Source organism: Phyllobacterium sp. GQ127 (genome assembly GCF_059758635.1).
In genome coordinates this window covers 450,970-507,606 of the sequence record NZ_JCAXDZ010000003.1, presented here as the reverse complement: position 1 = coordinate 507,606, position 56,637 = coordinate 450,970, and the positions used below count along the sequence as shown (strand labels likewise).

Sequence of the window (56,637 nt, the reverse complement as noted above, 5' to 3'; positions counted from 1 at the left end):
CGCCGCATGGTTTGGCTACGACGCACAAGGACAAGCTGAACGCGGATCTTCTGGCTTTTGCCAAGTCCTGATTACAACCGCTTAAAGCCCACGCTTTTCGATCATCGCATCGGGCGTGGGCATCTTGCCCCGGAAAGCCTTGTAAAGCTCTTCGGGATCTTTGCTGCCACCAGCTGAATAGATGTATTTTTTCAGCTTCGCGGCGAGGGCACCGTTGAATGTATCGCCGGTTTCCTCAAAAGCCTTGAATGCATCGGCATCCAATACTTCTGACCACAAATATGAGTAATATCCTGCGGAATACCCATCGCCGGAGAACACGTGCTTAAAATGCGGTGTCCGGTGGCGCATGATAATCGCCTCTGGCATGTCCAACTGCCGAAGCGTTGCCGCTTCAAACTGTATGGGGTCCTCCGGAGGGGTGCCATCGGCATGGAATGCCATATCAATCAAGGCAGACGACGTGAATTCGACCGTTTTGAAACCAGCATTAAAAGTATCCGCGGCCAATACCTTGTCGAGCAGAGCTTTCGGCATAGGCTCGCCAGTACGGTAATGGATTGCGTATTTTTCAAGGATTGCTGGCACAGTCAGCCAGTGCTCATAAAGCTGGGAGGGTAGCTCCACAAAGTCCCGTGACACTGATGTGCCTGAAACTACAGGCCAGGTAACGTCTGACAGCAACCCGTGCAAAGCATGGCCAAATTCGTGGAATAGGGTACGTGCGCCATCAAGCGAAAGCAGGGCCGGCTCCCCTTTTGGCGGCTTGGCGAAGTTCATCACATTATAGATGATCGGCTTTTGCACGCTGCCAAGTTTGTGTTGTGACTGCAATGCACTCATCCATGCGCCGGAATGCTTTGACTGGCGGTTGAAGTAATCGCCAAGAAATACCCCGCATTCTGTTCCATCCGGATTGAAGACTTCCCAGACCCGCACATCCGGATGCCAGGCAGCTATGCCGGTTTTTTCCTTGAACGTAATACCGAACAGACGCGTTGCCACGTCGAAACAGGCTTCAATAATTTTCTCGAGCTGCAAATATGGCTTCAACTCGGCTTCATCGAACGCAAAGCGTTCGCTGCGCAGCTTTTCCGTGTAAAACCGCCAGTCCCAGGGCGCTACCTTGTGGTTAAGGCCCTCATTGGAGATCAATTGTTGTAGATCACTTTCTTCTTCGCTGGCACGTATCTTTGCCTTTTGCCAAACGGGCTCCAGCAGATCCATAACTGCCTTTGGCGTTTTTGCCATGGTGTTGTCGAGCTTGTACGCGGCAAAGCTTTTATACCCGAGTAGCTTTGCCTTTTCAGATCTGAGAGCTACCGTCTGGGCAACGATGGCAACATTGTCCGTATCGCCGCCATTTTCGCCCCGTGCCGCCCAAGCCTGGAAGGCTTTTTCCCGCAAATCCCGGTTCTCGGCAAATGAGAGAAAGGGTTCGATGATTTCACGCGACAATGTAACGGCCCAGGTGCCTGTGCGATTACGCTCCTCGGCAGCTCCTTGCATCGCATCGCGCACAAAATTCGGCAATCCTGCAAGATCTGCCTCGTCTGTGATGAACAAAGCCCAGTCCGACTCATCCTTGAGAACATTTTGATCAAACTGCGCACCGAGACTGGCGAGCGTCTCATTGATATCTGCAAGACGTGCCTTGCCCTTTTCATCCAGTCGCGCGCCGCTGCGCACAAAGCTTTTCCAGATCTTTTCCAGAACGCGGTCTGTTTCGGCATCAAGGCCGAGAAGATCACGCTGTTCGTAAAGTGAGTCTATGCGGGCAAACAGGTGGGGATTCATCATGATGGACGATGAATGGCGCGACAGTTTTGGCGCAATGGACCGTTCTAATGCCTGTATCGCGTCGTTGGTATTTGCCCCGGCCAGCGTCCAGAAAATGGAAGACACCCGATCCAGCGACTCGCCGGAAAGCTGCAGCGCTTTGAGGGTATTTTCGATGGTGGGCGCTTCAGGATGGCCGATAATCGCATCAATGTCGGCAAGATCATCCGCCAGGGCCATATCAAATGCCGCGGGAAAATCCTGATCACTAAAAGCCGTAAAGTCCGGCAGACCAAGAGGCCCTGTCCAGTTCGTCAATGCAGTGTTGATGGCCGGTTTGGCAGACGACATGGGAACTCCATCGTATGAATTGGGTCGTTAATATCTAAGATACCGATGCAAGGGTCACAAGCGGCGAAAATGAAAACGGCGGGACCAGCCCACCGTTTATTGTCTTTAGCTGTTCCGTTTGCGGGCAGCCAAGGTGCGTAACCGCAAGGCATTCAGGCGGATAAAGCCTGCCGCATCCTTCTGATCATATGCGCCACGATCATCTTCAAATGTTACGAGTGCGTCGGAATAAAGCGATTTTTTCGACTTACGGCCTGAAACCATGACATTGCCCTTATAGAGTTTCAGGCGAACAGTGCCTTCCACGTCCTCCTGGCTCTTGTCGATCATGGCCTGCAGCATTTCACGCTCTGGCGAATACCAGAAGCCATTGTAGATCAGTTCGGCATAGCGCGGCATGAACTCATCCTTGAGGTGAGCTGCGCCGCGATCAAGTGTGATCGATTCCATGGCCCGGTGTGCTGCAAGCAGAATTGTGCCACCCGGAGTTTCGTAAACGCCGCGCGATTTCATACCAACGAAACGGTTCTCAACCAGATCAAGGCGTCCGATGCCATTGTCTCGGCCAAGATCATTGAGCGTCTTCAGCAGTGTCGCGGGTGAAAGCGGCTTGCCATCAATAGCGATTGCATCGCCCTTCTCGAAAGCGATCTCGATTTCTGTGACCTTATCGGGCGCATCCATCGGAGAGATCGTGCGCTGGTGCACATATTCGGGTGCTTCCTGCCAAGGATCTTCCAACACTTTGCCTTCCGAGGAGGAGTGAAGGAGATTGGCATCGACGGAGAAAGGTGCTTCGCCAAGTTTGTCTTTGGCGATTGGGATCTGGTGTTCGCGTGCAAATTCCAAAAGATCTGTGCGGGATTTAAAGGTCCAATCGCGCCAAGGCGCAATGACCTTGATGTCAGGATTGAGTGCGTAGGCGGAAAGCTCGAAACGAACCTGGTCGTTACCTTTGCCCGTTGCACCATGCGCAATTGCGTCAGCGCCGGTACGGGCAGCGATTTCGACGAGGTGCTTGGAAATGAGCGGGCGGGCTATCGATGTGCCGAGCAGGTAAACGCCTTCATAGACCGCATTGGCGCGGAACATCGGGAAGACAAAGTCGCGAACGAATTCTTCGCGGACATCTTCAATGTAGATTTCCTTGATGCCGAGCATTTCGGCCTTCTTGCGTGCGGGCTCGAGTTCCTCGCCTTGTCCAAGATCGGCAGTGAACGTGACGACTTCAGCGCCAAGTTCTGTCTGCAGCCATTTCAGGATGATCGATGTATCCAACCCGCCCGAATAGGCCAGCACGACTTTCTTGACGTCTTTCCATTTATTCATTGCATATGTCCTGTCTGTCGATCGCCGTCGCGATCCTGAAATTTCAGTTGGGGTCTTGTAGCATTTGCGCCGCTATTGGCAAGCACAGCAAAAACGAGATCAGGCGCAAATACGTATGGCGTGAAGCTGTTTTTCGCGTTAGCTTCCGGCAGTTTTTTCCGGAGCCCTGTGATGACCTTCATTCCTGATTGGCCAATTATACTGCAATTCATCGTTGCCACTTTTGTCCTCTCGATTACCCCGGGGCCGGATATGACATTGTTTGTCGGACGCGCATTGTCCGAGGGCAAGGCTGCAGGTTTTGCCTGTCTGGCGGGTGCCTGCACCGGGATCGTCATACACACGACCATGGTGGCAATTGGCCTCTCGGCACTAATCGTTGCTTCGCCGTCCGCGTTTCTTGCGCTCAAGGTTGTGGGGGCCGGCTATCTGATGTGGCTTGCCTATCAGGCAATCCGCTATGGTTCGGCGTTCTCGCCGGAAAAAAAGACCGGCCAAGCCCATACATTGTTTCAGAACTGGCTGACGGGCCTGGGTATCAATCTTCTCAACCCAAAGATCATTCTGTTTTTCATGACATTCCTGCCGCAGTTCGTTTCTGCGGGCGATCCGCACGCTCCGGGTAAATTGTTTTTCCTTGGCGTACTTTTCATACCCCTGTCATTGCCAGTGGTCGCGCCAATGATCCTTGCTGCCGATAGATTTTCGATGCTGCTGAGGAAAAATCCGACAGTGACACGCATTACGGACTGGTTGTTTGCCGGGGTGTTCTCGGCATTTGCTGCCAAGATTTTGTTGGCGCAAGCGAAGTGATTCAGATCTGATTATTGGGGCTCGGCGGGATGATGCCGGCGCTGCGTCCGGAAATCATCCAGTAGACAAAGCCGCCCACAACGCCCGTGGCGAGGATTGCAGCGAAGGTGCTGATATCCTCGGTTTGCGGGCGCCACTTCCAGACAATGATGACAACTGCTGTGGCAGCGCCGCCGAGCGCATAGAAAAGCCAGTCACGCCATGCGGTCAGTTCAGCGTAGATGATAATCAGCGCCGCCGGAACGAGCACGCTATGGCCTATCGCGGAAGCGAAGACAGGTATGGTCAAATACAAAAACGGACCTTCGCCTCCCAGCCATTCCGTGCTGCCGATAAGAAGCATGTTCAGAAACAGCGATGCCGCGAAGGTGGCGCAGACAAACCCGATAGTGATCAGCGCAAAGCGTATGAGATACAACACGTCGGTTCAGTCTTCGCCGTGACCGGCAATCATTGCCGCTTCAAATGCCAGACGCTCTGTTTTCTTCATGCGTTCCGACTCCGATTTTAGCTGTCCGCATGCGGCGAGAATATCGCGGCCGCGCGGTGTGCGGATAGGCGATGCATAGCCAGCGGCGTTTACATAGTCAGCAAATTTCTCGATCTGCTCCCAATCAGAACACTGATAGTTGACACCTGGCCACGGGTTGAACGGGATCAGATTGATCTTTGCCGGAATGCCCTTGAGCATTCTTACCAGTTCCTTGGCATCAGCAAGCGAGTCATTGACGCCCTTGAGCATGACATATTCAAATGTAATGCGTTTCGAATTGGACAGGCTTGGATAGGCGCGGCACGCGGCAAGCAATTCCTTGAGAGGATATTTCTTGTTGATTGGCACCAGCATGTCACGCAGATCATCAGTCACCGCATGCAGGGAAATTGCCAGCATCACGCCGATTTCTTCGCCAGCGCGATAAATTTCCGGTACCACACCCGAGGTTGAAAGGGTGATGCGGCGGCGTGAAAGTGAAAGACCGGCATCGTCCGCTGCAATCAGCAGGGCCTTTTTGACGTTCTCGAAATTATAGAGCGGTTCACCCATGCCCATCATGACGATGTTGGACACTTTGCGGCCCTCTGCCGGAACCATGGTGCCATCCGGCGTGTTGCGATCGGGAAAGTCACCAAGGCGATCGCGTGCAACCAGCAATTGGGACAGGATTTCTTCGGCGGTCAGATTGCGCACAAGCTTCTGCGTGCCTGTGTGGCAGAAGGAGCAGGTCAGCGTGCAGCCGACCTGGCTGGAGATACAAAGAGTACCTCGCCCTTCTTCGGGAATATAGACTGTCTCGATTTCTACAGGACGGCCGGCACCACGCGGTGGAAACCGGAACAGCCATTTGCGCGTGCCATCATTGGAAATCTGCTCTTCTACAATTTCAGGCCGGGCAATATCGAAGTTCTTATCCAGCAATTCGCGCATATCACGCGAAATGTTCTGCATATCGTCAAAGTTAGAAACGCCGCGCACATATAGCCAATGCCAAACTTGGGCTACGCGCATTTTAACTTGCCGTTCGGGCACGCCGACGGCCATCAGTGCCTCCGCAATTTCCGGGCGTGTCAGGCCGATCAGCGAGGGCTTTTCAGCCGCTGGGGCGCGAACGGCATCACGGGATTTATCCCGGGCAACAGGATGTGTCAGGTCAAGCGATACGGACATGGGTTTTTCTAACGTTCTTAACGGAAGCGCGGCTCATACCACGTTCCGGCGGCCACGTCACCTCCACAAGCAAAAAGGCCCGGCAATTCGAGCCGGGCCATTGCGGGAGATTGGTATTTCGTTGATTATTTACAAGTGGAGATCGCTTTAAGAGCAGCTGAAACGCCCTTCAGCGAATAGGCGTAGCTGGTCTTTGTTCCACGTTTGGAAACAGCATTAATGGTCATGTTCTTACCGCCCCGGAGAGCGGCAACAAGCTGCGGCTCTTCCGCGGCATTTTCCATCCAGCCATGGCTGCCGCTGGTGAACATGGAGAAGGTACGCTCATCAATCTTGACCAGGACCTTTGAATTCTCCTGCAAATCATATCCGGCCTTGAACTGTGGCTCAAAGCTGACATTCTGGCCGGGCTTCTGGCTTACCATGAAGAAATTGTCACCATGATCGATTTTCGCAGGCTGTTTGTCGACTGGAACCGACAGAACGTAACAGACCTTGCCCTTGCCCTGCTGATAGCTATAGGCACCCCACGCGTTAAACTGGCTGATCTGACTCGGGGTCTGGGCAAAAGCTGTCCCCACCAGCCCAAGCATGAGCACAGAGGTTGCTACGATCGATTTTCCAAACATTTTACCTACCAGTTTTATTTGTTCACTTCATAACTCATGAACCGGCAATGGTCCGGAAGATAATCCGGGTGCCGCATTGTCCAGTTCGCTTGTCTTAATTTGGCTTAATCTGGGTTACCAAACGGTGAAGACAGGTCAAAAAAGCAATTTTTAGAGCTAGAAAGGTCACAGCCTCGTTCAAGTCCAATGCCGTAACACCAGCCAAATAAAAGCGGCGAGACTTTGGCAATTGGGCACTTCACACTCTTGTGATGCCGGTCAATCTTTCTCGTCCGTGTCCAGATCGGCGATCGCCTGTCGCGCGGCAGCCCTGTGTGCAGGGGTGATATTGTTTCGGATAGCGCTCAGCGCCGCCATCATCACAGCCACGTCGTCAGTAAAACCGAGACCAAGGAGGAAGTCTGGAATGATATCCAGCGGCAGGACAAAATAAGCCAGCGACGCCAGTAATATACCGCGCACCTTGGTCGGCGTGGCAGGATCGAGCGCGCAAAAGTAGCCCGCAACCACTTCATCAAGAAACGGAATATTCTTTGCCGCCTTACGCACGGTTTTCCAGAAAGAAGCGCGAACACGTTCCTCGCGCGAGCGCTGCTTATGCGCGCTGCCCGGCTCCAGAATTTCGCCGATCTTGATCTCGTCCATTCCTTTTCCTTCGATTTGTTCGTTAAGAACATGGGAAGGAGTAGGGGGCGGTGCAAGAGTTTTGCTCACAATGATGTGAATTCTTTGGTAAGTGGGATCGTCAACGCTATCTTGCCTATTATGGTGCCGAAATGAAAACTTTGCCGCTTCGTTCCGTTCTTTTTGTTTGCCTTGGCAATATTTGCCGGTCGCCCTTGGCAGAAGGCGTATTCCGAGCCGTGTTGGAAGCAGAAGGCAAAGCCGGAGGAGCGTTGATCGATTCTGCCGGAACCAATGGCTATCACACCGGCGAAGCGCCGGATGCGAGATCGATCAAAATAGCGCGTCGTTATGGTATCGATATTTCCAACCAACAATGCAGGCAGCTGGTGGCCGATGATTTTCATCGCTTTGACCTGATTGTCGGCATGGACAGAATGAACATGGCTGCCATTGAAAAGCGCCGTCCTGCCGGTGCATCCGCGCAAACAGGACTATTTTATGGGGTTGCCCTCGGCGATGCCAAGCAAATTCCCGACCCTTATTACGGCACAGATTCTGATTTCGAAGCGATTTACCGGATGATCCTTGCGGCCTCAAAAGGCCTTTCCGCAAGGTTCTGATAGGACGACCGGCGCGACTCCAGAGGCCAGGCCTCCTCGACGATATAAGGCCCGCCACCGACTGAATCGCGTGATGACATCAGCACAAAACGCCCGACAGGAAAGGGTGCCGTGGAGAAATTGCCCCGCGAAGAGAGATAATGGGCTATTTCCTCGTTGCGGACATTGCGTAGCCGGGCCAGCGAAACATGTGGCGTAAACTTCCGAGGATCGGGAGCAAGCATAAGTCTTTGGCAGATACGCTCTATCTCAGCTTGCAGTGCCTGAATATCGGGCGAGGGCGCTACAGAAGCAACCACGCTGTGCGGCTTCTTGGAACCAAAGGCGTTAACGCCCGAAAGACGGAGAGTAAATTCAGGACGTCGAATGCGATCAAGAGCGTTTGCCACTTCGTCGGCAACGTGACCTTCGACATCCCCGATGAAACGCAATGTGATGTGATAGTTTTCGACATCGATCCATCGGGCTCCCGGAAGCCCGCCGCGCAACAACGACAGCGAGAGTGCGGCGTCGCGCGGAATTTCGAGGGCAGTAAAGAGACGCGGCATAAGGCATCCTCCCCGAATCGAGTTGTGCACCTAGAGAATCATTGAACCCGTCCGGGGGCAAGCCATAAGTTCATATTCTTGCCCTGCGCGACAAATTGGTCACGGTATGTGTTCTACTGCGATATGTTGGAATTTGTGGCTTTGTTAGACGACGATGTATCGTCGGCGATGGTTTTTTCGATGACCGGCAAAAACCCTTCCACCATCTTAGCGACGCCTTGCGTATTTGGATGCATACCGTCTTCAAGTTGCAATGATTTCTGCGCGGCCACGCCTTCCATGAAGAAGGGATAGAGCGGGACGTCGTATTTCCGCGCCAATCTGGGGAAGATTGCGTTGAATTTGTCCTCGTAATCACCGCCCATATTCGGTGGCGCAAGCATTCCGGCCAAAATGACCTGAACTTTGCGCTGTTGCAGCTTTTCGATGATTTCCGCGAGGTTTTTTTCACTTATCTCCGGTGAAATGCCACGCAGTGCGTCATTGGCGCCAAATTCAAGAATAACCAGGCCCGTGCCTTCCGGTACAGACCAGTCCAACCTGCTCACCGCGTCAGTTGTTGTCTCACCCGCCACGCCTGCATTTGCGACTGTGACGTTTATCCCCTTGTCCTTCAACGCCTTTTCCAGCTGGGCTGGAAACGAGTCCTGAACGGGTAATTCAAATCCCGACATCAGGCTGTCACCGAAGCCCACAACCGACAGCGGTTGTCCGGACACGGTATTTTGATTGGCCAAAGCCGAAACAGGCAAGGCAACAAGACTTAGAAAAACAACAATTCTTATCAACGGTTTGAATATCATTTCAGGACACCCATATCAGATCAGCTGCGTTGCATGTTGTGTGGACCATATCGCAAAGGAAGTCTTTTCGTGACGAAATCCGTTATCAAGCTCGATCACATTGAGTTGACACTTGGCACAGGCGCTTCGGCCGTGCATGTCCTCAAGGGTATTTCCCTCGATATTGATACGGGTCAATCCGTTGGGATTGTCGGTCCCTCAGGTTCCGGAAAATCCACGCTTTTGATGGTTTTGGCAGGACTTGAACATGTGGATTCCGGCTCGGTTCAAATATCAGGCACGAGGCTTGAAACGTTAAGCGAGGATGCCACGGCAGCTTTTCGCGGCCAGAATATCGGCATTGTGTTTCAGTCATTTCATCTCATTCCGAACATGACAGCATTGGAAAATGTGGCCGTTCCCTTGGAGTTGGCCGGAAATTCCGATGCTTTTGCCATTGCAGAACGCATGCTTGCGGCCGTGGGTCTGGCAGATCGCGTCACCCATTACCCGGGCGAACTTTCAGGCGGTGAACAACAGCGCGTGGCTATTGCCAGAGCCCTTGCACCGTCGCCCAAGATACTGATTGCCGATGAGCCAACCGGAAACCTTGATACGGCGACAGGGCGACAAATCGCCGATCTCCTTTTTGAAAAACAGCGCGAACTGGGAATCACCTTGGTCCTTGTCACACATGACACCAGCTTGGCCGGTCGCTGCGACCGGGAAATTCGTGTGCGCTCGGGCCTGATCGAGTTGGATGAAGGCGCGCCGGCCTTGGCAAAAACCGCATGAGCAATTTGTCGTTTGGTTCGGGTCCAACATTGAAACTGGCTCTGCGATTTGCGCTGCGTGAAATGCGCGGCGGTCTTTCGGGATTCTATATATTTCTCGCCTGCATTGCGCTCGGTGTCGCCGCGATCGGCGGCGTCAACTCGGTGGCCAATTCGGTAACTTCGGGAATTTCCACCCAGGGGCAAAGCATTCTTGGCGGCGATATCCGCTTCCAGCTTAACCAGCGCGAAGTCACGGCAGAAGAGCGCGCCTTCCTTGAAAGCAAGGGCAAGTTGGCCGTGAGTGCCAATATGCGCTCCATGGCACGGCTTCCCGATGGCAGCGATCAATCATTGGTGGAGGTCAAGGCTGTCGATGGTTCTTATCCTTTGAATGGAAAACTCGAAACAACGCCAAAGCTTGATCACGGGGCGCTCTTTGATGAAAAAGAAGGCGCCTATGGTGCCGCGGTAGCTGAGATATTTCTGGAGCGTCTGCACTTGAAGCTTGGCGACCGCATTCTCCTCGGCTCGGCAAGTTTTGAGGTTCGCTCGGTTATTGTGAATGAGCCGGATGCACTTTCGGACGGCTTTGGTTTTGCACCACGCTTCATGGTGTCGCTTGAAGGACTCGGTGCCGCCGGACTTGTTCAGCCCGGCAGTCTCGTCGATCACAATTATAAAATTTCTCTTCCGGCAGCCTCCAGCGAGGAGACCATCACACGCATACGCGACGAAGCGCAGGAAAAGTTTCCGCAAGCTGGTTGGACAATTCGCAGCCGCACCAATGCTGCGCCATCACTTAGCGCCAATATTGAACGCTTCTCACAGTTCCTGACGTTGGTCGGATTGACGGCGCTTGTCGTTGGCGGCGTTGGTGTCGCCAATGCCGTCCGTTCCTATCTTGACGGCAAGCGCGGCGTTATCGCTACCTTCAAATCACTCGGCGCGCCGGGTTGGTTTGTTATTGCGGTCTATCTCTTCCAAATCGTCATTCTGGCCATTGTCGGCATTCTTGTAGGTTTGATTGCAGCTGCGGCAGTTCCCTATCTTGCAGCCTACGCACTTCAAAACGTCCTCCCCATTGCGGGGGCAGGCGGTTTTTATCCCGGTGCATTGCTCTGGGCTGCCCTGTTCGGTCTTTTAACGACGCTAGCCTTTGCAATCCTGCCTTTAGGGCGGGCGCGCGACGTTCCGGCGACTGCCTTATTCCGCGAGCAGGGTTTTGATCAGCGCGGCTGGCCAAAACCCACTTACATCGGCATTGCCGTCGCGCTGATGGGAGCGCTTTGCCTCCTGGCGATCTATTTCGCTTATGACCGGCGCATTGCTATTGTATTCGTGGGCGCCGTTGCCGTTTCATTCATTATCCTGCGTGCCGTTTCCAGCCTGGTTCAATGGCTTGCGCGTCGTGCGCCCCGTGTCTCCTCGACAGCACTCCGTCTTGCTATCGGCAATATTCATCGGCCTGGCGCCTTGACACCCTCCGTGGTTTTGTCGCTCGGCCTCGGTCTGACCCTGCTTGTTTCCCTAGCCTTGATTGATGGTAGCCTCAGGCAGCAATTGGCGGGCAATCTGCCGGAAAAGGCTCCGAATTTCTTCTTCGTGGATATTCAAAGCAGGGAAATAGATCAGTTCAAGGATCTGCTGCAAAAATCAGCGCCCAATGGAAAGATTGTAAGCGCGCCTATGCTGCGCGGCCGTATCGTTGCTTTCAACAGCACGGACATTACCAAGATGACTATTTCACCAGAGGGTGCATGGGTGCTGCGTGGTGACAGAGGCATTACTTACGCGAAGAACGTGCCGGAAAATTCAACCTTGACTGAAGGCAGCTGGTGGCCAGCCGACTATACGGGCGAACCATTGGTGTCCTTTTCAGCAGAAGAGGGCCGCAATCTCGGCCTAAAGCTTGGTGATACAGTCACCGTTAACGTGCTCGGCCGCAACATGACGGCGCGAATTGCCAACTTCCGCGAAGTGCAATGGGAATCACTTGCAATCAACTTCGTCATGGTTTTCTCGCCTAACACCTTTGTAGGCGCCCCACATGCATGGCTGGCAACGCTGTCAGATCCCGCCGCGACCACGGCACAGGAAGCCAATGTGATGCGGGAGGTAACCAGCGTTTATCCTGCCGTCACGTCAGTTCGCGTCAAGGATGCCATCACCATTGCCAATGAACTGGTGGGGCAATTGGCAGTGGCCATTCGAGCCGCCGCGTCCGTTGCCTTGATCGCGTCGATACTGGTCTTGGGCGGCGCATTGGCGGCAGGGAACCGGGCACGTATTCACGATGCTGTGGTGCTGAAAACACTTGGGGCAACGCGGCGTACGCTCATCAAGGCCTTTACGCTGGAATATGTGCTGCTTGGGCTGTCGACGGCGGTGTTCGCCCTGCTGGCCGGAGGTTTGGCAGCTTGGTACGTGATCGTCAGGGTCATGTCCCTGCCAGCTTCATTCCAGCCGGAAGTTGCGGTCATGACTGTTGCAGTAGCCCTGATTCTAACAGTGGGATTCGGCCTCGCAGGAACATGGCGCATATTGGGACAAAAGGCTGCGCCGGTGCTCAGAAACCTCTGAAATGATTAAAATCATGTAATATTTGACTATTTGAGCCCTATTTTGCGATTGCGCACGCAATCTTGAGTAAAACAGGACTTGTTATGGGGCGGGTTAATCACCATAATTCTTGTCAAGGCATGCTGGGGTCCCGCCAGCGGAGCCTGGGGATAGTCCCCGACACAAGGGCGGGACGAAGCAATGAGGAAAACCATGGCTGACTATCGCAACATCCAGGCCCAGAATACGGCCGGAGTGCGTGTGGACGCGGGGATCGATCAAGGTCTGCGCAGCTACATGCTGAAGGTCTATAATCTTATGGCGATCGGTCTCGCAGTGACCGGTCTTGCCGCCCTCGCAATCGTTTATATGACGACGACAAATGATCCGTCGCTTGCGGCTGCTACTTTGCCAAATGGCAAGATGCTGACCAGCTTCGGTGTTACGTTCTACGTATCGCCGCTGAAGTGGGTCGTCATGCTCGCGCCGCTGGCTGCAGTGTTCTTCCTGAGCTTCCGCATTAACTCGATGAGCGTTGCCGCAGCCCAGACGACCTTCTGGGTCTATGCCGCGCTCGTTGGCGCGTCGCTCTCGTCAATCTTCCTGGTCTATACTTCGGGAAGCATTGTGCAGACGTTCTTTATCACAGCGGCGTCGTTTGGCGCGCTTTCGCTCTATGGCTACACAACCAAGCGTGATCTTTCCGGTTTCGGCTCGTTCCTGTTCATGGGCGTAATCGGCATCCTGCTCGCTTCGGTGGTCAATATCTTCCTTCAGTCAAGCGCATTGCAGTTCGCTATTTCAGCGATTGGCGTGCTAGTGTTTGCAGGTCTTACCGCCTACGACACACAGCAGATCAAGGAAATGTACTATGAAGGCGACGATTCGGACTCCTATGGCCGCAAGGCAATCATGGGTGCACTTCGTCTCTATCTCGACTTCGTCAATATGTTCATGTTCCTGCTGCAGTTCCTAGGCAACCGCGAATAGTTTTGCGCAGGCAGTGATACTGAAAAGGGCAGCCGCAAGCTGCCCTTTTTTATGCCTTGAATATAGGTTTTTGATCCCGTTTGCGGTGTCAGCACCTTTAAGTTTGCACCAAATAGGTGCATGAAAGCTGTCAGTAATTATTCATCAAGCGAAGCCATGTCTGACATTCATATCCGCCCCGCGCAGCCTGCCGATCTCGAAACCATCACTGAAATCTACCGCGATGCCGTCCTTCACGGCACGGCTACTTACGAGATCGACGCGCCCGATCTTCAGGAAATGACGAAAAGGTTTCATTCGCTTGTTTCAGATGGCTTTCCCTATGTGGTGGCCGAGCAGGGCGGTAAGGTTATTGGTTATGCCTATGCCAGCTATTTCAGGTCACGCCCTGCCTATTGGTGGACAGTAGAAGACTCGATCTACATCGCGCCGGAAGCCAAAGGAAAGGGCTTGGGGAAAATCCTCATCCAGAGACTGATTGATGACTGCACTGCCTTGGGGTTCCGTCAGTTTATCGCGGTTATCGGCGACGGTCACGAAGGCTCTGCATCCGTAAAGCTTCATACCAAGGCAGGCTTCCGGCATTGCGGCAAGATAGAAGCCTCTGGCTTCAAGCATGGTCGCTGGCTGGATACGGTTTTGATGCAGCTTGATATGAATGGCGGGGCAGCAACGCTTCCAGATCAGCCACCGCTAAAGGCTTAAGGTTCTGCTTGGATAGAATCGTTCTGCTCGCTACAGAAGAGCTCTAAATCTTGGCGCCTGGCATTCGGGCAAGCTCAATATCAAAGTGCGGACGGCTCTCCGGCGTGATGCGGACAAAGTTGCCTTTAACCCGGAATACTTTTTCGATCAGGCCACTTTCGGCAAGGGCATTGGGCTCGCCATCGAACAGCAACTGACCTTTTTCCAGCAGCGAAATTCGGTCGCTGACGGAGATGGCCTGATTGATGTCATGAATGGCCATGATAATTGTCACGCCCCTTTCGCGGCTAAGACGATGAACCAGATTGAGGACTTCCACCTGAAAACCGATATCGAGAAACGATGTCGGTTCATCCAGCAGCAGGATCTGGGCCTCTTGTGCCAGAGCCGCTGATATCCAGGCGCGCTGCCGCTCGCCTCCCGAAAGCTCGAGCAGGCTTCGGTCAGCAAGAGCGGTCAGCCCTGTGCTTTCCAACGCCCATTCGATGGCCAGTTCATCATGGCTGTTGTAGCTGCGAAACAAGCCTACATGCGGATAGCGGCCCTGCCTGACGAGCTGTTCAACAGTCATCTCGTCGGGAGCCGAAGGTTGTTGCGGCAGGAAAGCCATCTGCTTGGCAATGGTTCGTCGCGACATTAGTTTGGCGGGTTTGCCGTTGATTTCAACGCGACCTTCCCGCGGCACGATCAAACCTGAGAGTGCCTGCAATGCAGTGCTCTTACCCGAGCCGTTGGGCCCGATGAGCGCCCGAACCTCTCCGGCCTTCAGGTCAATGTTGAAGCTGTTCAACGCTTTGCGCGATCCATAGAAAACCGACAATTGCGAGCAGGAGAGGGGCATTATGATCCTCAAGGTATCTTGCGAAGCAGGGCGATCAATACCGGCACCCCAAAGACCGCCGTGACCACCCCGATGGGGATTTCTTCGGCCTGTCCGAGGAGACGGCCAAGAAGATCGCCCAAGGTAACAATGAATGCGCCGAGAGCAACGGTAAAAGGCAGTACAAGCGCGAAACGTTTTCCTGCCAAAAAACGGGCAAGATGCGGAACGACAAGTCCCACAAAAATGATGGGGCCAACAGCACCGACGGCACTTGCCGCAAGCGCGCAAGACAATAGCAGAACAACCGACAATTGTTTGCGATAGGAGAGACCGAAGGATCGTGCAACCGGGGGATCGAACCGCAAAAGGTCTATGGAGCGCCGCAGGATCGGCAACATAGCGAGCCCTGAAACTGTAAAGGGCAAGAGGAAAAGCACATGATTCCAGCTGCGTGCGTAAAGACTGCCGGATAACCATTCCAGGAGGATTTCAATGCGCGCTGAACCCCATCCGGCAATCAATCCGATAGCGGCGGCGTGCAGGACGGCGCCGATTGCGATGCCGCACAAGGTAATCCTGAGTGGTCCCAGATCGAGTCTGAAGGCGAGGAGATAAATGATGCCACCCGCCATGATGCCGCCGACAGTGCCAATAGCTGGTAGCCATGCGACCGGCAGTACCGCGAGCGTATTGGAGCCGGGATCGTAAATATAGACGGCAAACAAAAGGAAAATTGTGACGGCCAGCGTTGCACCCTGCGAAATTCCCATGATCGAGGGATCGGCGAGTGGATTTCGGGTGATGGTTTGCAACAAGAGTCCAGCGACGGCGAAATGAATACCTGCAAGTATTCCAGTAACAATACGCGGTAGCCGGATATCGAGAATGATTGATTTGGCTTGGTCAGAACCATGGCCCGCCATGACCGCTGCTACATCGGTCGCCGGAAGATCCGCAACGCCCAAGAACACCGCGGCCAAAAATACCAGCACCATTAATGCGAGCAAAGCGAATAATGGTGCAATGAGAGATGGGCGTTGGACCGGGGCGGACATTGTCATGTCAATGACCGCCTTTCAGCGAAAAACTTTGCGTTTGGACGAGATAGACAAAGAATGGGCCACCCAGCAATGCGGTGATAATTCCCACCGGAAGTTCGCGCGGCAGGGCAATGCTGCGGGCAATCACATCGGCAGTTACAACCATCAAAGCACCAATGGCGGTTGTCAAGGCAATTGACCATAGGGTGCTCTGCGGCTTGAGCAGTCGAGCAATATGGGGCGAGACAAGACCAACGAAAGCAACTGGCCCCGCGACCGGCGCGACACCGGCTACGGGCATAACAGCAAGCACAAGGAGTATCGGTTTCCACAAATTCATATTCAAGCCCATGCCGATGGATGCATGCTCGCTGAGTGCCAGCATGCCGATGACACGCTGGCAGGCAAAAGCGCCGACCACGGCAACAGCAACCCAAGGTGTCATGTACAGAAGCTGCGGCCATGATCTTCCCTGAAAACCGCCGGATAACCAGAAAAGGAGGGAAGGTGTTTGCGGTCCGCTGAGCAGCAGAACATAGGTGGTTATTGCTCCCAGAAAAAGTGAAACGCTGATGCCGCCAAGAGCAAGATGCAGCGGACGGCCCCTTCCGCCACGCGATATCCAAAGTGTCACCGAGGCAGCAGTCAGACCGCCAGCCAACCCGACAAATGGATGATAGACCGACGAAATCCACGGTAGAAATACAAAGCAGAATACGATGGGTGCTACGGCGCCCGATGCGACGCCGGTAATATCCGGACCAGCCAGAGGGTTGCGCGTTAGCGCCTGCAACAGATAGCCCGACACCGCCAACCCCGCGCCTGCCACAAGGGCCGAAAGGCTCCGGGGCAAGCGCAGTGTCCAAACAAGGATTGATTCAATCTTGCCATCGGGCGATACGAGAACCGATAGAACCTTGGACAATCCTAGCGGTTTGGAGCCGACGAGCAGGCCGGCAACCACAACCAGCAGGGCTGTTGCCACAATAAGGGCGGTCATAGTTGCTGATCGCCCCATCCCCGTTTTTTGCTGCTGCGCCAAGAAGTATAACTACTGAATGTCTGAAGGTATCAGCTTAGCGGCTTCCGCTCTGACATCGACCTTCGGGAAGGTGTCCGGATAAAGATAGTGCGCTGCTTCACGCAAAACGATTTCGCGGGCGATTGGACCGTTGGTTTCTACCCAATGATCGGCCACATAAAAAACGCGGCCATTCTTGACTGCAGAAAGCTGCTGCCAGATCGGGTTATTCTCGTGGGGGCGGTCGGGGCCGGAATCGTAGACAAAAATGACCTCGGGGTCTTTTTCCAGCATAGCCTCAAGACTGAGTTCTACTCCGAACGGTCCGCCGGGACGCATTGAACCTGCGATATTGTCACCGCCAAGAGCCGCCACAATCGAGGCCGTCGTATTCTCGGTATGGAAAGACCACGGGGTATCTCCAGCCCACATGATCTGAAAACGCGGATGCACATTTTTCGGCGCTTTGGCACTGTATTCGGCAAGGTGCTGGGAGAATGCTGCATTCAGTTCATCGCCACGCTCAGGCTTGCCGAGTATCTTTGCAAGTTGGGAGATCTCGCGATCGCTTTCGCTCAAAAGCTCCATATTGTACGCCACATAAGGCGCGATCTTCTGCAACTGTTCGGCATTGCCGATAGTGTAGCGGCGCATGGCAACGATAATGTCGGGTTTGGCTTCCGACAGCAATTCCAGATTTGGTTTGGCCCGCTGGCCGATTTGTTTGATCTGCTTTGTCATGCCCAGAAGAAAATCGGGGTCGCGACCGGCCGCCATGTAGGTGGTGGCCACTGGTTTGATGCCAAGCGCGAACGCAACATCCGTAGCGAAATAAGAAATGGCGGCTATGCGTTTGGGTTCAACCGGCACTTGGACCGTCGTTCCCCGCTCATCAACGATGGATTGCGTCTTTGTGCTGTCAGCCGTAGCGGACCCCACTGTCAAAATACCAATCAAACCAATTGTACAAAGTGACTTAAGCCCATTGCCAAGCATAATAAGACCTTCTTGATTATGTGTAATAATATATCATCTAACATATAAATTGACTAAAACAATCATATTATCATACGGCTATCATCCGTATGCGGTGCTGTCAATAACAGCGCGCCGATCGCATCTACCGAGGCCTAAAAACCGGAAAATTTCACGCCATAAAAAAACAGCTTGTGAGAAGATACGTTATGTTATTAAGTATCGATTTGCGTGAACTGAGTTTGGAAATTTTTCTCCACGCCGCGCCGATTAATTTTGCAGTTTGTATTAAAAGGATTGATTTTTTAATGACCTCTTTAATGAACGTCAGGTGCTTGCTCGCTACTGCAATTACAAGCATCTTTTTGGTTATTCCGCCTGCCTTGGCGGAAACATCGTCCCCTTCGGTCAACACCGTTATCATCATCGATGGAGATATGCTGGGCCGGTACAATCCAATCACTGGTCACGGCCGCAACGGCGACTCGCATATCTATCAAGGTCTTTATCGGATTGAGACAGGCGTTTTCAACAAGCAACCTGCCCTTACGCCAATCCTTGCTTCCGGTCCCAGTGTCGCAAGCGACAATAATCGCGTCTGGACGGTACCACTTCGCTCCGGTGTGCGTTTTTCCGACGGCACGACGTTTGGTCCCGAGGATGTCGTGGCCACCTTCAAGGCCCTGCTTGATCCTCGTTCCGCATCGTCGGAAATCTCTGCGTGGGACGAAGTGGAAAAGGTCGAGGCGGAGGGTAGCGCAGTTAAGTTTACGCTCAAGGAACCCTTGGCGGAGTTTGGTCGCCGCTTGCTCAATTCAATCGCCCCTTCCGAAGCGTTCGATTTCGCCAATCTTGGTAAAGCGGAAAACTCTTCGCTTAATGACGAGCCTATTGGCACGGGTCCATATGTGCTGACCGAACTTCGGCCTGACCAGGCTATCATGAGTGCGCGTGCCGATTATTGGGACAGCAAGCCACAGGTCGACAAGATCATCATCCGCCACACGGCTGATGAAAATGCCCGCGCTCAGCAACTGCGCGCCGGTGAGGGCGATGGCAGTATGCTGGCTGCCGAGCTGGCGCAAACATTTCAGGCTCCTGAGTTTGAAGTAATTTCCGTTCCTACTGCTGATTGGCGAGGCCTTACGCTCCCGGCTGGCGATCCGGTTGCCGGTGACGATGCGGTGCGCCTTGCTGTTAATCTCGCAGTGGATCGTGAGAGCATGGTCAAGCATGTGCTGAAAGGGCATGGCGTTGCGAATTCCACCTTTTTGGCTTCGTTTTATGGTGACAGCTATGACCCGGCCCAAGAGTTTCCATATGATCCCGAGCAGGCAAAGAAAATTCTCGACAATGCGGGGTGGGTCGTGGGGCCGGATGGCGTGCGCGCTCGGAACGGTCTGCGTGCAGCCTTCGACGTTATCTATTTCCCCAATCGTGATCGTGCGCGCAAGGATCTAAGTCTTGCTGCCGCCAGTGATCTTAAGAAAATTGGCATTGAGCTCAATCTGGTAGCGCAGGACTCCAAGTCAGTAACTGCGGAAGTCTACGCCCGCACGCCAGTCATGCTGGGCGGCGGCGGCATACCTTACTCGATTGATGGCCAGATTTATCATATTCTGCACTCAAAATATGCCAAGTCCGGAGTGGGAGCGAAATGGGATAATGGTTCTGATTACATCAATCCGACTGTCGATCGCTTGCTGGATGAAGCGCGCGTTCAACAGGATTCCGGTAAGCGGGTCGATCTATACCGGCAGATACAGCAGCAATATCGATTGAAGCCTGCCATGCTGCAACTGGCCTATCTCAATCATGTTTATGTGAAGCGGCAGCAAGGTTTCACAAGGGATGCTGCGATTCTGGAGCCTCATACGCATGGAGTGGGGTTTGGCCCATGGTATGCGATCGAAAATTGGCAGAGGCAATAGTGTGGGTATGTTGCATGAAAGGTGGCGCCGTCGGCGCCACGATATTCTTGTCATGGTTGCCAGACGCTTCGGATTTTTGATCCCACTTCTCGTCCTCGTCACCATTGGTGTCTTTGCGCTTGCGGCGGTGAGTCCTTATGATCCTCTTGATGCCTATATGGGCGGTCGTGCCGGAGAGCTCAGCATTGCGCAACAGGCAAAACTCGTCACAGAATTGCGTCTGGATACTCCCTGGTATCTGACATGGTGGGAGTGGATAAGCAGCCTGTGTCGCGGAGAACTCGGCATATCCCGATCGTACTATCAGCCGGTTGCGCAGGTTCTTCGGGACCGATTGCCATGGACCCTTCTATTGGGCGTAACAGGATTGATGATCAGTGTGGTTGTATCGCTCCTGTTGGGCGCCATTGCCGGCTTTCGACCGCAAAGCCTGATCAGTCGCTCGATCGGTGCTCTGACGATCATATTGCAGGCAACCCCTCCATTTGTCCTTGCGCTTTCCGCACTTGGTCTTTTTGCTTTGTCACTGCATTGGGCGCCGACTGGAGGGCTGACATATCCGGGGCAGCCAATAGGCTTTGCATCGACAGTGAGCCACCTTCTGCTTCCAGGCCTGGTTTTGGGCGTAACTCAGATACCATGGCTGGTTTTAAGCCTGAAGGATTCTATTGCCGAAGTGTTGACCTCTGATGCGGTGCGGGGCGCGCGTGTTCGCGGCATCCCGTACCCGATGATTTTGCGCCGACACGTCCTGCCAACTGCATTGCCACCTTTCATAGCGCTGGTGGGCGCGCGGTTACCGGAGCTTGTTGTCGGTTCTGTTCTCGTTGAAACAATTTTCGCCTGGCCGGGCTTGGGAAGCGCGCTCGTCAGAAGCGCGCAATCTCTGGACTTTCCTCTGCTGACCTTTCTCACGCTTGCTATAACAATGCTGGTGCTGATCGGAAATCTTCTGGCGGATGTGATCTATGTCGTTCTCGATCCGCGCGTGGACGCCGATGCTTGAGGTCTCCTGGAATCGGCGATTTTTGCCCTCTCCAGCCGTATCAATAGCCTGGGCTGTACTTATGTTGATCGGCGGCTATGCGTTTATTGTGCCTTGGGTAACCAATGTTGATCCCCTATCGGCTGACTTTGCGCGCAGCGGGCTTGCGCCTGGTGCAGGTGGTCTTTTCGGCACAGACTCTGCTGGCCATGATCTATTTATCAGAGTGGCGGCCGGGCTGCGAATATCGTTGACGATAGCGCTGACGACGGCCGTCGGATCAAGCCTGTTTGGCATGCTGCTTGGAATTCTTGCGGGTATGACGGGCGGCTGGGTCGACCGAACCATTACGCGCCTTATGGATGGAATGAACGCGTTGCCACATGTTTTGCTCGGGGTGATCATCGTGTCCCTATTCCGAGGCTCACTGCTGGCAATTGTTGCCTCTCTTGTTCTAACGCATTGGATTCAGATTGCGCGCATCGTGAGAGCGCAGATATTGGGGCTTCGACATGCCGAATATGTCGAGGCGGCATGGCTTTCAGGGATGAGTCGCTGGCAGATCATTTGGTACCATCTTGTGCCTGCATCACTTGGTCAAAGCATGATCGGACTCGTACTCCTCATACCGCATGCAATCTGGCATGAATCGACCTTGTCGTTCCTTGGGATTGGACTCCCCGTGCACAAAGCATCGCTCGGCACGCTCCTTGCTGATGCGCAAGGGGCTTTGCTGCTTGGGCAATGGTGGCTGCTTGTATTTCCAAGCCTGTTTTTAATCGCGGTTACCTTGTCTATCGGGATTGTGGGTACGAACCTCACGGGCCGCATGAATGGCGTGCGGGGTTCTATTTGATGACTATAATTATAGACGATCTCACCATCCGGCTGCCACTTTTGAACGGCGGTGTCGTACATGCGGTTACACGGGTCAGTCTTACGCTGGAGCGGGGCCGCATTCATGCGGTGGTGGGCGAATCCGGTTGCGGAAAATCAATGATTGCGCAAGCTCTTACAGGGATGCTGCCACGCTCGGCCAAGGTCACAGGCAATATTACTTATGATGGGCAGAGCATTTTTGGGCGGGAACGTGAACTGGCGGGCCGCAATATTGCGCTTATACCACAATCGGCAGCCACCTTCCTGACGCCGGTGCGCACCGTGGGATCGCAGCTCACTGAGACTGTCACTGTCCTTGGCGGCCCGCTTACGCCTAGCGAGCTGATGAGCCATGTTGATCTCAGCCCCACCGCGCTCAGCCTCTATCCGCATGAACTGTCCGGCGGAATGGCCCAGCGCGCCGCGGTTGCCTTCGCGTTGGCGGGAAATCCGCAAGTAATCATTGCTGACGAGCCGACGGCTTCTCTGGATCCCGATCTTACGGTGGGCCTCTTGCGCCTTTTACGCGGGACAGCAGATGCGGGCGCTGCCGTGATCCTCATCACGCATGATATAGCGGAGCTCATCGATAGCGGTGCTGCTGATACTGTCAGCGTCATGTATGCTTCCCGAATGGTAGAGAGCGGGCAGGCACGCGATATATTGGCTGGCGGAGCAAAGGAGCGTTACACCCGCGACCTGCTTGCCGCATTACCCCGCAATGGATTGCACATGATGCCGGGCGTGCCACCCGTGCTTACTGATTTGCCCGAAACCTATAATTACGCGGCACGGCTTTCAGCCGCCGGAGCGCTGTGATGGCTTGCTTGAAAGCAGAGAATGTAATTGTTGAATTCGGGCGTTCCCAGTCTGGTCCCGTCCGGATTCTCGACAAGGTTTGCCTCACTGTTCATGCCGGGTCGATATTGGGTTTGACCGGGCCATCCGGGACAGGAAAAACAACCCTCGGGCGGGTGATGGCGGGCCTTATCCAACCATCATACGGACTGGTCACTTGTGATGGTTTTAGCGTCGGAAATGTCCGTGGCCGCTCCGGCCGAACGGTGCAGGGCAGAATAGGCATGATGTTCCAGTCTCCCCGCCGTTCATGCAATCCAAAACTGACCTTGGGGAAAACCATCCGGCAGGTCGCCAAACCGGATGTTGATGTTGACGAACTCATTGCTTCTGTCGGATTGACACGCGACCTCTTAGAGCGATACCCCGCGCAGGTTTCCGACGGCCAGCTTCAACGCGCTGCCATGGCCAGAACCGTCGCGGCAAAGCCGAACTACATTATTCTCGACGAGATGAGTGCGATGCTTGATCCCGCCACGACCGCTACGGTTGTCAATGCGGTCCGCAGGTTTGTTGCAAATGGGGGCGGTGCTTTGCTGATCAGCCATGACCACGAGTTGGTTGGTGCGGTGGCAGATGAAGTGCGCAACCTCTAAGAGGAAGTCCCGAAAATACCGCCAGTCACCAAAATGTATTCGATACGTAATAGGGATGTAATAATGTTGCGAATAATGATCGTTGTATTTGAAATGCTCGTCCGATTTACAGTTCAATGAATTCCATATTGCAAAGCGAGTAACCAGACGTTCCGTTCATATTGATCCCGTTTTCAGATCAACCTTCATGGAGGTACTTGGGAGTCCGGCCTCCCTCAATTTTGTTGGCACCACCCTTTTAAGCAACGTCTTCACCTGACCTGATTATTTTACATCGGCACAATCAATGCGCCGACTATGGATTACACAAGAAATTATTGCTGTTCATCGCGACAAGATCATTTGGAAAGAGATTAATTTTGACCAAATCCTATATGCACACACCTGCAATTCACATCCTTACCCGTTCCGATCTTGCCGACATTGAGCTGCCGCCAGCTGATATTATCCGGCTCGTGGAAGATGCTTACGCATTCTATGCAAATGGACAATCCCGTTGTCCGACAAAGCTTATGATGCCGCTACCACTCGAGCAGCGCGATGCCGTTGCCTATTCAATGCTTGGTTATGATGGCGCACTCCAACAGGCCGGGTTCAAAACCTCGTACCGTCAAGGCGCCGAGAGCGCGGAAAAATATTACACCACTATCAGCCTTTACGATGACACAACCGGTTTGCCATTTGCGTTGATGGACTGCCATCGCGTAGGCGGCCTGCGCACGCCTGCAACAACGGCACTTATTGCCAGGAGTTGCGCAAAAGAGAATGCCAATTCTGCATTGATGATTGGAACCGGAGCACAGGGCATAAATACGCTTCCTTTTCTTTTGACCGCTCTTCCAGATATCGAAACGCTGCGGCTTTTCGGGACGCACCCGGACGGCATAGCTGCCAGCTTGGAAATGTTTGCACGCTATTTTCCGGGTCGTAGCATCGAGCTGGTAACGGATGTTCCCGCAGCAGTTGCCGAATCTGACATTGTGATCGCCGCCTCGGGTCGTGCCGCCCATCCCAAAGTTGAGACCAAATGGCTGAAACAGGGTGGATTGCTAATTTCGGTCGCAAGCAAGGGCGTCGCAGGCGGAGCGCTGGGTGATGCCGACTATGCCATTGCGACAAATGAAGGTCAGCTGGGCGTCACGGGAAAACGTCTTGCCGGACCCGATGGCATTGCCAGAATTGATGCAGAACTGCCTGATATCATTGTCGGCCGCAAAAGCGGACGCCGTTCACAGCAGGACCGCGTATTTGCTTTCAGCAGCGGCATGATCATCACAGACATTCCTGTTGCCCATGCACTTGCAACAAGAGCCATCGCCGCCGGACGCGGAAACAGGATTGAGCTATGGAAATAGGCCTCAACTCCGTACGCGCCTTGGAGCGCCCCTGGGCGCAGGCTGTAAGGCAGGATTCCACCCTTCTGCGCCAGATCAGCAATGCAATCGAGGGCCCGTTTCATCTCATCCACCCGGATAGTTTTGCCGCCAATCTCGAGTCATTCCAGACTATTCTCAAACAGCGCAATGTGAGCGGGCATGTCTATTTCGGCAAGAAGGCCAATAAAGCGGGAGCGTGGTTGCGCGAAGTGGCAAAACTGGGCGGCTCAGTTGATGTTGCCAGTGTCCCGGAATTTGTTCACGCTCTGGCAAACGGTATTTGCGGCAGTAATATCGGTGTTACGGGAGCAGCAAAGAGTGATGATCTTCTCTGGCTGTCTTGCCGCCATAAAGCAACTGTCGCTATTGACGCCTTGGACGAACTGGAACGGGCAATCAGCATTGCCAAGTATTCTGTTCCATTGCAGATTTTGCTGCGGGTGCTGCCTCCCCGTGCGCCCAATAGTCGTTTTGGGCTGAACCAGGCAGACCTGGATACTGCGCTGAAGCGTTGCGCCGAATCCCGTGAATACGTCATCATGAATGGCTATTCTTTCCACCTTGATGGCTATGCGGTCGCTCCGCGTGCTGAATTGGCATTGGCGCTCATTGATCGCTGCCTTGAAGCGCGCAAGCAAGGGTTTCCCAGTGCCGCTATCTCAATTGGCGGCGGCTTTGCCTGTCATTATATCGATGAGCAGGACTGGCATTCCTTTCTTGAAGCAATGGACCCGTCACAGTTTCACGCCGGGAAGACCTTTAACCACTTTTATCCATACTACCAGTCGCCAACCGGCGCCGCGATGCTGGATGCCGTACTCCAATCACCCGCCACGACTGGCACTTTGGCTTCGCGCCTCACTGATGCGCAAATTCAGCTCTATCTGGAACCTGGAAGAGCTCTGCTGGATGGGGCGGGGATGACCGTCTTTCCTGTGCAGGGATATAAACAGAACGACAAACACGGGATCGTTACGGTTGCAGGGATCAGCATGAGCTTGTCCGAGCAATGGAAGAACAGTGAGTTTCTGCCTGCACCATTTCTTGTTCAACACGGAGAGGCTCGGCCACAGAACCCCGTCAGCGCGGCGATCGGTGGATCGAGCTGTATGGAATATGACGTCCTGACGTGGCGGAAAATCAATTTCCCTGCGCCACCTCGTTATGGCGACCACATCATCTACCCCAATACTGCCGGCTATCAGATGGATAAAAATGAAAGCGAGTTTCACCAGCTTGCCTTGCCCCCCAAGATCGTCGTGACCGAGGACAATGAGCGTTTTACGTGGAGGATTGACCGATGAATGTGTATAGCAATCCTTCCTTTGAACGTATTAAAACCAAATCTTCCGAGCTGATTGGCGACACACCATTATTGGAGCTGTCGCGCACCGGTTCGGGCAGCCGGCTGCTGCTGAAATTGGAACAGTTTAATCCAACCGGCTCATGTAAAGTGCGGATGGCCCGGGAGATGATTCTTGCGGCCGAGCGCGATGGCAAGCTCAAACCAGGAGGACATATTGTTGAACCAACCTCGGGCAATACAGGAACCGGGCTTGCATTGATCGCTCTTGAGCGTGGTTATAAATTTACGGCCGTTGTGGATAATCATGCCTCGCGCGACAAACTGCGGGTCATGCAAGCGATGGGCGCCGAGCTTGTATTCGTGGAAAGCAATACCGAGGGTCCGAGCACGGTTGCCAGACGCCGTGTAGCTGGCGAGATTGTAAAGGCTACCGGCGCTTTCTGGCCGGATCAGCACTACAATCCGAGCAATAATGAGGGCTATACCGGGCTAGCCATGGAACTGCTTCGGGATGTTGGAACAGATATCGACTATCTGGTTGGCGCGGTGGGAACAGGGGGAACACTGTGTGGAACGGTCAAAGAACTGCATCGTCTCGGTTCTCATGTGACAAGCATTGGCGTGGAGCCTGCCGGATCGATTATTTTCGGCGGAGCCCCGGGCAAATACTGGCAGACCGGGGCCGGAGCGCCGGCCGGTTTTACGGTTGGACCCAATGTCGAGCACGAACTGATCGATGAGGGCCTTACAGTAAACGATATTGATGCGTTCACGGCGGCACGTGTGGTGGCGCGCAGAACCGGCCTTCTCGTTGGCGGCACTGCAGGCGCTGCCATCCACGTTGCTCTCAAACGTTTGGCGCTCGTGGAGCCAAAGAGCATTATGGTCGTCCTGGTTTGTGATGCCGGAGAAAAATATCTCGACAGCGTTTTCAATGATGATTGGCTTAACGAGCGGCAGCTTCTGGACAAACCGGCGCATCGTCGCCTTGACCAGCTTTTTGACGCCTATATTGAATCGATAAGGTTGGCATCAGTGCCTCCGACGACGTTGTGGGCCTAAAGCGATGCCGATAAATTTCAGACAGTATAAAGAAATTCTGGATTTGGCTGCGCCCATTGCAGGTATCCAGTTTGCCCAGGTTGCCCTGACAAGCACCGATCTGCTGATGATGGGTTTCATCAGTGTTCAGGCCGTTGCAGCCGGGGGCCTTTCGCTGCTGCTTTATAACCAGTTGCGTACCATGTGCGTTGGTATGGTGACGGGGGTTGGCAATCTCATTGCTGCTTCGGTCGGACGCAGCGAGAAACGTACCGGAACATCTGCAATTGACGACGTCGCGACTGACGAAATACGCGACCTGCTGTGTGCCTCAATGTTGATTGCAACAATTGCGGCGACGATTGCCGGCGTCATATTGGTGATTTTCAGCCAAATCCTGACTTTCCTTGGCCAAGCGACTGCGGTGGCAACTTTGGCCAAGCCGATCATGCTGACCTTGGCCCCGGGCTTGCTGCCAATGCTGTGGCTAAACGTGTTGCGGCAGTTCGCGGTCGGCATGCGCCGCGCCGGTTCCTTATTGACCGTTACGATAATATCCATAGCCGTCAATGCTGGCCTGAACCTGATCTTCATCTATGGTTGGCTCGGGATACCTCCGCTTGGATTGGCTGGAATTGGCCTTGCCACCACCCTGGTTCAGGCATGGACATTTCTGGTCTATCTGAGAACCGTCCGGCGTGATGATGCGCTCAGGCCTCTGCTTGCGCTCGATGGATGGCGGGCACGCCCGGCAACATTGGCGATGATTACCCGGATGGGCCTGCCGATCACGCTGACATATGGTTCGGAAGCAGCCATCACTTCGATAGCAACGGTTTTCATGGGAACCTTCGGGCCATTAGCATTGGCGGCTTCCAATATCGTCAATCAACTTGCCTATATTGTTTACCAGCTCAATATTGGCCTTTCGCAAGGTTCATCAATTCTTGTGAGCAGGACGGTCAGCAAGGGGCAGGCAGATCAGGTCAGCGCTATTGCACGACGAACATTCGCGATCAGCTTCAGTGCAATGGCAATTATCGGCCTCGTCTACGTGTTCCTGCCTGAAATAGTTTTGCTTCCATTTCTCGGTGGCCGGGCCGATCCATCCCTGTTCGGGGCGGCAGCCACATTATTATGGTTCGCCATTGCGCACCAATTCTTCAAAGGCTCACAGAATATCTGTGTCGGCTTGCTACGTGGGCTTGGAAAAACGAAAGTGGCCCTGTTCAATACACTTGTGGGCTACTGGCTTATCGGCATTCCCGCGATGGTGTTGTGCGCATACGGGTTCGGATGGGGCAGCTATGGCATCTGGTTCGGGTTGTGCCTTGGCTTTGGCAGTACAAGCATTCTGTTATGGTGGCGCTTTATTGCGGAGCTTAACACCGCCCGGCTGGCCATTTCTAAAAATCAGCAAGCTTTCCAGATAATATCGGGCTGATGCGCTTCAGAAAGATAAAGCCATGCGTGAGCAATGTTTCAAAGATCGCGCTTGGCAGATTTGGCATGCACTATCGAGCGGGCCTGCTCTAGCTGCGTACGATGCTCAGCGTCTTGTCAAAAATGCGCAAGACCCTGTCGAGTTCGTGCCCGCGTTTAAGAATAAGGCCGCCTGCGGCGATAACGCTATAGGCACCCTGTTTGCGTGACAGTTTCGGGTTCTTTTCAATGCGGAACATCGGGACTTCGCTGGTGCGCCGGAAAACCGAAAAGATTGCCCTGTCGGAAAGATGGTCAATGGCATAATCCCGCCATTCGCCAGCGGACACCATAAACCCATAAACACGCAAAATTTGATTGAGTTCGCGCCGGTCGAAGGTAATCGGCAAATCATTGTTTCGAACGAGGGGGATGAGTTTCGCCTGGCGCTGCGAATCGTCGCCACCTGCATTGCTTTCCATCAATCAACCGCCTTTGAATTTGTCGTGTGACACCTGGATGACAATAAGGTGACCCCATCTGGACAATTTTACAAGCTTGCAATTTTCTTACTGCGCAAATTTTGTGAAAACAGTGCCTTCGTTTCCGCACCTCACGAACCAATACGGGGTGAAGCCAATGGTGATGATGCGACACATTCTCGCCATCTTCCTTACGCATTGCCGCCGAAATTCAAACCGAACATCCAGCTGTGTTGCCAGAGATGGTTTGATCAGGGCAGTTCGATTACCCAAGCCCCCCGCCCAAGCGGATTGTTCAGATCAGATCAATAATCTCAGTATATTTGGCAACATGCCCCAATAGCTCAGGCCGGATTTATCCGGCCTGTTTTTCTTTCAGCTATTTGGACGCCATGATTGACGCACCGATGATTGGCCCGGGCTTGCCGTCGCCAAGCATCTCTTGCAACAGCACCGCGCAACCTGAGGCCTTCTTGCTGGCAAGCTCACTCATTGGGATCTCGATCTTTTGAGCATTGCCATCCCACATGCCCACGGTTTCCATGGCACGAACGCTATTGGCATAACTCACCATACGTCCGGTATTTTCGCCGCCGGGGATAGAGACGATGCTCTCGCGATTGAAATATGCAAGGACGACACGGACAGGATTAGCCGTAACCGATCCTGAGCCTATATCAATAAGAAGCCGGTTTTTTGCAGCTTTCTCAATGGAAACGGACACTGTCAGCCCCATGGGTGTATTGCGCATATCGGCAATGCGGCGGCGAATCTTCGTTTCGTCCTGCCCATTCATATGCTCGCGTCCATTGACGATGACCTGCGGCGTATAAACGCCATTGAGACTCAAGGCTTTGCGATATTCGTTCTGGCGTTCGGTGTTTTCGGGCAAAGCAAGATTGTCGGTCCAGCCCCGATAGTCCCAGTAGTCGACATGGAAAGCCAGCGCCACAACCTTTCCTTCCCCCGCCAGTTCTTTGAGAATAGCATCGGCAGGGGGACATGAACCGCAACCTTGCGACGTATAAAGCTCGACGACGCCTTCCGGCTTGGTTCCCGCATCTTCTGCGCAGACCGGAACCACATAAGCAATCGCTGCCAAAACGGGCAGGCCGATCGCCAAGAGTTTTGAAGTGGTGCGCGTAAGCAAGATTGCGGGGCTTTCTTCGTGAAATTTATAAATCTTATCTGTCAGATTGGTTGCCAGAAGATTGATAGGAGTCCGTTCATTCAAGGGGAAGTCACTTTGAGGTGAATTCGATCACGAATGCTGTACCATTCAACGATGAAGGGCCGCCGATCGCCCGGCGGCCCTTCAAAATCAATTATATGATGTCGAATCAGGCAGCCAGATCGCGCAGAACATATTGCAGGATGCCGCCATTCTTCAGATACTCCAGTTCATCGATAGTATCGATGCGGCAGATCAGAGGAACCTGCTTCACTTGACCATCAGCGAATGTCACTGTCGCAAATGTTTTCTGGCGGGGCTGGATCGTGGCAAGCCCCTCGATGGAGACAATTTCATCACCCTTCAGACCCAGTGACTGCCAGCTTGTACCTTCTTCAAGAACGAATGGGACAATGCCCATGCCGACAAGGTTCGAACGGTGGATACGCTCGAAAGACTGAGAAATAACCGCGCGAACACCGAGCAGATTTGTTCCCTTTGCCGCCCAGTCACGTGATGAGCCATTGCCATACTCCACGCCAGCGAAAATCACCAGCGGCACATTCTCGCGGCGATATTCCATTGCCGCATCATAGATCGGCATTTCTTCCTTGGTTGGATAATGGATGGTGTAACCACCTTCGCGGCCATTCTCACCCAGCATGTGATTGCGGATGCGGATATTGGCAAAAGTACCGCGCATCATCACTTCATGGTTGCCACGACGCGTGCCGTACTGGTTGAAGTCCAGCGGAGCCACGCCATGATCGGTCAGATACTGCCCGGCAGGTGAGGCGGCCTTGATGGAACCGGCCGGAGAAATATGATCGGTCGTGATCTTGTCGCCGAACAGGCCAAGAATGCGCGCACCCTTGATGTCGTTGACAATGCCCGGGGTTTTACCCATGCCGACAAAGTAAGGCGGGTTCTGCACATAGGTGGAATTGTCATCCCATGCATAGGTCTGACCGGCTGGCACTTTAACGTTCTGCCAATTTTCATCGCCCTTAAACACATCCGCATATTTTGCCGAAAAGAGCTTGCGGGTAACGTTCTTGGTGATGAATTCCTGGATTTCATGGCTGGAAGGCCAGATATCCTTGAGGAAGACAGGATTGCCATTCTGATCTTCGCCGAGCGGCTCGGTTGTCAGATCCTTGGTAACCGTTCCGGCCAAAGCGTAAGCGACAACCAGCGGCGGCGATGCAAGATAGTTAGCCTGCACGTCCGGCGATACGCGGCCTTCGAAGTTGCGGTTGCCGGAAAGAACAGCAGCAGCAATCAGACCCTTATCATTGATGGTCTTGGAGATCGGCGCAGGCAATGGACCGGAGTTGCCGATGCATGTGGTGCAACCGAAGCCGACAAGATTGAAGCCAAGCTTGTCGAGTTCAACCTGCAGACCTGCGCTTTCCAGATAGGCGGCAACGACCTGCGAGCCGGGGGCGAGCGAAGTCTTGACCCAAGGCTTGGATTTCAAACCCTTGGCAACTGCGTTGCGGGCGAGGAGGCCAGCGGCAATCAGAACACTTGGATTTGACGTATTGGTGCAGGACGTGATGGCGGCAATGGCAACGTCGCCATGGCCCAGATCATAATTCTCGCCCTCGACCTGATAACGCGCATCGAGTTGTTCAGTCTTCTTGTATTCCTTCTGCAATGATTCGCGGAAGCCGGAAGCAATTCCTTCCAGCGCGATACGGCCTTCAGGACGCTTGGGGCCAGCCATGGAAGGCACAACCGTGCCGAGATCCAGTTCCAGCGTATCGGTGAAGACCGGATCAGCAGAGCCCGCTTCACGCCACATGCCCTGAGCCTTTGAATAGGCTTCAACCAACGCCAGACGATCTTCGTCACGGCCAGACATATGCATATAGTTGATGGTTTCATTGTCGATCGGGAAGAAGCCGCATGTTGCGCCATATTCCGGACCCATATTGCCGATGGTGGCGCGGTCAGCCAATGTCATCGAATCAAGACCGGGGCCGAAGAACTCGACGAACTTGCCGACAACACCCTTCTTGCGCAGCATCTGAACAACGGTAAGAACCAGATCGGTTGCCGTAACGCCTTCCTTGACCTTGCCGGTCAGGCGGAAGCCGATGACTTCCGGAAGAAGCATGGAAACTGGCTGACCGAGCATGGAAGCCTCGGCTTCGATGCCGCCAACGCCCCAGCCAAGAACGCCAAGACCATTGACCATGGTGGTGTGCGAGTCCGTACCAACGCAGGTATCAGGATAAGCGACAGTCACGCCGTCTTCTTCCTTGGTCCAGACGCCTTGTGCCAGATATTCGAGGTTGACCTGATGGCAAATGCCCGTGCCGGGCGGAACAACGCGGAAGTTCTTGAATGCCTGTTGGCCCCATTTCAGGAAGCGGTAACGCTCGCCATTGCGCTCATATTCCAGATCCACATTGCGCTTGAAGGCTTGTGGATTGCCGAATTCATCGACGATGACGGAATGGTCGATAACAAGATCGACCGGGACGAGCGGATTGATCTTTTCAGGGTCACCACCAAGATTGACCATTGCATCACGCATGGCGGCAAGATCGACGACTGCTGGAACGCCGGTGAAATCCTGCATGAGAACGCGGGCAGGGCGGTAAGCAATTTCTGCCCCGGCAGAACCGCGATCAACAAGCCACTTGGCGACATTCTCAATATCTTTCTTGAAAACCGAGCGGTTGTCTTCAAAGCGAAGCAGGTTTTCAAGCAGGACTTTCATGGAGAATGGGAGGGCGGAAATGCCTTCCAAGCCGTTCTTTTCGGCTTCGGTCAAACTGAAATAAACATATTCCTTATCCCCTACGGTGAGGGTTTTACGGCATTTAAAACTATCGATCTGAGACATTTTGCGTTCGTCCTTATGCTGCGGCCTAACCCGGGACGAACGCCTTTGCCGCGTTTCAAGGACGCGCTAAGGTGCGGGTGCAGTCATTTCCGCTGTCCGTCCCAGCAAATACCGGGAAGTATTCGCTTGAGATCGGCCAAAATTGTTTCCATGCCGACCGCTGGCATGGTTGACTGGTATATAGAGTTTTTCCGCGATTTGTGCCAGACCGTAAGGCGCAAAAATACGGGCTGCGGCGAAATGGTCATTTGGTTGCGCTCAAAACAGAAAAAGCGGGTTTTTCATGCAGTTAGTGGCCAAACGGTTGGGCGGAGAGCGGGGCGGGGAAATCTTGTTTTCTGACCTCAACTTTACCATTCAGGCTGGCGAAGCCCTACTCATCACCGGGCCAAATGGCGTCGGCAAATCGACCTTGTTGCGAATCGCGGCAGGATTGTTGCGGCCAGCCGAGGGAGAAATAGTGCTGCAGGATAATCGCGAGCAATTCGAAACGCTGGGCGCGGCATGTCATTTTCTCGGGCATATGAATGCGATGAAACCCGCGCTGACGCTGGACGAAAATTTGCGGTTTTGGCAATCCTTTTATGGCGGCGGAGCGCGGCATGTGTCCGAAGCGCTTGAAATGGTGGGACTGGCCGATATCGGCCATTTGCCCTTTGGCTATCTTTCCACCGGCCAAAAACGCCGCGCCAGCATAGCGCGGCTTCTTTCCAGTGACAGGCCCGTATGGCTTTTGGATGAGCCGACCGCTGGACTGGATAAGTCATCCGAAACACAGTTTTCGGCGTTGATGCAGGCTCATCTTGGCAATGGCGGTATCATCGTGGCGGCCACGCATCTGCCTCTCGGATTGCCGCATTCGCAAGAACTGACACTCGAGGCTGTTCACTGATGGGCGCTTTGTTCGTGCGAGATGCCCGTCTCGGTTTACGGGCGGGCGGCGGCGCACTGGTCGGGATATTGTTTTTTCTGGCTGTGATTGCTGTCGTGCCTTTCGGCGTCGGGCCCGATCTCAAGCTCCTCGCACGCATTGGCGCGGCCATGCTGTGGATCGGCGCGCTGCTTGCAACGCTCCTTGGCCTCGACCGGCTGTTTCAGGCAGATCGTGATGATGGCTCGCTTGATCTTCTCATCATGAACTCCGAACGCCGCATGCTGGCGATCACGGTGCTGGTGAAATGCCTCGCCCATTGGACAGTGAGCGTTTTGCCGTTGGTTATTGCCGCGCCCTTGCTGGGCCTGTTCATGAACATGGAGCCGCTGGCAATTGGTGCAGTCACATTGACCCTTCTGATAGGAACGCCGGCCATCACGCTTATAGGGGCTGTCGGTGCGGCTGTTGCAGTCTCGCTGCCGCGTGGTGGACTGCTTGTTTCGGTGATTGTTCTGCCTCTTACCATTCCGGTGCTCATCTTCGGTGTATCTGCGTCCTATGGCGCAATTGAAGATCCGGCCCCATTTCTGGCACCTTTGCTTATTCTAGGTGCGATTACATTGTTCTTTGCGGTTATCGGTCCGTGGGCGGCGGCAGCTGCACTTAAATCATCCGCCGACTGACAGACTGGCGAATTGCGCAACGAAATATGAAAAGCTAAGAGATATTTATGAGCAATGTGGCATCCAAATCTGGGCGGTGGACCGATCTGGCGAACCCGACAAGGTTTTTGAACCTTGCGAGTAGCGTCTTGCCTTGGCTTGCCGGGGCAACGCTGATCACGCTTGCGATCGGTTTCTGGATGTCGATGATGGCGCCGGATGATTATCAGCAGGGCATAACCGTCAAGATCATGTTCATCCATGTGCCTTTCGCCTGGCTTTCCATGATGTGCTACACGATCATGTCGATTGCAGCGCTTGGCACGCTTGTCTGGCGTCATCCTCTGGCCGATGTTGCGGCAAAGGCAGCGGCCCCCATCGGCGCTGTTTTTACAGCTCTCGCCCTCATGACAGGTTCGCTCTGGGGCAAGCCCATGTGGGGAACATGGTGGGTTTGGGATGCGCGCCTGACTTCGGTGTTTGTGTTGTTTCTCATGTATCTTGGTGTGATTGCGCTGACGCGCGCCATGGATGATCCGGCGAGATCCGCAAGGGTCACTGCCATCCTCACGCTTGTGGGCTTTGTCAATATCCCGATCATCAAGTTTTCCGTCGATTGGTGGAATACACTTCATCAGCCAGCGTCGGTTATTCGCATGGGCGGCTCGACAATAGACCCTTCCTTGCTCTGGCCATTATTGGTTATGGCAATCGGTTTTACGCTACTGTTCTTCACATTGCACATCATGGTCATGCGCAATGAGATATGGCGTCGCCGGGTCACTGCCATGCGGCGTATCGCGGCGCGCAGCGCAGAACGAAAGGCCACATAATGAGCAATCATATGGCTTTCGTACTCGCTTCCTATCTTTCCGCAGGCATAGCCCTGTCAGGTTTGATCGCTTGGATTCTCCTCGACCAGCGCAACCAACTCAAAGCCCTGCGCGACCTCGAAGCGCGTGGTGTCCGCCGCCGTTCAGGTTTCGGCAAAGATGGTGCATCATGAGCGAGGACGTTCAAAGGCAATCGATGCCTCGCAAGCGCAACCCAATCTTCGTTTTTCTGCCCTTGATCCTGTTTATCATTCTTGCGGCTATCTTTGCTTTGCAGCTTGCTTCGGGCCGCGATGAATCTGTCATCCCTTCCGCATTGTTAGGCAAGCCAGCACCGAATGTTTCGCTGCCAGCGGTTGCGGGACTCATGAAGGATGGCCAAGCTGTTCCAGGCCTTGATCCGTCCAAGTTCAAAGGTCAGGTCACGCTGGTCAATATATTCGGCTCGTGGTGTCTGCCCTGCCGTCAGGAGCACCCGCTGTTGATGAAGCTGGCACAGGACAAGCGGATTGTGCTGACTGGCCTCAATTATAAAGACAAGCCGGAAAACGCAGTCGGATTTCTTGAGGATCTCGGTAATCCCTATGGGGCAATTGGTGCCGATCTCAATGGCCGCGCGGCAATTGAGTGGGGCGTGTACGGTGTGCCGGAGACATTCCTGATCGGACGCGACGGGATCATTGCCTACAAGCATGTCGGACCATTTTCTGAAGAGACGATCCGTACAGATTTGATGCCTGCTATAGAGGCCGCGCTAAAGTCGAATTAAAGCGAGGCGTAGTGCCTTGCCCAATCCACCGCACGCCCTGCCGCCGTAGCAGTGCCTTCGACCGCCTCAATCAAAGGTACTCTGATCAGTCGGTAGCTTAAAGAGCGCTTTTCAATAAGGACGGGCTCTTCGACTGATGTTCCCATGGCAATGATTTCAACAGGGCGGTCAAGGATCGGCGCTGGCACTTTGAACGAATGGCCCGCGATCATCGGGCTTTGCTGCGCTGAAGCAGCACAGGTCGCCGTAATCAACGGGTAATCAACCTTGCCCGCCTTTCGGATCTGTGCCTCCAGATCAGCGCGGCAAGTCTCCATGTTGCTCCAGCCCGTATCTGCGGTCTTGATATATTCGCAGACCTTGGCATCGCAGTCGCAACCCATCAGAGTCATGACGATGAGGGCGGTTTTCATGGAGGTTGTCTTTCTCAAGAATCATTGATGATTGGTGATTCTTGAGCTTTGATAGCGGCGGGATTTCGTCGCGATCAGGCGGAAATTGTGACCGTTTGTGGCGTCATGTTTTCTTGTTGGCCGCCTTTTCATTGGTTAGCGATTCGGTCGAATATTTCATGATCAGCGGCATTTGCGCGAATGTGAAAAGCAGGGTGATCGGCATTGTGCCCCATACCTTGAACGCCACCCAGAAATCTGTCGAAAAGCTGCGCCAAACCACTTCGTTCAGCACTGCAAGAAAGAGAAAGAAGATACCCCAGCGTAGAGTCAGTTTACGCCAGCCTTCAGCATTGAGTTTGAAGGCACTGTCAAAAACATAGCCCAAAAGCGCTTTACCAAAATATAATCCGCCAAGCAGAATGATGCCAAACAGAGCATTGACGATTGTCGGCTTCATTTTGATGAAAGTCTCATTGTGCAACCAGAGCGTCAGCGCGCCAAATATCAATACGACGATGCCGGAAATGAGTGGCATGATCGGCAGGCTTCGGGTCAGGACCCAGGATACTCCGAGGGCAATAAAGGTTGCCGCCATGAATAGGGCAGTGGCGACGAAGATCGGTTCGCCAATATTTGACAATACCGGAAACCGCTCCAACAGCCATTCACCCTTTGCATTGGCAAAGAAGAAGATCATCAACGGACCCATTTCCAGCGCCAATTTCAGCAATGGATTGACCTGTTTATGTGCGGGATCGGATGGATCGCGCTCGAAAATCGGTTCGTTCATCATGCAACTCCAGCAATGGCTTTGGCAAAATCGCTTGCCGCAAATGGCTCAAGGTCATCGACCTGCTCGCCTACGCCAATAAAATAAACCGGCAATTTATGCTTTGCCGAGATGGCGACAAGAATGCCGCCGCGCGCCGTGCCATCGAGCTTGGTCATCACCAAACCATTGACACCCGCGATGTTACGGAAAATTTCAACCTGGTTAAGCGCATTCTGGCCCGTCGTCGCGTCCAGCGTCTGTAGGACAGTATGTGGCGCTTCGGGATCATGCTTACCGAGAACACGTACAATCTTGGCCAGTTCTTCCATCAGTTCTACGCGGTTTTGCAAACGACCGGCGGTGTCGATGATCAGAACATCACTTCCCGCTTCCTTGGCCTGCTTCCACGCGTCAAAGGCAAGTCCGGCAGCGTCGGCACCAAGCTTGCTGGAGACGACCGGCGCGCCAGTGCGCTTGCCCCAAATATGCAATTGTTCGATTGCTGCCGCTCGGAACGTGTCGCCTGCAGCCAGCATGACAGTCAGACCACCGGCTGTCAGCTTTGCAGCAAGTTTGCCGATTGTCGTGGTCTTGCCGGTGCCATTAACCCCCACAACGAGAATGACATGCGGCTTATGGGAAAGGTCCAGTTCCAGCGGCTTTGCCACCGGTCCAAGCACCCTCTCGATTTCCGTTGCCATGATACTACGCACTTCATCAGTGCTGATATCCTTGCCGTAGCGTGTGGCGCTCAAAGCACCTGTAATCCTGATCGCCGTTTCCATCCCGAGATCGGCCTGGATCAGGACGTCTTCAAGGTCTTGCAACGTATCTTCATCGAGCTTGCGCCTTGTGAAGATACCACCGATAGAATCGCCAAGTTGTTGCGAGGAACGCGATAGCCCTTTGCGAAGGCGTTCAAACCAGCTGATGCGTTTTTCCGGTTCTACCGGTTGTGGTTCTTCGTCCTGCTTTTCCTGAACAGTCTTTGACACCGTAACTTTCTTGACCAGCGGCTTGGGTGTCGCGGGCATGTCTTCGGGTGCCACGACAACGGGCGTTTCAATTACCGGTTCCGGCTCAGAAATAATCTCCGGCGCTGTTTCGGGAGCAAACTCGGGTTCAGGCTGAAGCTCCGGTTCTGGTTCAATAACCGGTTTAATCTGCTCTTCCTGCAGTACTTTGATCTCAACCGGAGCAACGGTTTCGATGATCGCCTGTTCGAGAGGTTCCGTTGACTCGATATCTGCTTGCGGGATGATCTCCGGCTCAGGTTCCGACAGAATTTCAGGTTCGGGCAGGGATTCTTCAACGTGCGCCGCAGACTTTACGGGCGCATCAGACTCTTCGACCTCGATGACAGAAGTCTCTTCTCCAACAGGCAGTGTTTCCTGCGCAGCAGTATCTTCATAGATCTGCTCAACCGTTTCGATCTTGTCCGACTCGATAAGAGGTACATCGGCAGGGGTTTCCTCAACCTCCTTCTTGCCGAACGAAAATATTTTCTTGATAAAACCCAGAGCCATGAATGCTGCTTTACTTTTTATGCCGCGTGGCGATTGCTGCCATTGTCACTGGCGTTGGCCAACAGTTTGTCACCATCATGCCCTGTTATAGTCCGCTCGATGATGGTTCCTGCCGCATCGGCATCAACACCGACAAGTGTAAAGCCTTCCGTGCGGCCAATGCCTTCGCGTTCAACGAGAATTTTCTGACGCGTTCCAACAAGGCTGCCCAGATGCTTATTATAGGCCGCATCACCTGCAGCCCTCAGCCGCGCGGCACGATCCTTGATTATCTTGCGATTCATTTGTGGCATGCGCGCGGCAGGTGTGCCTTCGCGTGGGCTGAACGGAAAAACGTGAAGATTTGTCAGCCCGCATTCCTCGACAATGCGGATCGAATTTTCAAACATTTCTTCTGTTTCCGTCGGGAAACCTGCGATGATATCGGCGCCAAACACGATATCCGGCCTGATACTGCGCACAGTTTCGCAGAACGTGATGGAATTTTCGCGCGAATGCCGACGCTTCATCCGCTTCAGGATCATATTATCACCGGATTGAAGCGAGAGATGCAGATGCGGCATCAGACGGCTTTCTGTGGCCAATGCTTCCATCAAATCCTCATCGGCCTCGATGGAATCAATGGAAGAAAGGCGCAGGCGCTGCAAATCCGGCACTTCTTTCAGGACGGTCTTTACCAGCTTGCCAAGGCGCAGATTACCGGGAAGATCCGGCCCATAGCTGGTCATGTCGACGCCGGTCAGGACCACTTCATGATAGCCATTGCCGACAAGCCGCTTGACCTGTTCGATCACACCGCCCATCGGCACTGAACGAGAATTGCCCCGGCCATAGGGAATAATGCAGAAGGTGCAGCGATGGTCACAGCCATTTTGCACCTGTACAAAGGCCCGTGCGCGCCCTTCAATGGCATCAACCATATGTGACGCGGTTTCGCGCACTTCCATAATGTCGTTGACGCGCACTTTTTCAAACTGGTTTACGCCAAAATCCGGCAGCATGCGGTAGGAATTGGATTTGAGCTTTTCCTCATTGCCGAGGACCAGATCAACTTCGTCCATGGCGGCGAAATCATCGGCCCCGGTTTGCGCCGCGCAACCCGTCACGATGATCCGGGCAGCCGGGTTGTCGCGCCGTGCCTTGCGGATTGCCTGCCGCGCCTGCCGCACCGCTTCGCTGGTTACGGCACAGGTGTTGAAAATAATCGCGCCATTTTCAAGCGTACCAAGACCGGCAGCATCGGCTTCCCGCTTCATCACCTCGGATTCATAGGTGTTAAGACGACAGCCGAAGGTAACGACGTCCACAGCCATCAGGCCGCTCCCTGTGCGTCTTCGCTGCGTGCCCAGTTGCCATTTTGAGGATCGAGAGAGCCTGAAAATTCCCACTCGGCTGGCCCTGTCATCAGGACATGATCGTTTTCCAGCCACTCAATAACCAACGGGCCGCCTGGCACAGTTACAGTTACGGCACGGTCTGTCCGGTCGGTGCGTGCCGCCGATACACCGGCGGCACATGCGGCAGAACCGCAGGCGCGTGTAATGCCCGCACCACGCTCCCATGTGCGCAGCGTTATTGCGTTACGGCTCGTTACGTGAGCGATCGAAATATTGGCCCGTTCCGGAAACATGGGGTGGTTTTCGAGCATTGGACCAAAGCGTTCTAGATCATAACTCCAGACATCCTGATCTACCCAGAAAATGGCATGTGGATTGCCCATGCTGACAACGGAAGGCGAATGCAAGACCGGCACATCGATAGGCCCGATCTGCAATTCGATCTTACGCGTGTCGTGGAAGGGTTCGGAGAGAGGGATTTCTTGCCATTCAAAGTGCGGCTTTCCCATATCGACGGAAATCTGGCCGTCCGGGTGCTCGCTTGCAGTCAGAATTCCGGCGATTGTCTCGAAGGAGAATTCGCGCTTGCCCGTCTGGGCGCTGAGCGCCTGCACGACGCAGCGCATACCATTTCCGCAGGTTTGTGCATGAGTACCATCAGAATTGATGATCTCGACATAAGCATCCGTGCCATCGCTGTGGGGAGAATGGATCGCCATGATTTGATCGAACTTGGTTGCAGGATCGCGATCAAGCGCTATCGCCGCTTGCGGTGTAATTCTGTCCGCACGTCCACGCATGTCGGCAACGATAATTTCATTGCCAAGCCCGTTCATCTTCGCGAAGGGTGCGCGCGTGGTCATGCCGTCTGGTCCTGCCATCAGTTTTCGTGTCAATCGGGTCTATATGGCGGAAAAGGTGAAGAAATGCCAGTCCCTGCAAGCATTGGCGGCGCGCATCATTTGCTCAATCTGCCACATGGATAACCAGTTTTCCGAAATTGTGCCCTTGAAGCAGTCCCATAAAGGCTTCTGGCGCATTGGCGAGGCCCTCGACAATATCCTCGCGATACTTCACCTCACCGCTCTGCAGCCACTTTCCCATAGCTTCAGTGAAGGCTGGGCGCTGGTCCACGAACTCCCGCTGTATGAAACCGCGTATCAGGAGGCTCTTCTTCAGGACATCGCGCATGAGATGGGGGAGACGGTCCTTACCGGACGTATCAAGGCCATCATATTGGGCGATGAGGCCGCAAACCGGTATGCGAGCAAACGTATTCAGCAGCGGAAAGACAGCGTCCCAGACAGCGCCGCCGACATTCTCGAAATAGACGTCAATTCCATCCGGGCATGCCAGCTTTAACTGTTCGGAAAAGTCAGGCGAGTGGTGGTCTATTGCTGCATCGAATCCAAGTTCATCCCTGATGAAGGCGCATTTTTCTGGGCCACCTGCAATGCCTATGGCACGCGCTCCTTTTAGCCTTGCAATCTGGCCGACAGTGGAGCCGACCGGACCACTGGCAGCCGCAACGACAACGGTTTCGCCGGGTTTCGGCTGGCCAATCGTGAGTAAGCCCGTATAAGCCGTAAAGCCCGGCATGCCGAGGATGCCAACGGCGGTTGAAAGTGGGGCGACTTCAGGGTCGAGCTTACGCAAACCGCTGCCGTCGGAAATCGCATAGCTTTGCCAGCCAGAATGTGAGAGGACAAAATCTCCATTTTTATAGCCGGGATGCCTGCTTTCAATAACCTCCGCTACGGTGCCGCCCTCCATCACAGCATCTATCGCGACAGGAGCTGCATAGGATTTTGCATCATCCATCCGGCCGCGCATATAAGGATCGAGCGACAGATAGAGGATTTTGAGTAGCACTTCGCCATCACGGGGCGTTGGGATCGCGGCTTCTTCTATCCGGAAGTTCCCAGGTTTGACCCGCCCCTCAGGGCGAGAGGCGAGAACGATACGGGTATTCGTTGGCTGTGACATGACTGCTCCCATAGAGTTGCAGACGAACCTAACTGACCCGTTTCAACGTCGCAACGTCAAGAGATCAATGCGGCTCCTGCGCGTCTGCAACGCCGCGCAGCCAATAGCCCGCTGCTTTTACCCATTCGCCGTTCAGTCCACGATGCTCAACCAGATATTGGCGTATTGCTTTTGAAGCGCTGCTTTCGCTGGCTATGAAAGCATAGCAATCGCCGCTTGGCAGATCGAGCGTCTCAATTTTCCGTAGCAGTAGATCATTATTCCCGGCTTCAGCGCCATTGCGATGAACCCAGATGATCTCGGCATTTGCGTCGGTGTTGATCGATTGCTCTTCTTCCTTACCGGCCACTTCTATGACTGCGATGGCACGGGATGAAGCAGGGAGTTCTTCCAACCGGCGGCTGATTGCAGGGAGCGCAGTCTCGTCTCCCGCCAGAAAATACCAGTCGAAGGCATCGGAAACAATCATCGAGCCTCGGGGCCCGCCGATCACGAGCTTCTGTCCAATAGCAGCCTGGGCAGCCCAGCTTGAGGCTGGCCCATCACCATGCAGGACGAAATCGACATCAAGCGTGTTGGTGGCGGCGTGATAATTGCGCGGTGTATAATCGCGCATTTGCGGTCGTGGCTTGCCTTCCGGGAAGGTAACGCCATCGGGGCCAAGTGTCGGCAATACAGGCTCTTCACCAAGCGGCGAAAAGAAAATCTTGATGTGATCGCCATATCCGGGGCTGGTAAAACCTTCGAGTTGATCTCCAGCAAGGGTGACGCGCAACATGAGCGGCGTCAAATGCCTCACAGCTTGAACCTCAAGCACGCGAAGGCGGGTTTCGTGACGAATTCTCTGGGGTGTTTTATTTATGACTGTCATTGTCAAGAAATACGTCGGCACTTGTGGAAGTTCAATGGGTTTGGGCTTTAAATTTTGGTCGCAGCTTCGCACGACATAATAAGACTTTATTCACCTTGAAATGCTTAAACTGGTTAATGCGACTCAACTGACCGAAAGGCTGGCGCGGTCATGTGTGGCGATATTGTCATTCCGGCCAGCTTTTGGGTGCATTTGCCAATGGAAATGCCGTTGAACGGTGGTTTTTTTGGTATTTGGGTTGAGAATTTCGGCCAGATGGCCATTGTATCATGGTTAATCACAGGGGAATGGGTTGGTATTCCCGAATCAGATTATGCAGATGGAGAACTGAGGTTATGGGAACTTTGAAGGTCAATTTGCTGACCGTTGCCGCTGTTGGCATGGTGTTGGCCGGATGCCAGAGTTCGCGGATGGAACCGATGGATTCGGGACCAGCACCGTTGCAAGCGGCTCCTTCCGGCTCTGTCAGGCAGAGCCAGCTTCCACCGCCCGGCGGCAATCAGTTTCCGACGGCGCCAACCACTGCTGGCGCGGCTCCAAGCGCTCAACCCAATACGCAAGTGGCATCGTTGCCGCCTGAAAACGCGCCTGACCTTACCGCTGGCAGCGTGGCCGGTGTATGGAATGCGAGTATGGGCGGTCAGAGCTGCAAGATTGCGACCCCGCAGACAAAATTTGGCCAGGGTTATCGCGCCGGTCCGCTTCGTTGCCCCGGGGAGCTAGCAACGCTGTCCTCGTGGGCAGTCAGTGGCAAGCAGCTTACCCTGTATGATGCAGCAGGCGGTACTGTGGCGCGGCTTTATTCGTCAGGTGGGTCAAAGTTTGACGGTCAGACATCCGGTGGACAGAACCTGACGCTCTCGCGCTAAAAACAAGGCGCGGCCTTGAGAGACTGCTTCCCGCATGTCGCATGATAATCTGAAAGTGTTTCCCTCGGTGAACGAGCGCTACCAGGCGCTCGTTCAGTCGGGGGAGCTTGATATGGACCCCGCGCAACAGCAGCTGGCCTTGCGTTTCGACCGGCTTATCCGCGATGTCGCAACGAAGCGTCTTGCGACGAAATCCAGTGCCCTGGGTTGGCTTTTCAGTCGAAAATCCCCGCGCAACGAGATCGTCAAGGGCCTTTATATTTACGGTGAAGTTGGACGGGGCAAAACCATGCTCATGGACATGTTTCATCAACTTGTCCCGGTAAAACGCAAGCGCCGTGCCCATTTTCTCGATTTTATGGCCGATGTTCATGAGCGTATCAATGCGCATCGCAAGGCTCTCAAGAACGGCGAAACAAAACAGGAGGATCCGATACCGCCTGTTGCCGACGCTCTGGCTGAACAATCATGGGTGCTCTGTTTCGATGAGTTCACGGTTACGGATATTGCCGATGCCATGATCCTGTCGCGCCTGTTTCGAGCCTTGTTCGAACGCGGCGTTGTCCTTGTTGCCACCTCTAACGTTTTGCCCGATAACCTTTATCGCGACGGGCTCAATCGCCAGCTATTCCTGCCGTTCATTGATTTGCTGAAAACCCATGTGGACGTCATGAATCTGGATGCGCGCACCGATTACCGGCTGGAGAAGCTTAATCGCATGCCGGTTTATCTTTCCCCTCTGAACGATGAATCGAATCGTTTGATGGATGAGGCATGGCACGCAGCCACTGAAGGCGCGACAGTCGCGTCCGACAGCGTGACGGTAAAGGGCCGCTCGGTGGTTATACCGAAGGCCGGCAGCAACGCAGCACGATTTACCTTCGCTGATCTCTGCTCCAAACCGCTCGGGGCGGCGGACTACACAGCCATCATCCAACGATACAAGACGATTTTCATTGATGCGGTGCCTGTGCTCGATCACGCGCGCAGGAATGAGGCCAAGCGTTTCATCATCCTTATCGATATTCTCTATGACAATCACGTGCACATCGTGATTTCGGCCGCCGCTTCTCCGGACAAACTTTATGTCGCCAACCGCGGAACCGAAGCTTTTGAATTTGACCGTACGGCGTCGCGGCTGTTCGAAATGCAAAGCGAAGAGTATCTTGAAGGTGCCGCCCGCCCAACGGCCGCAGCTTCATGAGACTGATACTTTTGGCGTGTAAAGAGACTCTCGAAATAGCTCAAAATGCTAAATCTGATTGACGTTTACGTAAGTCCCATCAAATCTAAACGATTGAATTCATTGAGGGGAAAATTTTAAGTTGAGTTATTTTTGAAAGAGGAATATTCGAACCACCCAACGCAGAGGCATATGGCGACAGATTGCCGACTAGCATTTCTGATAATCGTTATTTTGGTCTTTGACGTCGGTTAAGGCATTAAGTTCAGGCAAAACTTCAGATCAGGGAAGTATCCAGCATGGCACGTAACAAAATCGCCCTCATCGGCTCAGGTATGATCGGTGGAACGCTTGCACATCTGATCGGGCTCAAAGAGCTCGGCGACATCGTTCTTTTCGACATCGCAGAAGGGACGCCTCAGGGCAAAGGTCTCGACATTGCTCAGTCCTCCCCGGTTGATGATTTCGACGCCAAGCTTACCGGCGCCAACGACTATGCAGCCATTGAAGGCGCAGATGTTGTCATCGTCACCGCCGGTGTGCCCCGCAAGCCGGGCATGAGCCGCGACGATCTTCTCGGCATCAATCTAAAGGTCATGGAGCAGGTCGGCGCGGGCATCAAGAAATACGCCCCCGGCGCTTTCGTGATCTGCATCACCAACCCGCTCGACGCAATGGTCTGGGCGCTGCAGAAATTTTCCGGTCTGCCAAAAAACATGGTTGTCGGCATGGCCGGCATTCTGGACAGCGCACGCTTCCGCTATTTCCTTGCCGATGAATTCAAGGTTTCGGTTGAAGATGTCACCGCTTTCGTTCTCGGTGGCCATGGCGACTCCATGGTTCCGCTTGCGCGCTATTCGACTGTTGCCGGTATCCCGCTGCCGGACCTGGTGAAGATGGGCTGGACCAGCCAGGAAAAGCTCGATCAGATCATCCAGCGTACCCGCGACGGCGGTGCCGAAATCGTTGGCCTGCTCAAGACCGGCTCTGCCTTCTACGCGCCTGCTTCCTCGGCCGTTCAGATGGCTGAGGCCTTCCTCAAGGACAAAAAGCGTGTTCTTCCTGTCGCTGCGCATCTTTCCGGCCAGTATGGCGTTAAGGATATGTATGTGGGCGTGCCGGTCATTATCGGCGCAGGCGGTGTCGAGCGCGTTATCGAAATCGACTTGAACAAGGCAGAAGAAAAGCAGTTTGAAGCTTCGGTGGCTTCGGTTGCCGGGCTTTGTGAAGCTTGCATCAATATCGCACCGAACCTCAAGTAATTTGGTTCACGAAACAATTCTGAAACGATCCTGAGCTACGGCTCAGGATTATTCGTAGAGGAAATATCATATGAATATTCATGAATATCAGGCCAAGCGTCTGCTGCACACATTTGGTGCGCCAATCGCCAATGGTGTTGCCGTTTACTCGGTCGAGCAGGCGGAAGAATGGGCAAAGACACTGCCCGGTCCGCTTTATGTGGTGAAGAGCCAGATTCATGCCGGTGGGCGCGGTAAAGGCAAGTTCAAGGAACTCGGTCCGGATGCAAAGGGCGGTGTGCGCCTCTCCAAGTCCGTCGAGGAAGTTGTTGCAAATGCCAAGGAAATGCTCGGCAACACATTGGTTACCAAGCAGACCGGTCCTGCTGGTAAGCAGGTCAACCGCCTCTACATCGAAGATGGCGCTGATATTGATCGCGAACTTTATCTGTCGATCCTGGTCGACCGTGCTGTTGGCCGTCCCGCATTCGTGGTTTCCACGGAAGGCGGCATGGATATTGAAGCTGTTGCTCACGATACGCCTGAAAAGATCATCACTGTTGCAATCGACCCTGAAAAAGGCGTTACGGCAGAAGATATCGCGACGATTAGCGATGCTTATGGTTTGAGCGGCGAAGCACGCGCCGATGGCGAAAAGCTTTTCCCGATTCTCTACAAGGCTTTCACCGAGAAGGACATGAGCCTGCTCGAAGTGAACCCGCTGATCGTCATGAAAGACGGTCGTCTGCGTGTTCTGGATGCCAAGGTTTCATTTGATGGCAATGCTCTCTTCCGTCATCCGGATGTGGTCGAGCTGCGCGACACCACCGAAGAAGACGAGAAGGAAATCGAGGCATCCAAATATGACCTCGCCTATGTCGCTCTTGATGGCAATATTGGCTGCATGGTCAATGGTGCAGGTCTTGCCATGGCAACGATGGATATCATCAAGCTCTATGGCGCGGAGCCAGCAAACTTCCTCGATGTTGGCGGTGGTGCCAGCAAGGAGAAGGTAACGGCTGCGTTCAAGATCATCACTGCTGATCCAGCTGTAAAAGGTATTCTGATCAATATCTTCGGCGGCATCATGAAATGCGACATCATCGCAGAAGGTGTTATCGCTGCGGTCAAGGAAGTTGGCCTCAAGGTGCCGCTGGTTGTTCGCCTCGAAGGCACCAATGCTGAACTCGGCAAGAAGATCATCAATGAAAGTGGTCTGAATGTCGTCTCCGCCGATGATCTGGATGATGCGGCGCAGAAAATCGTCAAGGCTGTGAAGGGAAACTAAGGCATGTCTATTCTTGTTAACAAAGACACCAAGGTTCTCGTTCAGGGCCTGACCGGTAAGACCGGCACATTCCACACCGAACAGGCTCTTGCCTATTACGGTACACAGATGGTTGGCGGCATTCACCCGAAGAAGGGTGGCGAGACCTGGGAAGGCAATCTGCCTACCGGTTCGAGCGCGCAGTTGCCGATTTTTGCTTCGGTTGCCGAAGGCAAGGACCGGACCGGCGCAAATGCTTCAGTGATCTACGTTCCGCCTGCAGGCGCTGCGGAAGCCATTCTGGAAGCCATTGAAGCAGAGATTCCTTTGATCATCTGCATCACCGAAGGCATTCCGGTCATGGATATGGTTCGCGTCAAGGCTCGCCTTGACCGTTCGTCGTCACGCCTGATCGGACCGAACTGCCCGGGTGTTCTCACCCCTGAAGAATGCAAGATCGGCATCATGCCGGGCAATATCTTCAAGAAGGGTTCGGTGGGTGTTGTATCGCGCTCCGGCACGCTTACTTATGAAGCAGTGTTCCAGACGACCAATGAAGGCCTTGGCCAGACAACAGCTGTCGGTATCGGCGGTGATCCTGTGAAGGGCACCGAGTTCATCGACGTTTTGGAAATGTTCCTAGCTGACGAAGAAACCAAGTCGATCATCATGATCGGTGAAATCGGCGGCTCGGCGGAAGAAGACGCAGCGCAGTTTATTGCTGATGAAGCAAAGCGCGGCCGCAAGAAGCCAATGGCCGGTTTCATCGCCGGACGTACAGCTCCTCCCGGACGTACCATGGGTCATGCCGGCGCAGTTATTTCCGGCGGCAAGGGCGGCGCTGAAGACAAGATCGCAGCAATGGAAGCAGCGGGTATCCGCGTTTCGCCCTCGCCTGCGCAGCTTGGAAAGACATTGGTCGAAGTCCTTAAGGGATAAGACCTTAAAGGAGGCGAACTTTCGCCTTTATCAGAGCTAAGAAGGATCGGGGCAGTTGCTGCCCTGATCAATCCGCGGGGACGCTCATAGCTTGAGCGAGCCTCACCCAGGGTGGCACCGGAAGGCCGGTGCGCTCTTATCAAGGGAGACGGGGCACAGCTCCGGTCACGAATATGGCACGTCAAGAACAGGCCAACGATCTTTTTGCCCTCACTTCATTTCTCTATGGTGGCAATGCCCATTATATCGAGGAACTTCACGCACAATACGAGAAAGACCCGGCATCGGTGGATGCTGAATGGCAGGAATTCTTTGCCAATCTCGGCGATAATAAAGACGATATCCAGAAAAACGCCAAGGGTGCGTCCTGGGAAAAGCCAAATTGGCCAATCGCGGGTAATGGCGAGCTGGTTTCTGCTCTTGATGGCAATTGGGGCGAAGTCGAAAAGCACATTACGGACAAGCTGAAGTCGAAAGGCACCAACGGCGCAGCGGCAACAAACGGCGCTGCCGGAGCGAAGGCATCTGACTCCGACATCATTCATGCGGCGCGCGATTCTGTTCGCGCCATCATGATGATCCGGGCTTACCGCATGCGTGGTCATCTACATGCCAAGCTTGATCCGCTGGGATTGGCCGAGGTCAAGGAAGACTATAACGAGCTGTCGCCAGAGAGCTACGGTTTCTCACCAGCCGATTATGATCGCAAGATCTTCATCGATAATGTGCTGGGTCTTGAATATGCGACCATTCCGCAGATGCTCGATATCCTGCAGCGCACCTATTGCTCGACGATCGGTGTGGAGTTCATGCACATTTCCGATCCGGTGGAAAAGTCATGGATTCAGGAACGCATAGAAGGCCCGGATAAAGGCGTTGCCTTTACCGCAGAAGGCAAGAAGGCGATCCTTTCCAAGCTGGTCGAGGCTGAAGGCTTTGAACAGTTCATTGATGTCAAATATAAAGGCACCAAGCGCTTCGGTCTTGATGGTGCGGAATCGCTGATTCCGGCGCTGGAACAGATTGTCAAGCGTGGCGGCTCGATGGGCCTCAAGGAAATCGTCCTTGGCATGGCTCACCGTGGACGCCTCAATGTGCTTAGCCAGTTCATGCGCAAGCCGCATCGCGCCATTTTCCACGAGTTCAAGGGCGGTTCTTACGCGCCGGATGACGTGGAAGGTTCGGGCGACGTAAAATATCATCTTGGTGCTTCGTCGGATCGCGAATTTGACGGCAACAAGGTGCATCTGTCGCTGACAGCCAATCCCTCGCATCTGGAAATCGTAAATCCGGTTGTCATGGGTAAGGCTCGTGCCAAGCAGGATCTGCTCGCTGGCCGCGACCGTGATGAAGTTGTGCCGCTTTCCGAGCGTGCCAAGATCATGCCGCTGCTGCTGCATGGCGATGCGGCATTTGCTGGTCAGGGCGTTGTTGCCGAGTGTCTTGGCCTTTCCGGTCTGCGCGGTCATCGCGTCGGCGGTACGGTGCATTTCATCATCAATAACCAGATCGGCTTTACCACCAATCCGCGTTTCTCGCGTTCCTCGCCCTATCCATCCGATGTGGCGAAGATGATTGAGGCGCCAATTTTCCACGTCAATGGTGACGATCCGGAAGCCGTTGTTTATGTGGCGAAGATTGCCACCGAATATCGCATGACCTTCCACAAGCCGGTCGTCATTGATATGTTCTGCTATCGCCGCTTCGGCCATAATGAGGGCGATGAGCCTGCATTCACGCAGCCGCTGATGTACAAGACCATTCGCGGCCAGAAAACGACTGTACAGCTCTATTCCTCCAAGCTGATCGAAGAAGGCCTGATTACTGAAGCCGATCTTGAAAAGCTGCGTGCCACATGGCGCGAAAACCTCGAGCAGGAATTTGAGGCCGGTCAACACTACAAGCCCAACAAGGCCGATTGGCTGGATGGCGCCTGGAGCGGCTTGCGCACAGCAGACAATGCTGATGAGCAGCGCCGTGGCAAAACGGGGCTTCCGCTGAAGACCATCAAGGAAATCGGCAAGAAGCTGGCAGAAGTGCCAGCGGGCTTCAATGTTCACCGCACCATTCAGCGCTTTCAGGATAATCGCGCCAAGATGGTCGAGACCGGCGAAGGTTTCGATTGGGCGACGGCAGAAGCACTGGCATTCGGCTCACTGGCAATTGAGGGGCATCCCGTTCGCCTGTCAGGTCAGGACGTCGAGCGCGGTACATTCAGCCAGCGGCATTCGGTGCTCTATGATCAGGACACGGAACAACGCTACATTCCGCTGAACAATCTTCAAAAAGGTCAGGCTATTTACGAAGTCATCAATTCGATGCTTTCGGAAGAGGCTGTCCTTGGATTTGAGTATGGCTATTCGCTGTCCGATCCGCGCGCGCTTACCCTTTGGGAAGCTCAGTTTGGTGACTTTGCCAATGGCGCGCAGGTCATATTCGACCAATTCATCTCATCGGGTGAACGTAAATGGCTGCGTATGTCGGGCCTGGTTTGCCTGCTGCCACACGGCTATGAAGGTCAGGGTCCGGAGCACTCTTCAGCTCGTCTTGAGCGCTATTTGCAGCTTTGTGCGGAAGACAATATGCAGGTTGCAAATTGCACAACACCTGCAAATTACTTCCATATTCTGCGCCGCCAGATGAAACGCGACTTCCGCAAGCCGCTGATCCTGATGACGCCGAAATCTCTGCTGCGTCATAAGCGTGCGGTATCGTCGATCAGCGATTTCACCGGCGATTCCTCCTTCCACCGTCTGTTGTGGGATGATGCGCAGCTGCTGAAGGATCAGCCGATCAAGCTGCAGAAGGATTCGAAAATCCGCCGTGTGGTTCTCTGCTCCGGCAAGGTCTATTACGATCTTTACGAAGAGCGGGAAAAGCGCGGCATTGACGATGTCTATCTGTTGCGCGTCGAACAGCTTTACCCGTTCCCGGCCAAGGCGCTGATCACTGAACTCTCGCGTTTCCGCAATGCGGAGATGGTCTGGTGTCAGGAAGAGCCCAAGAACATGGGTGCCTGGGCTTTTATCGATCCTTATCTGGAATGGGTGTTGGCGCATATTGATGCCAAGCATCAGCGGGTCCGTTACACCGGACGTCCTGCCGCAGCCTCAACGGCGACCGGCCTGATGTCCAAGCACCTTGCACAACTTGAAGCATTCCTTGAAGATGCTCTGGGTTCATAAGTAAACAAAGATAGATAGAGCGGCGTGACGTCGCTTTGAGCAGTTAAAATAGATCAACGAGAGCTGAGAATATGGCAACCGAAATCCGCGTCCCAACACTGGGCGAATCCGTTTCCGAAGCAACAATCGGCAAATGGTTCAAGAAGGTCGGCGAAGCTATTGCTGTCGACGAACCGCTGGTCGAGCTTGAGACCGACAAAGTGACCATTGAAGTGCCCGCTGCGGCTGCTGGTTCGCTGGCCGAAATCACCGCCAAGGAAGGCGATACGGTTGAAGTTGGCGCCTTGCTTGGCATGATCGGCTCCGGCGAGGGCGCGGCCGCTGCACCTGCCAAGAAAGAAGAAGCCAAGCCTGACGCGGTAGCACAGGCATCCGGCCCAGGTTCAGCGGCAACCACAGGTGAGGCAGAAAACAAGGCTGCTCAGGTTGCAGGCAATACGCCTATTTCCGAGCGCAAGCCCAGTGAAATGCCAGCTTCCCCGGCTGCTTCCAAGCTGTTGAGCGAAAAAGGTGTATCTGTTTCGCAGGTCGAAGGTTCCGGCAAGCGAGGCCAGGTTCTCAAGGGTGATGTTCTTGATGCCGTTGCCAAGGGCTTTACGTCGCAACCGGCTGCTGCCGAAGCACCGAAGGCCGTTGCCCGTCCGGCTTCCGCGCCAGATGATGCTTCGCGCGAAGAGCGCGTGAAGATGACACGGTTGCGCCAGACCATTGCGCGCCGACTCAAGGATGCGCAGAGCACGGCTGCCATGCTTACCACCTATAACGAGGTGGATATGTCTGCGGTCATGGACCTTCGTAACCGCTACAAGGAAATTTTCGAGAAGAAGCATGGTGTCAAACTCGGCTTCATGGGTTTCTTCACCAAGGCTGTCACCCATGCCTTGAAGGAAATTCCTGCGGTTAATGCCGAGATTGACGGCACCGACATCATCTACAAGAATTTTGCCCATGTCGGCGTTGCCGTCGGCACGGATAAGGGCCTTGTCGTTCCGGTCGTGCGTAATGCCGACCAGATGTCCATTGCGGAAATCGAGAAGGATATTGGCCGTCTGGGTAAAGCTGCACGCGATGGCGCGCTGTCGATGGCGGACATGCAGGGCGGCACATTCACCATTTCCAATGGTGGCGTCTATGGCTCGCTCATGTCTTCGCCGATCCTTAACGCACCGCAGTCCGGTATTCTTGGAATGCACAAGATTCAGGATCGTCCGGTTGTGGTTGGCGGCCAGATTGTCATCCGCCCGATGATGTATCTGGCTTTGAGCTATGACCACCGTATTGTTGACGGCAAGGAAGCAGTTACCTTCCTCGTTCGCGTCAAGGAAAGCCTTGAAGATCCGGAGCGTCTCGTTCTCGATCTCTAGAGCAATTCCAGGAAAAGTGTGTAGCGGTTTTCCGTCCGGAATTGCGTAAAAATAAAGTTTTAGAGCGTCGTTTTGAATCTCAAAACGCAAAACGCTCTAAGCAATAAAACTGTGCCGGTTGCTCTCGGGTCGGGAGCAGACCGGCACCAGTATGTCGTCTCTGGAGAATAAGCATGTCGCACTACATGTACGAATTCCTTGGTCTGATGGCGGTCTTTTCGATCATGATCGTCTCGCCCGGAGCTGACTTTGCCATTGTTGTCCGGCAGAGCATCGTGCATGGCCGCCGCAGCGCTATCATGACGAGCCTCGGCATTGGCTCTTCACTGCTTTTCCACATTAGCTACACTGTGCTCGGGCTTGGTCTGCTTGTATCAAAATCGCTGCTTCTGTTTGGCTTGCTGAAGTGGGCGGGTGCGGCCTATCTCGTTTATCTCGGGATCAAGGCCCTGCGTGCACCTGCCATGGAAGCACCGGCGGATGTCGTCGAGAATGTTCCGCAGAAGAAGATTTCCGATGGGCGTTCTTTCCTCATGGGTTTCGTGACAAACGCGCTGAATCCGAAAGCCGTCCTGTTCTTCCTGTCATTGTTTTCGGCGCTGGTCAGTCATGAAACACCGGTTTTAATTCAGGCTAGCTATGGCGTGTTCATGGCGCTTGCGCTGATTGCATGGTTCGTTGCGGTTTCCACCTTCTTTACGATCCAGTCAGTGCGGGATCGCTTTGTATCCTGGGGCAAGTGGTTCAATCGCGTAACCGGCATGGTTTTCATCGGGCTCGGTATCAAGCTCGCGACCAGCCAGGCAAGCTAGAGCGCTATGACTGTTTTTTTCCCCAACGCCAGAAAACAAGGTCTTGCTGCCATATCGGCGCTCGGAGTTCTGTTTGCCTCTTCGGCCTATGCCGCTTGTACGCAGGACCGGGCTGTCTATACCGACCGCGACGATGATTACACGCTGACATTCAAGCACTTTCCCGAAGATCAGCCTGTTGCAACATCAAACGAGTTTGTCCTGCAGCGCAATGACGCGGATTTGAAGCTTCAAGGTGTTGTCATGCGTGACGAAGCCGCAAGGCCCAATGCGCTGATTATGTATAATTGCCCAAGCGGCGATGCGACAGGTGATGAACTGGCGGCTTGTACAGTGTGGGAGGGCGTGCCTTATGCGCTGAAAGACGGCGCACAAGCCGACTATCTTCCACAAGCCAAAGAGCCGGCAGCGCAAGCTTTGCTGATGCCCAATCTCTCCGGCGCAATGAGCAATTTCAACTTCAAGCTGGAAAAGCCGATCGAAACGTTTCCGTGGGAAGTGTTCCGCTTCAAGGAATGCGTTCCCCAACAATAATTATGTGAGTTAAAGCAAAGGAATCAATCATGGCATATGATGTCGTCGTCATCGGATCAGGCCCCGGTGGCTATGTGTGCGCAATCAAGGCAGCACAACTCGGGCTAAAAACCGCCGTTATTGAAAAGCGCGCAACCTTTGGCGGCACTTGCCTGAACATTGGCTGCATTCCCTCAAAGGCCTTGCTCCACGCTTCTGAGGTTTTCCACGAGGCTGGGCATTCCCACGCGACGCTTGGCGTTGATTTAGGTACGCCAAAGCTCAATCTACCGGCCATGCTTGCCCATAAGCAAGCGACCGTGGATGCCAATGTGAATGGCGTTGCGTTTCTGTTCAAGAAAAACAAGATCGACACGTTCATCGGTACCGGCAAGGTCGTTGCCGCGGACAAAGTGTCAGTAACCGGTGAAGATGGCAAGGTTCAGGAAATCGAAGCAAAGAATATCGTGATTGCCACTGGCTCCGATGTTGCAGGCATTCCGGGCGTTGATGTGGCCTTTGATGAGAAGGTCATCATTTCTTCAACGGGTGCTTTGGAGCTTGAGGCTGTTCCGGACCATCTTGTTGTCGTTGGAGGTGGTGTTATCGGTCTGGAACTTGGCTCGGTTTGGGCGCGCCTTGGCGCCAAGGTGACAGTGGTCGAATTCCTTGACAAGATTCTCGGACCAATGGATGGCGAAGTCTCGAAGCAGTTCCAGCGCATGCTCGAAAAGCAGGGCATTGAATTCAAACTCTCCGCCAAGGTGACCGCTGTCGAGAAATCCGGCAAGGGCGCAAAGATTACGTTCGAGCCGGTCAAAGGCGGCGATGCCCAGACAATCGAGGCCAATGTTGTTCTCGTATCCACAGGTCGCAGACCCTACACAGACGGTCTCGGTCTTAAAGAGGCAGGTGTCGAGGTGGATGATCGCGGCCGCGTTGCCATCAACGATCATTGGCAGACCAATGTCTCCGGCATTTATGCCATTGGAGATGTGGTCAAGGGTCCCATGCTGGCGCACAAGGCGGAAGACGAAGGTATCGCGGTTGCCGAAATCCTCGCCGGACAGGCTGGTCATGTCAATTTTGATGCCATTCCAAGCGTTGTTTATACGCAGCCGGAAGTTGCTTCCGTTGGTAAAACGGAAGAAGAACTGAAGGCGGCTGGTATCGAATATAAGTCGGGTAAATTTCCGTTCACTGCCAATGGCCGCGCCCGTGCCATGCTGCATACGGACGGTTTCGTTAAAATTCTTGCTGACAAGGCCACAGATCGCGTTCTGGGCGTTCATATTCTTGGCTATGGTGCCGGAGAGATGATTCACGAGGCAACGGTTCTCATGGAATTTGGCGGCTCATCTGAGGATCTGGCGCGTACAACGCATGCGCATCCGACAATGTCGGAAGCCGTGCGCGAAGCCGCATTGGCCACATTCGCCAAGCCTATCCATATGTAACTTTGGCAAAAAACTGCACAAAAAAAGGCCCGAACATTCGGGCCTTTTTATTATGGTTCACCGCATTAATTAGCAGGGGCTGGTGCAGGCGCCGGGGCTGGTGCGGGCTCGGCGGGAGCTGGCGCAGGAGCAGGTTCGGCAGGAGCGGGTGCAGTTGATGCCGGAGGTTCAGCCGGCGCCGGTGCTGGCGGCGTTGTGGTATCGGTGGCTGGCGCTGTCGGCGCCGGAGCGTTCATTTCGGTATTCCCGTTCAGGAAGTAATAACCGCCGATAACGATTGCAGCGATAATGATGGCAGCAACCAGATAGGTTCCGCCACTACCGGACTTATTGTTGATAACTGTAGAAGGCCGATCTGTTTTGGCCGGGTCCAACGGATCATTTGCCGGTCGTTGCACATTTGGATCGTAGGTCATGTTCTATCCTCCATGGCATTCAAGCGATGCCGATGAATGGATAACGGATGGCATGCTGTAAAGTTCCAGAATCCTTTGTGCCTGTTCGGCGCTCTACTGCGCTGTCACTGTATAGTTTTGCTTTTTGAGAAGAGATACCAAGCCGTGTTCGCCGGGAAGATGCAAAGCACCGACAGCTATAAATGCGTTTCCTTTGGCAATTATTGGCTCTGCACGCTCCGCCATGGTTCGATTGCGTGCGCTGACCATTTTTTCTTCAAATTCCGCATAATTTTGGCCGCTGGCTGTGCCGTCGGGCGACACTGATCGCATGAGCGGAAATATCATGCCAATATCACCCTGCACATAAAGAACGGTCATTGTCTCGAATATGTCTTTCATCTTGGGACCGAGCGCCAGCATTTCGACTACGCCATCAATATGAAATTT

56 protein-coding genes (2 of these 56 cut by a window edge) are annotated in these 56,637 nt (G+C 53.9%); 32 read left to right on the top strand and 24 right to left on the bottom strand.

Annotation, left to right across the window (positions count from 1 at the left end; all coding sequences use genetic code 11):
* Window positions 1-71, top strand: the end of a protein-coding gene (locus tag AC6CHM_RS14505) for an alpha/beta fold hydrolase (protein WP_115054788.1). It extends 751 nt beyond the left edge of the window; the window shows 71 of its 822 coding nt (coding positions 752-822); its start codon lies beyond the left edge, outside the window; its stop codon occupies window positions 69-71.
* A 10-nt stretch (window positions 72-81) separates the two neighbouring features.
* Here AC6CHM_RS14505 and AC6CHM_RS14500 read toward each other — a convergent pair whose 3' ends face one another.
* On the bottom strand, window positions 82-2,130 hold the full coding sequence (locus AC6CHM_RS14500; RefSeq protein WP_498173600.1) for a M3 family metallopeptidase: 2,049 nt from the start codon (window positions 2,128-2,130) through the stop codon (window positions 82-84).
* Window positions 2,131-2,235: 105 nt separating this feature from the next.
* Complete coding sequence (locus tag AC6CHM_RS14495; RefSeq protein ID WP_115054476.1) at window positions 2,236-3,459, bottom strand: argininosuccinate synthase; 1,224 nt, start codon at window positions 3,457-3,459, stop codon at window positions 2,236-2,238.
* Between the two features lie 171 nt (window positions 3,460-3,630).
* On the opposite strand from AC6CHM_RS14495, the gene AC6CHM_RS14490 reads away from it, so the two are divergent.
* Window positions 3,631-4,272: a LysE family translocator gene (locus AC6CHM_RS14490; RefSeq protein ID WP_115054475.1), complete on the top strand. Its 642-nt coding sequence runs from the start codon at window positions 3,631-3,633 to the stop codon at window positions 4,270-4,272.
* A gap of 1 nt (window position 4,273) precedes the next feature.
* On the opposite strand, the gene AC6CHM_RS14485 is transcribed toward AC6CHM_RS14490, so the two are convergent.
* The 4 genes from AC6CHM_RS14485 to AC6CHM_RS14470 all read right to left on the bottom strand — a co-directional run bounded on the left by AC6CHM_RS14485 (window position 4,274) and on the right by AC6CHM_RS14470 (window position 7,212).
* Window positions 4,274-4,693 carry a hypothetical protein gene (locus AC6CHM_RS14485; RefSeq protein WP_162802599.1) on the bottom strand — a complete coding sequence of 140 codons (420 nt, stop codon included), beginning with the start codon at window positions 4,691-4,693 and terminating at the stop codon, window positions 4,274-4,276.
* Window positions 4,694-4,699: 6 nt separating this feature from the next.
* Complete coding sequence (rlmN, locus tag AC6CHM_RS14480; protein ID WP_354343143.1) at window positions 4,700-5,938, bottom strand: dual-specificity RNA methyltransferase RlmN; 1,239 nt, start codon at window positions 5,936-5,938, stop codon at window positions 4,700-4,702.
* Window positions 5,939-6,063: 125 nt separating this feature from the next.
* A complete protein-coding gene (locus tag AC6CHM_RS14475; RefSeq protein WP_115054472.1) occupies window positions 6,064-6,567 on the bottom strand; it encodes an invasion associated locus B family protein in 504 nt (167 codons plus the stop codon).
* Window positions 6,568-6,825: 258 nt separating this feature from the next.
* On the bottom strand, window positions 6,826-7,212 hold the full coding sequence (locus tag AC6CHM_RS14470; RefSeq protein WP_498173599.1) for a YkvA family protein: 387 nt from the start codon (window positions 7,210-7,212) through the stop codon (window positions 6,826-6,828).
* Between the two features lie 131 nt (window positions 7,213-7,343).
* Between AC6CHM_RS14470 and AC6CHM_RS14465 the strand changes: the two genes are divergently transcribed.
* Window positions 7,344-7,814, top strand: coding sequence for a low molecular weight protein-tyrosine-phosphatase (locus tag AC6CHM_RS14465; protein WP_115054470.1), 471 nt, complete (start codon window positions 7,344-7,346; stop codon window positions 7,812-7,814).
* Here AC6CHM_RS14465 and thpR read toward each other — a convergent pair.
* Both thpR and AC6CHM_RS14455 read right to left on the bottom strand, forming a co-directional pair.
* Window positions 7,766-8,362, bottom strand: a complete 597-nt coding sequence (gene thpR, locus AC6CHM_RS14460; RefSeq protein WP_115054469.1) for an RNA 2',3'-cyclic phosphodiesterase — start codon at window positions 8,360-8,362, stop codon at window positions 7,766-7,768. The genes AC6CHM_RS14465 and thpR overlap by 49 nt on opposite strands.
* A gap of 113 nt (window positions 8,363-8,475) precedes the next feature.
* Complete coding sequence (locus AC6CHM_RS14455) at window positions 8,476-9,165, bottom strand: arylesterase (protein ID WP_498173598.1); 690 nt, start codon at window positions 9,163-9,165, stop codon at window positions 8,476-8,478.
* A gap of 69 nt (window positions 9,166-9,234) precedes the next feature.
* Here AC6CHM_RS14455 and AC6CHM_RS14450 point away from each other — a divergent pair, with 69 nt between their 5' ends.
* From AC6CHM_RS14450 to AC6CHM_RS14435, 4 genes are all read left to right on the top strand, one after another.
* Complete coding sequence (locus AC6CHM_RS14450) at window positions 9,235-9,939, top strand: ABC transporter ATP-binding protein (protein ID WP_498173597.1); 705 nt, start codon at window positions 9,235-9,237, stop codon at window positions 9,937-9,939.
* The gene (locus AC6CHM_RS14445; RefSeq protein ID WP_498173596.1) at window positions 9,936-12,500 is read left to right on the top strand and encodes an ABC transporter permease; all 2,565 of its coding nucleotides are present in this window, start codon (window positions 9,936-9,938) and stop codon (window positions 12,498-12,500) included. Before AC6CHM_RS14450 ends, AC6CHM_RS14445 begins: the two co-directional genes overlap by 4 nt.
* Before the next feature lie 192 nt (window positions 12,501-12,692).
* Window positions 12,693-13,469, top strand: coding sequence for a Bax inhibitor-1 family protein (locus AC6CHM_RS14440; RefSeq protein WP_115054465.1), 777 nt, complete (start codon window positions 12,693-12,695; stop codon window positions 13,467-13,469).
* Window positions 13,470-13,625: 156 nt separating this feature from the next.
* Window positions 13,626-14,174 (top strand): GNAT family N-acetyltransferase, encoded by a 549-nt coding sequence (locus AC6CHM_RS14435; RefSeq protein WP_307281393.1) that lies wholly within the window; start codon window positions 13,626-13,628, stop codon window positions 14,172-14,174.
* A gap of 43 nt (window positions 14,175-14,217) precedes the next feature.
* Here AC6CHM_RS14435 and AC6CHM_RS14430 read toward each other — a convergent pair whose 3' ends face one another.
* Genes AC6CHM_RS14430 through AC6CHM_RS14415 form a run of 4 tightly spaced genes read right to left on the bottom strand, consistent with a single transcriptional unit; the run spans window position 14,218 to window position 18,054 of the window.
* Window positions 14,218-15,015, bottom strand: a complete 798-nt coding sequence (locus tag AC6CHM_RS14430; RefSeq protein WP_498173595.1) for an ABC transporter ATP-binding protein — start codon at window positions 15,013-15,015, stop codon at window positions 14,218-14,220.
* An 8-nt stretch (window positions 15,016-15,023) separates the two neighbouring features.
* A complete protein-coding gene (locus AC6CHM_RS14425) occupies window positions 15,024-16,058 on the bottom strand; it encodes a FecCD family ABC transporter permease (RefSeq protein ID WP_498173594.1) in 1,035 nt (344 codons plus the stop codon).
* Between the two features lies 1 nt (window position 16,059).
* The gene (locus AC6CHM_RS14420; RefSeq protein WP_498173593.1) at window positions 16,060-17,037 is read right to left on the bottom strand and encodes a FecCD family ABC transporter permease; all 978 of its coding nucleotides are present in this window, start codon (window positions 17,035-17,037) and stop codon (window positions 16,060-16,062) included.
* 51 nt (window positions 17,038-17,088) lie between these two features.
* Window positions 17,089-18,054, bottom strand: a complete 966-nt coding sequence (locus AC6CHM_RS14415) for an ABC transporter substrate-binding protein (RefSeq protein ID WP_498173592.1) — start codon at window positions 18,052-18,054, stop codon at window positions 17,089-17,091.
* A 287-nt stretch (window positions 18,055-18,341) separates the two neighbouring features.
* On the opposite strand from AC6CHM_RS14415, the gene AC6CHM_RS14410 reads away from it, so the two are divergent.
* The 9 genes from AC6CHM_RS14410 to AC6CHM_RS14370 all read left to right on the top strand — a co-directional run bounded on the left by AC6CHM_RS14410 (window position 18,342) and on the right by AC6CHM_RS14370 (window position 28,449).
* Window positions 18,342-19,964, top strand: a complete 1,623-nt coding sequence (locus AC6CHM_RS14410; protein ID WP_498173591.1) for an ABC transporter substrate-binding protein — start codon at window positions 18,342-18,344, stop codon at window positions 19,962-19,964.
* A 52-nt stretch (window positions 19,965-20,016) separates the two neighbouring features.
* On the top strand, window positions 20,017-20,970 hold the full coding sequence (locus AC6CHM_RS14405) for an ABC transporter permease (protein WP_498173590.1): 954 nt from the start codon (window positions 20,017-20,019) through the stop codon (window positions 20,968-20,970).
* Complete coding sequence (locus AC6CHM_RS14400) at window positions 20,933-21,805, top strand: ABC transporter permease (protein ID WP_307281375.1); 873 nt, start codon at window positions 20,933-20,935, stop codon at window positions 21,803-21,805. Before AC6CHM_RS14405 ends, AC6CHM_RS14400 begins: the two co-directional genes overlap by 38 nt.
* Complete coding sequence (locus tag AC6CHM_RS14395) at window positions 21,805-22,647, top strand: ATP-binding cassette domain-containing protein (RefSeq protein ID WP_307281371.1); 843 nt, start codon at window positions 21,805-21,807, stop codon at window positions 22,645-22,647. Before AC6CHM_RS14400 ends, AC6CHM_RS14395 begins: the two co-directional genes overlap by 1 nt.
* Window positions 22,647-23,282 (top strand): ABC transporter ATP-binding protein, encoded by a 636-nt coding sequence (locus tag AC6CHM_RS14390; protein WP_498173589.1) that lies wholly within the window; start codon window positions 22,647-22,649, stop codon window positions 23,280-23,282. The genes AC6CHM_RS14395 and AC6CHM_RS14390 overlap by 1 nt, the downstream gene beginning before the upstream one ends.
* A gap of 359 nt (window positions 23,283-23,641) precedes the next feature.
* The gene (locus AC6CHM_RS14385) at window positions 23,642-24,637 is read left to right on the top strand and encodes an ornithine cyclodeaminase (protein ID WP_498173588.1); all 996 of its coding nucleotides are present in this window, start codon (window positions 23,642-23,644) and stop codon (window positions 24,635-24,637) included.
* Window positions 24,628-25,962, top strand: coding sequence for a type III PLP-dependent enzyme domain-containing protein (locus tag AC6CHM_RS14380; RefSeq protein ID WP_498173587.1), 1,335 nt, complete (start codon window positions 24,628-24,630; stop codon window positions 25,960-25,962). The genes AC6CHM_RS14385 and AC6CHM_RS14380 overlap by 10 nt, the downstream gene beginning before the upstream one ends.
* Entirely contained in the window at window positions 25,959-27,026 is a 1,068-nt protein-coding gene (locus tag AC6CHM_RS14375; protein WP_336440349.1) for a PLP-dependent cysteine synthase family protein, read from the top strand. Before AC6CHM_RS14380 ends, AC6CHM_RS14375 begins: the two co-directional genes overlap by 4 nt.
* 43 nt (window positions 27,027-27,069) lie before the next feature.
* Complete coding sequence (locus tag AC6CHM_RS14370; protein ID WP_498173586.1) at window positions 27,070-28,449, top strand: MATE family efflux transporter; 1,380 nt, start codon at window positions 27,070-27,072, stop codon at window positions 28,447-28,449.
* Between the two features lie 88 nt (window positions 28,450-28,537).
* Here the strand turns inward: AC6CHM_RS14370 and AC6CHM_RS14365 are convergent, their stop codons facing one another.
* The 3 genes from AC6CHM_RS14365 to acnA all read right to left on the bottom strand — a co-directional run bounded on the left by AC6CHM_RS14365 (window position 28,538) and on the right by acnA (window position 32,937).
* Window positions 28,538-28,909, bottom strand: coding sequence for a DUF2794 domain-containing protein (locus tag AC6CHM_RS14365; RefSeq protein WP_337354173.1), 372 nt, complete (start codon window positions 28,907-28,909; stop codon window positions 28,538-28,540).
* Between the two features lie 379 nt (window positions 28,910-29,288).
* Complete coding sequence (locus AC6CHM_RS14360) at window positions 29,289-30,143, bottom strand: DUF1223 domain-containing protein (RefSeq protein ID WP_307281356.1); 855 nt, start codon at window positions 30,141-30,143, stop codon at window positions 29,289-29,291.
* Between the two features lie 106 nt (window positions 30,144-30,249).
* On the bottom strand, window positions 30,250-32,937 hold the full coding sequence (gene acnA, locus AC6CHM_RS14355; RefSeq protein ID WP_115054454.1) for an aconitate hydratase AcnA: 2,688 nt from the start codon (window positions 32,935-32,937) through the stop codon (window positions 30,250-30,252).
* Between the two features lie 283 nt (window positions 32,938-33,220).
* On the opposite strand from acnA, the gene ccmA reads away from it, so the two are divergent.
* From ccmA to AC6CHM_RS14330, 5 genes are read left to right on the top strand one after another with little or no spacing between them, the layout of a single operon-like run.
* Window positions 33,221-33,829 carry a heme ABC exporter ATP-binding protein CcmA gene (gene ccmA, locus AC6CHM_RS14350; protein WP_498173585.1) on the top strand — a complete coding sequence of 203 codons (609 nt, stop codon included), beginning with the start codon at window positions 33,221-33,223 and terminating at the stop codon, window positions 33,827-33,829.
* Window positions 33,829-34,494, top strand: coding sequence for a heme exporter protein CcmB (ccmB, locus tag AC6CHM_RS14345; protein ID WP_307281353.1), 666 nt, complete (start codon window positions 33,829-33,831; stop codon window positions 34,492-34,494). The genes ccmA and ccmB overlap by 1 nt, the downstream gene beginning before the upstream one ends.
* 47 nt (window positions 34,495-34,541) lie before the next feature.
* The gene (locus AC6CHM_RS14340) at window positions 34,542-35,306 is read left to right on the top strand and encodes a heme ABC transporter permease (RefSeq protein WP_498173584.1); all 765 of its coding nucleotides are present in this window, start codon (window positions 34,542-34,544) and stop codon (window positions 35,304-35,306) included.
* Window positions 35,307-35,317: 11 nt separating this feature from the next.
* The gene (ccmD, locus tag AC6CHM_RS14335) at window positions 35,318-35,479 is read left to right on the top strand and encodes a heme exporter protein CcmD (RefSeq protein ID WP_498173583.1); all 162 of its coding nucleotides are present in this window, start codon (window positions 35,318-35,320) and stop codon (window positions 35,477-35,479) included.
* Window positions 35,476-36,075, top strand: a complete 600-nt coding sequence (locus tag AC6CHM_RS14330) for a DsbE family thiol:disulfide interchange protein (RefSeq protein WP_307281347.1) — start codon at window positions 35,476-35,478, stop codon at window positions 36,073-36,075. The genes ccmD and AC6CHM_RS14330 overlap by 4 nt, the downstream gene beginning before the upstream one ends.
* Here the strand turns inward: AC6CHM_RS14330 and AC6CHM_RS14325 are convergent.
* The 7 genes from AC6CHM_RS14325 to AC6CHM_RS14295 form a co-directional block, all read right to left on the bottom strand.
* Window positions 36,072-36,488: a hypothetical protein gene (locus AC6CHM_RS14325; RefSeq protein ID WP_498173582.1), complete on the bottom strand. Its 417-nt coding sequence runs from the start codon at window positions 36,486-36,488 to the stop codon at window positions 36,072-36,074. The two genes, AC6CHM_RS14330 and AC6CHM_RS14325, sit on opposite strands and share 4 nt — an antisense overlap.
* 103 nt (window positions 36,489-36,591) lie before the next feature.
* Window positions 36,592-37,260 carry a septation protein A gene (locus tag AC6CHM_RS14320; protein WP_336440354.1) on the bottom strand — a complete coding sequence of 223 codons (669 nt, stop codon included), beginning with the start codon at window positions 37,258-37,260 and terminating at the stop codon, window positions 36,592-36,594.
* Entirely contained in the window at window positions 37,260-38,768 is a 1,509-nt protein-coding gene (ftsY, locus tag AC6CHM_RS14315; protein ID WP_498173581.1) for a signal recognition particle-docking protein FtsY, read from the bottom strand. Before ftsY ends, AC6CHM_RS14320 begins: the two co-directional genes overlap by 1 nt.
* A 17-nt stretch (window positions 38,769-38,785) precedes the next feature.
* The gene (gene mtaB, locus AC6CHM_RS14310) at window positions 38,786-40,081 is read right to left on the bottom strand and encodes a tRNA (N(6)-L-threonylcarbamoyladenosine(37)-C(2))-methylthiotransferase MtaB (RefSeq protein WP_498173580.1); all 1,296 of its coding nucleotides are present in this window, start codon (window positions 40,079-40,081) and stop codon (window positions 38,786-38,788) included.
* The gene (gene dapF, locus AC6CHM_RS14305; protein ID WP_498173678.1) at window positions 40,081-40,968 is read right to left on the bottom strand and encodes a diaminopimelate epimerase; all 888 of its coding nucleotides are present in this window, start codon (window positions 40,966-40,968) and stop codon (window positions 40,081-40,083) included. The genes mtaB and dapF overlap by 1 nt, the downstream gene beginning before the upstream one ends.
* A gap of 103 nt (window positions 40,969-41,071) precedes the next feature.
* A complete protein-coding gene (gene curA, locus AC6CHM_RS14300) occupies window positions 41,072-42,091 on the bottom strand; it encodes an NADPH-dependent curcumin/dihydrocurcumin reductase (protein WP_498173579.1) in 1,020 nt (339 codons plus the stop codon).
* A gap of 64 nt (window positions 42,092-42,155) precedes the next feature.
* Window positions 42,156-42,962 (bottom strand): siderophore-interacting protein, encoded by an 807-nt coding sequence (locus AC6CHM_RS14295; RefSeq protein ID WP_498173578.1) that lies wholly within the window; start codon window positions 42,960-42,962, stop codon window positions 42,156-42,158.
* A gap of 150 nt (window positions 42,963-43,112) precedes the next feature.
* Between AC6CHM_RS14295 and AC6CHM_RS14290 the strand changes: the two genes are divergently transcribed.
* The 11 genes from AC6CHM_RS14290 (at window position 43,113) to lpdA (ending at window position 55,792) form a co-directional block, all read left to right on the top strand.
* The gene (locus AC6CHM_RS14290; RefSeq protein ID WP_307281329.1) at window positions 43,113-43,310 is read left to right on the top strand and encodes a hypothetical protein; all 198 of its coding nucleotides are present in this window, start codon (window positions 43,113-43,115) and stop codon (window positions 43,308-43,310) included.
* On the top strand, window positions 43,298-43,831 hold the full coding sequence (locus AC6CHM_RS14285) for a protease inhibitor Inh/omp19 family protein (protein WP_115054442.1): 534 nt from the start codon (window positions 43,298-43,300) through the stop codon (window positions 43,829-43,831). Before AC6CHM_RS14290 ends, AC6CHM_RS14285 begins: the two co-directional genes overlap by 13 nt.
* Window positions 43,832-43,865: 34 nt before the next feature.
* Entirely contained in the window at window positions 43,866-45,035 is a 1,170-nt protein-coding gene (gene zapE, locus AC6CHM_RS14280; protein WP_498173577.1) for a cell division protein ZapE, read from the top strand.
* A 278-nt stretch (window positions 45,036-45,313) separates the two neighbouring features.
* The gene (mdh, locus tag AC6CHM_RS14275) at window positions 45,314-46,276 is read left to right on the top strand and encodes a malate dehydrogenase (RefSeq protein WP_115054440.1); all 963 of its coding nucleotides are present in this window, start codon (window positions 45,314-45,316) and stop codon (window positions 46,274-46,276) included.
* Window positions 46,277-46,346: 70 nt separating this feature from the next.
* The gene (sucC, locus tag AC6CHM_RS14270; protein ID WP_307281321.1) at window positions 46,347-47,543 is read left to right on the top strand and encodes an ADP-forming succinate--CoA ligase subunit beta; all 1,197 of its coding nucleotides are present in this window, start codon (window positions 46,347-46,349) and stop codon (window positions 47,541-47,543) included.
* A 3-nt stretch (window positions 47,544-47,546) separates the two neighbouring features.
* Window positions 47,547-48,461 (top strand): succinate--CoA ligase subunit alpha, encoded by a 915-nt coding sequence (gene sucD, locus AC6CHM_RS14265; RefSeq protein WP_115054438.1) that lies wholly within the window; start codon window positions 47,547-47,549, stop codon window positions 48,459-48,461.
* A 173-nt stretch (window positions 48,462-48,634) separates the two neighbouring features.
* Window positions 48,635-51,646, top strand: coding sequence for a 2-oxoglutarate dehydrogenase E1 component (locus tag AC6CHM_RS14260; protein WP_115054437.1), 3,012 nt, complete (start codon window positions 48,635-48,637; stop codon window positions 51,644-51,646).
* Window positions 51,647-51,717: 71 nt separating this feature from the next.
* Window positions 51,718-53,010, top strand: a complete 1,293-nt coding sequence (odhB, locus tag AC6CHM_RS14255; protein ID WP_115054436.1) for a 2-oxoglutarate dehydrogenase complex dihydrolipoyllysine-residue succinyltransferase — start codon at window positions 51,718-51,720, stop codon at window positions 53,008-53,010.
* Window positions 53,011-53,183: 173 nt separating this feature from the next.
* A complete protein-coding gene (locus tag AC6CHM_RS14250) occupies window positions 53,184-53,822 on the top strand; it encodes a LysE family translocator (RefSeq protein ID WP_115054435.1) in 639 nt (212 codons plus the stop codon).
* A gap of 6 nt (window positions 53,823-53,828) precedes the next feature.
* Window positions 53,829-54,356, top strand: a complete 528-nt coding sequence (locus AC6CHM_RS14245) for a hypothetical protein (RefSeq protein WP_440808251.1) — start codon at window positions 53,829-53,831, stop codon at window positions 54,354-54,356.
* 29 nt (window positions 54,357-54,385) lie between these two features.
* The gene (gene lpdA / locus AC6CHM_RS14240) at window positions 54,386-55,792 is read left to right on the top strand and encodes a dihydrolipoyl dehydrogenase (RefSeq protein WP_498173576.1); all 1,407 of its coding nucleotides are present in this window, start codon (window positions 54,386-54,388) and stop codon (window positions 55,790-55,792) included.
* A 65-nt stretch (window positions 55,793-55,857) separates the two neighbouring features.
* On the opposite strand, the gene AC6CHM_RS14235 is transcribed toward lpdA, so the two are convergent.
* Complete coding sequence (locus tag AC6CHM_RS14235) at window positions 55,858-56,208, bottom strand: hypothetical protein (RefSeq protein ID WP_336440361.1); 351 nt, start codon at window positions 56,206-56,208, stop codon at window positions 55,858-55,860.
* Between the two features lie 93 nt (window positions 56,209-56,301).
* On the bottom strand, window positions 56,302-56,637 hold the 3' portion of the coding sequence (locus AC6CHM_RS14230) for a TraB/GumN family protein (RefSeq protein ID WP_115054431.1). The gene runs 726 nt beyond the window's last position; only the last 336 of its 1,062 coding nucleotides appear in the window; its start codon lies beyond the right edge, outside the window — the gene reads right to left on this strand; it ends in the stop codon at window positions 56,302-56,304.

Bases quoted from the DNA above. Each gene is read 5' to 3' on its own strand.
- AC6CHM_RS14500 (WP_498173600.1), bottom strand. From the start codon at position 2,130: ATGTCGTCTGCCAAACCGGCCATCAACACTGCATTGACGAACTGGACA.
- AC6CHM_RS14495 (WP_115054476.1), bottom strand. From the start codon at position 3,459: ATGAATAAATGGAAAGACGTCAAGAAAGTCGTGCTGGCCTATTCGGGC.
- AC6CHM_RS14490 (WP_115054475.1), top strand. From the start codon at position 3,631: ATGACCTTCATTCCTGATTGGCCAATTATACTGCAATTCATCGTTGCC.
- rlmN (WP_354343143.1), bottom strand. From the start codon at position 5,938: ATGTCCGTATCGCTTGACCTGACACATCCTGTTGCCCGGGATAAATCC.
- AC6CHM_RS14475 (WP_115054472.1), bottom strand. From the start codon at position 6,567: ATGTTTGGAAAATCGATCGTAGCAACCTCTGTGCTCATGCTTGGGCTG.
- AC6CHM_RS14470 (WP_498173599.1), bottom strand. From the start codon at position 7,212: ATGGACGAGATCAAGATCGGCGAAATTCTGGAGCCGGGCAGCGCGCAT.
- AC6CHM_RS14465 (WP_115054470.1), top strand. From the start codon at position 7,344: ATGAAAACTTTGCCGCTTCGTTCCGTTCTTTTTGTTTGCCTTGGCAAT.
- thpR (WP_115054469.1), bottom strand. From the start codon at position 8,362: ATGCCGCGTCTCTTTACTGCCCTCGAAATTCCGCGCGACGCCGCACTC.
- AC6CHM_RS14455 (WP_498173598.1), bottom strand. From the start codon at position 9,165: ATGATATTCAAACCGTTGATAAGAATTGTTGTTTTTCTAAGTCTTGTT.
- AC6CHM_RS14445 (WP_498173596.1), top strand. From the start codon at position 9,936: ATGAGCAATTTGTCGTTTGGTTCGGGTCCAACATTGAAACTGGCTCTG.
- AC6CHM_RS14440 (WP_115054465.1), top strand. From the start codon at position 12,693: ATGGCTGACTATCGCAACATCCAGGCCCAGAATACGGCCGGAGTGCGT.
- AC6CHM_RS14435 (WP_307281393.1), top strand. From the start codon at position 13,626: ATGTCTGACATTCATATCCGCCCCGCGCAGCCTGCCGATCTCGAAACC.
- AC6CHM_RS14430 (WP_498173595.1), bottom strand. From the start codon at position 15,015: ATGCCCCTCTCCTGCTCGCAATTGTCGGTTTTCTATGGATCGCGCAAA.
- AC6CHM_RS14425 (WP_498173594.1), bottom strand. From the start codon at position 16,058: ATGACAATGTCCGCCCCGGTCCAACGCCCATCTCTCATTGCACCATTA.
- AC6CHM_RS14420 (WP_498173593.1), bottom strand. From the start codon at position 17,037: ATGACCGCCCTTATTGTGGCAACAGCCCTGCTGGTTGTGGTTGCCGGC.
- AC6CHM_RS14415 (WP_498173592.1), bottom strand. From the start codon at position 18,054: ATGCTTGGCAATGGGCTTAAGTCACTTTGTACAATTGGTTTGATTGGT.
- AC6CHM_RS14410 (WP_498173591.1), top strand. From the start codon at position 18,342: ATGACCTCTTTAATGAACGTCAGGTGCTTGCTCGCTACTGCAATTACA.
- AC6CHM_RS14405 (WP_498173590.1), top strand. From the start codon at position 20,017: ATGGTTGCCAGACGCTTCGGATTTTTGATCCCACTTCTCGTCCTCGTC.
- AC6CHM_RS14400 (WP_307281375.1), top strand. From the start codon at position 20,933: ATGTCGTTCTCGATCCGCGCGTGGACGCCGATGCTTGAGGTCTCCTGG.
- AC6CHM_RS14395 (WP_307281371.1), top strand. From the start codon at position 21,805: ATGACTATAATTATAGACGATCTCACCATCCGGCTGCCACTTTTGAAC.
- AC6CHM_RS14390 (WP_498173589.1), top strand. From the start codon at position 22,647: ATGGCTTGCTTGAAAGCAGAGAATGTAATTGTTGAATTCGGGCGTTCC.
- AC6CHM_RS14380 (WP_498173587.1), top strand. From the start codon at position 24,628: ATGGAAATAGGCCTCAACTCCGTACGCGCCTTGGAGCGCCCCTGGGCG.
- AC6CHM_RS14375 (WP_336440349.1), top strand. From the start codon at position 25,959: ATGAATGTGTATAGCAATCCTTCCTTTGAACGTATTAAAACCAAATCT.
- AC6CHM_RS14365 (WP_337354173.1), bottom strand. From the start codon at position 28,909: ATGGAAAGCAATGCAGGTGGCGACGATTCGCAGCGCCAGGCGAAACTC.
- acnA (WP_115054454.1), bottom strand. From the start codon at position 32,937: ATGTCTCAGATCGATAGTTTTAAATGCCGTAAAACCCTCACCGTAGGG.
- ccmA (WP_498173585.1), top strand. From the start codon at position 33,221: ATGCAGTTAGTGGCCAAACGGTTGGGCGGAGAGCGGGGCGGGGAAATC.
- ccmB (WP_307281353.1), top strand. From the start codon at position 33,829: ATGGGCGCTTTGTTCGTGCGAGATGCCCGTCTCGGTTTACGGGCGGGC.
- AC6CHM_RS14340 (WP_498173584.1), top strand. From the start codon at position 34,542: ATGAGCAATGTGGCATCCAAATCTGGGCGGTGGACCGATCTGGCGAAC.
- ccmD (WP_498173583.1), top strand. From the start codon at position 35,318: ATGGCTTTCGTACTCGCTTCCTATCTTTCCGCAGGCATAGCCCTGTCA.
- AC6CHM_RS14330 (WP_307281347.1), top strand. From the start codon at position 35,476: ATGAGCGAGGACGTTCAAAGGCAATCGATGCCTCGCAAGCGCAACCCA.
- AC6CHM_RS14325 (WP_498173582.1), bottom strand. From the start codon at position 36,488: ATGAAAACCGCCCTCATCGTCATGACTCTGATGGGTTGCGACTGCGAT.
- AC6CHM_RS14320 (WP_336440354.1), bottom strand. From the start codon at position 37,260: ATGAACGAACCGATTTTCGAGCGCGATCCATCCGATCCCGCACATAAA.
- ftsY (WP_498173581.1), bottom strand. From the start codon at position 38,768: ATGGCTCTGGGTTTTATCAAGAAAATATTTTCGTTCGGCAAGAAGGAG.
- mtaB (WP_498173580.1), bottom strand. From the start codon at position 40,081: ATGGCTGTGGACGTCGTTACCTTCGGCTGTCGTCTTAACACCTATGAA.
- dapF (WP_498173678.1), bottom strand. From the start codon at position 40,968: ATGACCACGCGCGCACCCTTCGCGAAGATGAACGGGCTTGGCAATGAA.
- curA (WP_498173579.1), bottom strand. From the start codon at position 42,091: ATGTCACAGCCAACGAATACCCGTATCGTTCTCGCCTCTCGCCCTGAG.
- AC6CHM_RS14295 (WP_498173578.1), bottom strand. From the start codon at position 42,962: ATGACAGTCATAAATAAAACACCCCAGAGAATTCGTCACGAAACCCGC.
- AC6CHM_RS14290 (WP_307281329.1), top strand. From the start codon at position 43,113: ATGTGTGGCGATATTGTCATTCCGGCCAGCTTTTGGGTGCATTTGCCA.
- AC6CHM_RS14285 (WP_115054442.1), top strand. From the start codon at position 43,298: ATGGGAACTTTGAAGGTCAATTTGCTGACCGTTGCCGCTGTTGGCATG.
- zapE (WP_498173577.1), top strand. From the start codon at position 43,866: ATGTCGCATGATAATCTGAAAGTGTTTCCCTCGGTGAACGAGCGCTAC.
- mdh (WP_115054440.1), top strand. From the start codon at position 45,314: ATGGCACGTAACAAAATCGCCCTCATCGGCTCAGGTATGATCGGTGGA.
- sucC (WP_307281321.1), top strand. From the start codon at position 46,347: ATGAATATTCATGAATATCAGGCCAAGCGTCTGCTGCACACATTTGGT.
- sucD (WP_115054438.1), top strand. From the start codon at position 47,547: ATGTCTATTCTTGTTAACAAAGACACCAAGGTTCTCGTTCAGGGCCTG.
- AC6CHM_RS14260 (WP_115054437.1), top strand. From the start codon at position 48,635: ATGGCACGTCAAGAACAGGCCAACGATCTTTTTGCCCTCACTTCATTT.
- odhB (WP_115054436.1), top strand. From the start codon at position 51,718: ATGGCAACCGAAATCCGCGTCCCAACACTGGGCGAATCCGTTTCCGAA.
- AC6CHM_RS14250 (WP_115054435.1), top strand. From the start codon at position 53,184: ATGTCGCACTACATGTACGAATTCCTTGGTCTGATGGCGGTCTTTTCG.
- AC6CHM_RS14245 (WP_440808251.1), top strand. From the start codon at position 53,829: ATGACTGTTTTTTTCCCCAACGCCAGAAAACAAGGTCTTGCTGCCATA.
- lpdA (WP_498173576.1), top strand. From the start codon at position 54,386: ATGGCATATGATGTCGTCGTCATCGGATCAGGCCCCGGTGGCTATGTG.
- AC6CHM_RS14235 (WP_336440361.1), bottom strand. From the start codon at position 56,208: ATGACCTACGATCCAAATGTGCAACGACCGGCAAATGATCCGTTGGAC.